Here is a 57,671-nt window from a genome sequence, read left to right on the forward strand (position 1 = left end):
TTTATGCGTACATCCAAGCCAGGCGTCAGGCGAACCAGGAAATGCATGTCGCCATGGCCAACCTGAACTGGCGCCCATGGGTGGAGGAAGCGCTCACTGCCAAAGAGTCGGCCAGCTACGCTGCACTGCGCGCCATGCCGAAGCTGGGGCGGATGCCTTGCCTGGCCAACAATCAGGTCAAGCTGCTGATCAACGGCAGGGATACATTCGCTGCAATTTTCGCTGCCATTGAGCAGGCGCGCGAAGTGGTGCTGGTGCAGTTCTTCATCATTCATGACGACAAACTTGGCTGTGCCCTGCAGCAGTTGCTGCTGCGCAAGGCCGCTGAGGGTGTGCAAGTGTTCGTGCTGTACGACCAGGTGGGTAGCCATGCATTACCAGCAAGCTACAGCCGCGCGCTGCGCAAAGGCGGTGTGCAGATCCACGCGTTCGCCACTCGGCGCGGATGGTTCAACCGCTTTCAGGTCAACTTCCGTAACCACCGCAAGATCGTGGTGGTCGACGGCCTGGTCGGTTTCATCGGTGGCCATAACGTGGGCGATGAATACCTTGGCGAATGTCCACCCCTGGCGCCTTGGCGCGACACCCATGTGCAGATAAGCGGACCGGTACTGGCCTGCCTGCAGGAGTCGTTCGCCGAAGACTGGTACTGGGCCACCCGCCAACTGCCGCCGTTGATCCTGCCCGACACCTACCCGGACAACGGCGTACTCTGCCAGGCGCTTGCCAGTGGCCCGGCCGACTCGCAGGAGACCTGCTCACTGTTCTTCATCGAAGCCATCCACTCGGCGAGCAAACGGGTATGGATCACCAGTCCATATTTCATACCCGACGAAGCCGTGTTCGCAGCTCTGCGCCTGGCCGTACTGCGCGGTGTCGATGTGCGGGTGCTGATTCCGTCGCGCCCAGATCATCGCATCGTGTTCGCGGCCTCCAGTCTGTTCGCCTTCGAGGCGGTCAGGGCCGGTGTGCGCATGTTCCGCTACCAACCAGGCTTCGTGCACCAGAAGGTGGTACTGGTCGATGATGAGGTCAGCGCGATCGGCAGTGCCAACCTGGACAACCGCTCATTCCGGCTGAACTTCGAGATCACCCTGCTCACAGTGGATCGCACGTTCGCCAATCAGGTGCAAGCCATGTTGCTCGACGACTTTGCCCAGTCAAAGGAAATCACCGCGGTAGATACACTGGATACACACCGGATCCAGCAACTGGGCATGCGCATCGCGCGCCTGATCTCACCCATCCTCTGAACCCGTCAGGGGTCGCTCAGCGACCCCTGGGCTGAGTCAGCGGTACAGATCTTCCCGCGTCCACGGTAGATCGTGGTGGCCATCGGCGTAGGGTTTGACGGCCAGTATCTGGTGCAGGTTGATCCAGCCCTTCTGGAAAGCGTAGGCGCAGCCGGCAAGGTACAGACGCCAAATGCGCAGGGTCTTGTCTGGCACCAGGGCCGCAGCCTTGTGCAACTGGTTTTCCAGATTCTCGCTCCAGTGATGCAGTGTCTTGGCGTAGTGCAAACGCAGGCTCTCGACATCGACCACCTCGAGCCCCGCCTGGCAGATGCTGGCGCTGATCATCGAAAGGTGCGGAAGCTCGCCATGGGGGAACACATAACGGTCGATGAACTCACCTGCTCCGCGCCCAACCGGTCGGCCGTCGACGTGCTTGGCGGTGATACCGTGGTTCATCACCACTCCACCCTCGCGTACAGCACCGAACAGCTTCTGACAATACAGGGGCAGATTGGCGTGACCGACGTGCTCGAACATGCCGACGCTGACCACTTTGTCGAAGCGGCCATCCTGGGGCAGATCACGGTAGTCGAGGATCTGCAGGTCGACCCGATCAGTCAGGCCCTCGGCTTTGACGCGCGCTTGGCCGAGCTTAAGCTGCTCTCTGCTCAGCGTGATGCCGAAGACCTTGGCGCCATATTCGCGCGCAGCAAACCGCGCAAGCCCGCCCCAGCCGCAACCGACATCCAGCAGATACTCCCCGGCATCCAGGCGCAGCTTGCGGCACAGATGGTCGAACTTGTCTTGCTGAGCCTGATCGAGCGTGTTGTCTGGCTCACGGAAATAAGCGCACGAGTAGACCATGTCTCGGTCGAGCCAGAGCTGGTAAAACTCGTTGGAGACATCGTAGTGATAGGAGATTGCCTCAGCATCGGTGTCTTTGTCGTGGGATTGGCGAAGCGGTGGTCCGTTATCCTCCTCATGAAGCAACGCCTCACTCAGTTCGTCGCAGACCCGAATAGCCTCGCCGATATCGCCTTCGAGCTCCAGTTTGCCCTCTACGAACGCAGCGCCCAATTCGTCCATGCTCGGATGGGTCAGCTGACTGATCAGCTGGGGCTCCTTGACCAGGATGGTCACCTGCGGGCTGGGACCCAGGTCGAATTGGTTGCCGTCCCACAGTTTCAGCCGTAGCGGCAAATGCAGGCTTTGCAGAGCCGGTGGAAGTTGAGCAAGCATGAATACTCCTCCAATCCCTAAATGGCTACCACGTCATGAATATTGATCGTCGCCGCGAAAGCGTAGTTCATCCGTAGGATGTTTCCTGGGTCGACGACCAAGGTCGTAGGTCGGAGGATCACGTGGCTCGGTTCATTGCACACGACGTACAACGCAGCGCTTGATCTTGCGTCGCTTTATGCTTGCTTCAACAAAACATCGCTACGGGTTTGAAGGTCGGCAAATCCCACTACGGCGCATACAGCCCGCCATAAGCGTGCACGACACGCCATGCAGATCTGCCCGAGCTGGCTCCGCCGGTTGATTCGAAATACCATTGATGCACGCTTTCGATCAAACCAGCGGAGCCCAGCGGGTGAGCATCAATTTCGACCTGAATGACTTGCAGGCCTTCCGCGCAGTCGTCGAGCAAGGCAGCTTCCGCCGCGCCGCCGACAGCATTCGCATCACCCAGTCGGCCCTGAGCCGACGCATTGAAAAGCTCGAGTCGGCGCTTGGGGTCAAGCTGCTGGAGCGCACCACGCGGAAAGTCTCGTTGACCAACGTCGGACGCGCTTTCCTGCCTCAGGTCGAGCGGCTGCTCGATGACCTGGACCTGGCCCTGCTCAGTGTCGGCGACGGCACTACCTTGCGCACCGGCACCCTGACCATCGCCTGCGTTCCCTCCGCTGCCTACTACTTCATGCCCCACGTCATCCGGGTGTTTCATGCTCAGTACCCGAAAGTGCGGATCAATCTGCACGACGCCTCGGCCAACGAAGTCAGTGCAGCGGTCGCTTCAGGTGAGGCGGACTTCGGTCTGAGCTTCGCCGGCAACCTGGCCCCGGAAATCGAATTCAGTGCCTTGCTGGAGGAGTGCTACGTTCTGGTCTGTCGCAACGATCACCCGCTGGCGGGCCAGCGCCAGGTGACCTGGGCGCAGGTCTATGCGCACGACTACATCTCGCTGAACAGGTCATCGGGCAATCGCCTGGTGCTAGACCGGGCTCTGGCGGGTGTCCCAGTCAACAGGGAGAGCGTGTGTGAGGCACGGCATGTCACAACTTTGCTCGGTTTGATCGAAGCCGGCGTGGGCGTGGCCGCGGTGCCGTCCATCGCCCTGCCACCCATGCCGCATCCGCTGTTGGCCAGCGTTGCCTTGGTCGAGCCCAGGGTGACCCGCGCCATGGGCCTGCTCAAGCGCCGTGGCCGCACGCTGACGCCCGCAGCGTTGGAAATGGTGCGGCTGATCGGGGAACTGCCGGGCGTAACGCCGGCAGCGCCGATCAGTGCGCACTGACAGGCGTCAAGCCGGTACCGCGACCCGGTTGGCCAGGCGGCGATACAGCACCCAAGTGGCGACGAAGGCACACAAGCCGGCGAACATCATCCAGTAAGCCGGGGCAGCCTTGTCGCCCGTGGCGTGGATCAACCACGTCGAGATGGCCGGTGTGAAGCCACCGAAAACCGCCGTGGCCAGGCTATAGGCCAGGGAGAAACCTGCTACCCGCACTTCCACCGGCATGATTTCGGTAAGCGCCGGAATCATCGCACCGTTGTACAAGCCATAGAGGAACGAGAACCACAGCAGCACCTCGAGCATGTGACCGAAACTTGGCGACTGGGCCAGGTACGACAACGCCGGGTAAGCGGTGAGAACCGTCATCAGCGACATGGCGCTGAGCAGCGGCTTGCGCCCGAAACGGTCGCTCAAGGCCCCGCCAATGGGCAGCCAGATGAAATTCGACACGCCGACCAGCAGAGTGACGATCAGCGCATCCGCAGTGCTCAGTTGCAGCACGGTCTTGCCGAAGGTGGGGGCGTAGACGGTAATCATGTAGAACGCCGTGGTGGTCATTGCCACCATGAGCATCCCCAGTACGACGACACTGGCATTGCTGTACAAGGTGGCCAACACCGCTTTCATGGTCGGCCGGTGTTTGCGGGCAGCGAACTCTTCGGTTTCCTGCAGGTTGCGGCGCAGCAGAAAAATCATCGGCACGATCAAGCAACCCACACCGAACGGCACCCGCCAGCCCCATTGGGCAATTTCGGCCGCCGACAGCCACTGATTGAGGCCAAAGCCCAGCGCCGCCGCGACGACGATGGCCACCTGCTGACTAGCGGACTGCCAGCTTGCATAGAAGCCTTTGTGCCCAGGGGTGGCCATTTCCGCAAGGTAGACCGACACACCGCCAAGCTCGGCACCCGCCGAGAAACCTTGCAGCAGCCGGCCGAGCAGCACCAGCGCCGGGGCCAGCAGGCCGATGCTGGCGTATCCAGGCACCAGCACGATCAACAACGTGCCGCTGGCCATGATCGCCAGGGTGACGATCAGCCCTTTGCGTCGGCCTACGTCATCAATGTAGGCACCCAGGATCACCGCACCGAGCGGGCGCATCAGGAAGCCTGCGCCGAATACGGCGAAGGTCATCATCAGCGAAGCGAATTCGTTGGACGCAGGGAAGAAGGCGGCAGCGATATGCGTGGCATAGAAGCCAAACAAGAAGAAATCGAACTGTTCAAGGAAGTTACCAGAGGTAACCCTGAACACCATTCCGGCCTTGGATTTACCCTCAGGCACCGAATGTGACGGCAGACTCATGATGCATCTCCAGCGTTTCTTGAAAAAATTGTAAGCGCTTGTTACGGAAATGATGGGTGAAATAGGCGACTGAGATAATCGCTGAATTTTCATCAACCGATGCACAAAAGCGATCAGTCCTTGAAGTTGTACATTTTCTGATCAAAGCCAGGGTAAGTTGATTGTCCCAGAAATTGGAACAATGATTCACTCAACCATGCAATTGTCTTGCTCTAACTGCATGCGCAAAATGGCATCCATACCGCGACGGCAACACGCCGTTCAGTCATTTAAACGCATAATCAGGAGCCTCAACATGAACACTTTTTCAGCAACTGCCGCAGTCGCCGGTCGTCTACTGCTGGCCGCCCTCTTCTTGCTCAGCGGCTTCAGCAAGCTGGCGGCTGCGGACGCCACCCTCGCCTACATCGAATCCAGCGGCCTGCCCTTCCCGCTGTTGAGCTATCTCGCAGCGCTGGGTGTCGAGCTGGGCTTGGCGGCGCTGCTGATCATCGGCTTTCAAACGCGCATTGTGGCTGTGCTCATGGCGCTGTTTACCGTAGTGACTGCCGTGGCGTTCCACAGCAACCTTGCTGACCAGGGTCAGTTCATCAACTTCTTCAAGAACATTTCGATTGCCGGGGGGTTGCTGCAGATTGCTGCGTTCGGTGGCGGTGCGCTGAGCGTGGACGCCCTTCAGGCCCGCATCAAGGCACGGGCGTCAACAGCGCTGGCCGGTTGAATTGGCCAAGGCGGAAAAAGCAAAGCCCTGGCATCGAGCCAGGGCTTTGGCAGGTGCAACGAAAGTCAGGCGAACATTTGCTTGACGTTAGCCATCGCGCCGTCGGCAAAACCCTGCAAGAAGGTCTGGAAGGCCGGTAGGTCTTCAGGCGTGCCCTTGTATGGCTCGCCGATGATGGTCCAGGTTGCCAGCGATTGGTTGGGTCCCTGCTCGACCACTTCCATGCGCGCCCAGAGGTTGCCGATATTGAGCGAGGTGTAGATGAGCGACCAGGTCATGACCATGCCCTGATCGTCATGGCTGTTGAGTTGTTCGATGACCACGTTACCGTCCTTGAACAACTTCTTGCGCACGGAACGCACACCCGTGCCGGTCATTTCGATGTGCGAAAGCGCCGGGATGAATACCGGGAAGCCGGCGAAGTTGCCGACGATGTTCCACACGCTGCGCGCGTCGGCGTTGACCGTCACGGCGGCGACGACTGGGGTGCCGGTTGGGTTCTGGATAAGGGTATCGGGTTCGCAATGTTGCATGTTCAGCTCCTTTGATCGGTTAGATGAAGTCGATTTCTTTCAAGAACTCACAGCCAAGGCGCAGCAGATTAGGGCTCTTGAGGGGGTATTGCTCGCCCATGCTGTCGATGCCGTGGCGGGCATTGCTGTGCTCGATCATCGAGATGTCGCCGATGTCTTCTTCGAAGCCATTGAGGTAGAAACCGACCACGCCAAACAGCGCGTTGTCGCTCTCGATGGTCGACAAGCGTCGCTGCCAGTCGCTGATCGGCACCCATTTGAAGTCGTGGCCCATGGGGCGGAACGCCTCGACGTAGGCATCCCAGCTCAGCGGCTCGGGGTTGTGCAGGTTGAAAACGGCGCGAGTGCCGGTGTGACGGCTGGCGTGGAAACCGATGAAGCGCGCAAGGAAGTCGACCGGCATCAGGTCGAAGTTCAGCGACAATTGCGGCACTTCCTTGAGCTGCAACGAGCCTTTGAGCATCAGCATCAAGCGGTTCTGATGCGGCTGGCAAACACCGGTTCGAGTGTTGAACGCAATGTTGCCCGGCCGGTACAGGTTAACCTTGACCCCTCGCTCGCTGGCATTCCACAGGATGCGCTCACCGACCCATTTGGACAGGTTGTAGCCATTGCGGATGTAGATCGGCGGCGTGGGTGCGGGCGGCGCCTCCAGCACTCGACCACTGCTGTCCACGCTGCTGGACGCCGACAGTGTCGAGATGAAGTTGAAGATCTTCTTGCTTCGCCCTTCGCACAGTTTCAGGCACTCGATGACAGGTGCCACGTTGTCCTTGACCAGCGACTCATAGTCGAGCACATGGTTGACGTTGGCGGCGTTGTAGATCAATACGCCGTACTCCTGGTCGAGCCGCTCGTACTCCTCGCGCGCAAGGCCCAGCAACGGCTGGCTGATATCCGCCGCCAGCACGCGAACACGGCTCATGTCGAGGTGTTCCAGGCGGTTATCCACAAGCGCCTGGGCGAAGCGCTGCTGCGCGGTCTGTCCGGCTGAACCGCGCACCAGGCAAGCGACCTCGGTGGTACCGAGCTCGAGCAAGGCTTCAACGATGTGCACACCCAGGAAGCCATTGGCGCCTGTGACGATGACCTTGTGCACGTCGCCCAACTGACTCAGGGGCAATACGTTCAGGTCGACACTGAGGTTGGCATCGGCCAATGCCTTGGGACTGACCGTGGCCTCGGCCGCCTCGTCCTGGGCGAGCAAGCGATCAAGATTGGCCAAGGTCGGCTGCTCGATGAAGCGGTTGATCGAAACGCCTTTGCCGAAAGCATCGCGAATATCCATGAGCATGCGCGAAAGCAGGATCGAATGCCCGCCCAGGTTGAAGAAGCTGTCATCCAAGCCAATCTCGTCGGCCTCGATCTCCAGCAGGTTGGCCCAGATCGGCAACAGCACCTGCACCCCTTCGCTCAGCGGCGCGTGGCGCACCTGGCGTTGGCGCTGATCGTCGGGCAGTGCCCGCAATGCCTTGCGGTCGACCTTGCCATTGGCGGTGGCCGGTAGCGTATCGAGCTGGCGCCAGCGCGACGGACGCATATAGTCAGGCAGATGCTTTTCGGCATGTGCCTGCAAGGCCTGCAGGGCCGCGGCTGCATCGCCGTCTCGCGGCTCGGCGAAGCACGCCACGATACGGCGTTGCTCATCGATGACCACGGCCAACTGGGCGAACAGGTTGCTGCCGCGCAGGACGTGCTCGACTTCTTCCGGTTCGACCCGGAAACCGCGGATTTTTACTTGGTTGTCCAACCGGCCGATGATCTGCAGACCTTCATTGCCCCAGCGTGCCAGGTCGCCCGTGCGGTACAGCCGTTCGCCCTGCAGCGCGCCGATCCCCGGCAAGTAGCGCTCCAAGGTGGCGCTGGGGTTGTTCAGGTAACCCAGCCCCACGCCAGGCCCGGCGATGTAGACCTCGCCCGTTTGCCCTTGGCCGACCGGCATGCCCTGCTCGTCCAGCAGATACAGCCGCGTGTTGGCGATCGGCATGCCCAGCAGGCGGTTGGAATCACCCGCACGCATGACCCGGCTGGTGGCCAACACGGTCGTCTCGGTCGGCCCATAGATGTTGTGCAACTGGCAATACCCACCCAGCCCGTCGATGACGTGCGGCTCGCAGACATCACCGCCGGTCACCAGGTGCTCAATGCCTCGCAGGCTCTCGAGCGGCATGATGCTGAGCAAGGCAGGTGGCAGGAAGGCATGGCTGACCTGCGCCTGGGCAATCAGCTGCGCCAGCGCCGCAGGGTCGCGGCGCTGATCTTCGTTGGGTACCACCAGGCAACCGCCGCCGATCAGCGTCGGGAAGATGTCCAGCATCGATGCATCGAAGTTGATCGTGGAGAACTGCAAGGCCCGGGTTTGCGCGCCAATCTGCACATGCTCGGCATACCAGGCGCAGAAGTGGCTGAGGTTGGCCACCGAGAGCAGCACGCCTTTAGGCACCCCTGTGGTTCCGGAGGTATAGATGGCCACGCAGGCGCGCTGACTGTCCCACGCACTGCGCATCAGCGACTGATGAGCTGCCAGGGCGACGGCAGCATGGCCATCGGCACCGTGATGCACCGCACTCAGATGGCCCACATCCAGCGCATGGTGGTTTGCAGAGAAGCCAAGGTCACCCTCGTGGATGATGACGCTGGCCTGGGCGTGCTCGACGATCATCTGACGACGCTCGAGCGGGTGCTGCGGATCGAGCGGCAGGTACACGGCCCCGCAACCCAGCACGGCCAGTACCGAGGCGTACAGCGCCAGGCCTTTGCCCAAGGCCACAGCGACCACCGCTTGGCCATGCTGGTCGGCCAGCAGCGGCAACAAGCGCTCCTGAATCGCCACGGTCATGGCGTGCAGCTCGCGATAACTGACCTGGCGGCCCTCGATAAGCAGCGCCGGAGCGTGCTGATGCACCACCATGGCGTGCGCCAGGCGCGCGATGAACGAGGTGGCGGCGGCCGTGGTCAGGGCAGGCACGTCGGTGGCGTTGCAGCGATGGGTGAACGCCAGGCTATCGAGCTGATCGAGCCCGGCCAATGGGTTCGCTGGCAAAGCCTGCAGTCGGCACTGACTGAAATACGCTTCGTTGCGCGAGAAGCCACTGATGTGAGCCGCTGCAGCTTCGACCACCTCCTGCATGGCGTTCAGCACCAGGTCCGCGCCGTTGCCTGAAGCCTCCTCAGGGACATCCAGCCGCTCGAGGCATTGCCAGGGCTGTTCGCCCTCGCGGGTCAGCACCAGCAGCTGCACGGCTGCCATCGGGCTCAGCTGATCGGCAGCGACCTGTAGCGAAAGCTGGCGCGTTTCGCCCAGCTCCGGCCACGGTGCCAGGGTCGCGTCATCGACGATCAGGTCCGAGGCGTGCAATTGCCAATGGTCGAAACTGGCAGGCGTTTGCAGCAGGTGAACCTGGTGGCCCATCTGGCGCAGCTCGCCGGCCAGGCGGGACAGCGCAAGGCTGCTCCCGCACAGCAGAATGTCTAAACGTCTCATCGGAGTTCCTTGCGTTGAAGTCAGAGCCGATAGGTAGCCAGCGAGGCCTGGACGGCTGGATCTTCGAGCATCGTGCTCGTCTGGAAGAAGCGCATGATGTTGCCCACCAACGGATGCCCGGCAGTGATGGGGAAGGCCATGGCCTCGACCTCCTCACGCAAGGCCAGCTTGACGTGCTCAGGTGTGTCCAGACTGTCGATCAGCAACAGGTCGAAGTGCTTCTGGATGTCGTTGGTCAAGTAGTGCTGGAGGAACACTGGCAGGATCGACGCGATGATCGCGCGGTCAGCTGCCGGCGCTGCGCTCCAGTAGATGCGCGTCAGGCGCGCCCAGAAACTGGAGTGCCGTCCCTCGTCGGCCAGGTGGTCGGCCATCAGCCCCTTGACCGACTCCTTGACGGTATCGTCACGGGCGAAAGCTGCGACATCGTTGGTCAGGGTGTTTTCCGCAACCGCCACGCAGATCAGTTCGACGGCAGCTTTCAGGTGCTCCGGCGCCATCTCCATGGCCTTGGGAATCGAGCGACTGAGCTCGATTTCCTGGGGCAGGGCAATGGGCTGGATACCGGTCAGCTCGATGGTCTGCTGCAGGTAGTCCATCGCCACCAGCGCGTGGTAATCCTCATCGACGACCACGGTCATGGCGTCGTAGCGGCAGGCGAACGGGAAACGAATCGGGAAGTTGTCCTTGGCGATACTACGCGCCGTCTTGTCGACAATTTCCGTTTCGAAGATCACCACATCATTGATGAACTTATACAGGCTCTGCACCAGCGCGAAGTTGGTCAGGTGTGGGCAGTGTTGCAAAAACACTTCGCTGGTCACCAGCGGTTGACGGCTGGTGGGGTATATCAACTTCCCATCATCTTCCACTGTTCGCCGCGGACGCGTGCGGATGGTGGCGCGACGCTCCCAAACCTCAGCGAACGATTGATAGTCGTGTGCATTCATCTTCGTATGCCCCGCCACTCAGTAATAATGAACCTCGAACAACAGGCAGCCGTTTTCCGAATGAAAAGGCCCGTGTTCGGTGTGCGCGTTGCGGTAAAAGTAACTGCCTTCACCGTACGCCTTGAGTGGACGACCGGGGGCCGCATGCTCAACTTGATCGCCTTCGATCAAATACACTTCTTCGTGATAGTCATGGGTATAGATCTCACGGGTACCGCCGCCTGGCGCAAAGCGCACCAGCCGCGTGCGTACGCCGGTGCGGGTGGCAGCATCCAAGGTGTCCTTGAACACTGTCAGGGTGATGCCACGCTCGCTGGGCACTGCTTGCCACTCGGCGTGATCCTGCTCGATGACCGCGAACTTCATGCCACACACTCGACCGCTTGCTCGGCCATTTCGGCGCGCAGTTCGTCCCACAGCAGTTGGCGACTTTGCACGGCTGCGATGGCAGCGGCGTACACTTCCTGTTGGCGCTGGGCATCGCCTTTGACCAGCCGCTCGAGCAACTGCTCGGCCGCAGGGCCGTGATCGTCGGAGTCGACATCGATATGGCGTTGCAGGTAGTAGCGGAACGTCGGCGCCTGGTCGATACCGATGTCCCAGTCGTCCAGAATGGTCTGGAACATGCGTGGAATAACGCTCTCGCGGCCATGCAGGAAGGCAGCGGCAACCTCGTGGGGCTTGGCATTGAGCGCCGTTTCGATGGTATTGGTGACAAAGCGCACAGCCGCAGGCGAAGCCTCGCAACGCAGCAGGGCCTGCTCCAGGCTCTCGCCTTCGCGCATCAGCGCAACGAATTGCTCGACGCGCTGGGTGCTGGCGCCGATCTCATGCATGGCGTGCAGATACAGTTCGAAGTGGCTGTAGTGGCCACCCTTGAGGTTCTGATCGGATTCCTCGCCCAGAACGATCTCATTGATCAGGTGCGCCGCAGCAGGGTCGACAGGCGGCAACCACGGCAGCGCCGTGCAGGTCAGCTCCTGCTGCAGACGCTTGGTCAGCGACATGAAATCCCACACCGCGAACACGTGGGTTTCCATGAAAGTACGCAAGACAGGCAACGAACCGATCTCGGCAAAGATAGGGTGTTTTCCGAGTTCGGACTTCATGTTTTCTAGAACGGCTTTCTGGTCGTGCATGATTACCTCGTTCAACAGGGCTGTCGTGACTCAAGCGTTATTTTTTATACCGGCGCCTTTTTGCAGGCCACGAAAAAACTATGTCATCACAAGTTACAAATCAACACTTTGTATTATTAAATTTGTTAGTTTGAACAAAGTTACAGGCACGACAAATAGGCAACTTAATTATAAGTTGCCCGCGTCATATCACGTCGCACTTACGCTGACTTTTTAGTCAAAATTCGATATGCAATCCATTGCGCTTCGTCCTTTAAATATTCATCAACTGATCAAGGGTTCGTTCATTTGGCGCGTTGCGTGCGCAATATCAGCGCCGCCAAGGCACAGCCAAGCAACGCCAGACAAGACACATAGAAGGCATCGCTGTAGGCCATCAGGTAGGCTTCACGGCGAACGGTGGCGGCCAGCCCTTCAAGCAGGCGTTGCTGCGCCGGCAGCCAGGTCTGCAAGGTGTGCCCGAGCCGCTCCTGAAGGCCTGGCGAAAAGACGTTCACCTGTTCATGGATGCGCTCACTGTGGAAGCGCTCGCGGCTGGCTACCACCTGGGTCAGGGCAGCGGTGCCGATGGCCCCGCCAAGGTTGCGCAGCATCGAAAAGACCGCCGAAGCCGAGCCAGCCTCACGCTTGTCCAGTCCGGCCACCGCCAGCACCGACAGCGCCACCATGATGAAAGGCTGGCCAATGCCGCGGACCACGGTCGAGGGAATGATGATGTTATCGGCGCTATCGGCGTTCAGGCTGGCGCCCATCCAGCACCCCAGCGCCATGATCAAGAAGCCGCTGGCCACCATGAACTTGGCGCTGGTCCAGCCCATCAGGCGCGGCATCAACGGCGCCAGCAGCAGTTGCACCACGCCGTAGGCGATCAGCGCCACGCCAACATCGCTGGCACTGAAGCCCTGCAGCTGCGACAGGTAGTTGGGCACCAGGAACACCAGGCCGAACGTGGCGGCGCCGAAGATGAACATGGCCACGCTGGCCACGCCGAAGTTGTAGTGCCCCAGCAGGCGCAGATTGATGAAGGCACGCTTGCCATACAGCTGGGTGGCGATGAACACCACCAGCGCGATCGCTGCGATCACCGTCATGGCCAGGATGAAGCGCGAGCCGAACCAATCCAGCCGCCCGCCCTCCTCCAGCACGATCTGCAGCCCACCCAGGCCGATCACCATCGCCGCGATGCCGAGCCAATCGCCGTGACGCAGCAGCTCGAGCTTCATCGGCTTGGCCTCGATGGACCAGGCAATCGCAGCCAGCAAGGCGATTCCAGGCGCCAGCTGCAGGTAGAAAATCCAGCGCCAGGAATAGGCGTCGGTCAGCCAACCGCCGATCGAGGGCCCGGCCGCCTGGGCCACACTGTTGGCCAGGCTGAACAGCGCCATGCCCATGGCCATCTTGCTGGCCGGCAGCTCGGTGATGATCAGCTGGAACGACAGTGGGATCAGCACCGCGCCAGCAGCCCCTTGGATGACGCGAAGGGTGATCATGGTCTGCAGGTTGGGAGCCCATGAGCAAGCGATGGATGCCAGCAGGAAGATGAACGAGCCGGTCCACATCACCCGGCGCATCGAGAACACTTCTACCAGCCACGCCGTCAACGGAATCATGACGATTTCGGCGACCAAATAGGCCGTGGAGATCCACGAGCCCTCCTCGAAGCTGGCGCCCAGCGAGCCGCGGATCTCTGGCAGCGCCGCACTGGTGACGTGGACATTCATACCGGCCATGAAGCAGCCGAACAAGCCGCCCAGCACTGCTACCCAGGCGCGCAGCGTTACCGGCTGCTCACTGCTCATCGGCAGGCTCCGCTGGGCGCGTGTCGACCGTTGTCACCACCGACATGCCCGGTAGGATCGGTTGCCCTTCGAGAGGCTGGTCCAGCAGGATACGTACCGGGAAGCGCTGCACGATCTTGGTGAAGTTGCCGGTTGCATTGTCAGAAGGCAGCAAGGCGAAGACGTTGCCCGATGCGGGCGAGAAACTCGCTACCCGGCCCTGCAGCTGACGGTCGGCAAAGCTGTCGACGCTGATGCGCACCGGCTGCCCCGGGCGCATGTGCGCCAGCTGGGTTTCCTTGTAGTTGGCGACGATATAGGTCTGCTGCAGCGGCACCACTGCCAGCAGCGGCTGGCCCGCCACGATATGCTGGCCAGCGCGCACCCGACGCTGACCGACGACCCCGGCGATCGGTGCGCGGATCAGCGTGTCCTGTTGGTCTTGTTGGGCCAGCAGCAACCGTGCTTGCGCGCTGGCCTGTGCGGCCTGGCGCTGTTTGACCTGGGCCTGGGCATAGCTTGCCTGCGCGTTGGCCATCGCCAGCTGCGAGCGGCGTTCGCGCAACTGCGCCTGCGCGCCCTGCCAGGCGGCCTGGGCTTGCACGGCACTGGCATTGGCTGTTTCCAGGCGCTGTGCGGTGGCTGCGCTGTCGCGCACGAGTCCTTGGTAACGCTGCACGTCCAACTGGCTGCGACGGCGCTCGGCGTTGGCGCTCTGCAGCAGCGACTCGGCCTGGACGATCGCCTGTTGCTGCTGGGTGATGCGCTCACCTGCCACCTGCGCCAGCGCCTGGGCGGCCACCAACGCGGCTTCCGCCTCGGCGACTTCGGCCTTGGCTTGCTGCAGTCGCGCCTGGTAGTCGCGGTCCTGCAGGCGTACCAGCACATCCCCGGCCTGCACCGCTTGGTCGTCTTCGACCTCGACCTTGGCGACGAACCCCGGCACGCGCGAGCTGGAGGTGACCCAGTCGGCGCGCACGTAGGCGTCGTCAGTGGTTTGCAGGTAGCGTCCGGTGCTGTACCAGTAGCCGCCAAAGCCCAGCATGGCGATCACCAGCAACGTCGCGCCGGCGAAGGTCAGCAATCGCCGTCGGGCGCGCTTGCGGGCAGCGGCGTGCGCTTCGCGTTGTTCGGTGGCCAGGGTCGGTTCTTCAACAGCTACATTCATGGTCGTTTTCCAGTTTCGCCAGCCAGGCCCTGGGCTGGGCTCGGCGCTTGCCAACCGCCGCCCAAGGCCCTGAACACATTGATCTGCGCACGCGCCAAGTCGCCCTGGGCCTGCACATGACGGTCGCGCACGCTGATCAGGTCGCGCTGAGCATCGAGCAGCGCCAAAGCATCCAAGGCCCCGGCGCGGTGGTTGAGTGAGGCCAGGTCGAATCCACGCTGGCTGTGCGCCAAGGCGGCTTGCAAGGCCAGCAGCCGTTGGCGCTCGCCATCAAAGCGCGCCAGTGCCTGGCGCACATCCTTGAGCGCTGCCAGGGCCGCGCCCCGATAGCGCGCGACGGCGGCCTCGTGCAGCGCCTGGGCCTTGCTCACCCGCGCCTGATTGGCCTTGATGTTGGGAAATTCCCACTGGATCAGCGGGCCGATGGCAAACATCACCGAGCGGCTGTCGCCCAGGTTGGCCAGGTGATGATCAGAGGCGGTCAGCGATGCGCCGAAACTCACCTTGGGGTACAGATCGGCCTTGGCGATGCTCACTTGCAGCGCCGCAGCCTGTAATTGCTGCTCGGCCTTGCGTACATCCGGGCGGCGCGCCAGCAGATGCCAGGCATCGCCTGCTGGCAAGGGTGCAGCGAGCGCCGGGATGCTGCGACACGCCTGCGCGGCAACGTTGAAGCCAGCCGGTTCCTGCCCGCTGAGCATCGCCAGTTCGTACAGCGCCACGCGCCGGCGCGCTTCGAGCATCGGCAGATCGGCTCTGACCTGCTCGCGCAAGCTCAGCAGGCGTTCGCCATCGAGCTCGGTGGCTATGCCACCTTCACGCTGGCGTTCGCTCAGGCGCAGGCTTTCGTTGAGCGTGCGCAGTGATTCTTCAGCTTCATGCAGGCGAGCGCCGTACACGCATTGGTCGATATAGGCGCGGCTGGTTTGAGCCACCACCTCCAGGCGCACCTCACGCAGCGCCTCGCGCGAGGCCGCCGCCTGCGCTTTGGCGCGCTCGATGCTGTTGCGTACCTGGCCCCAGACGTCGACCTGATAGGCCAGCTCGACCCCGGGATTGAAGGTCCATTGCGAGGGTGCGTGGCTGTCGGTGGCCTCGGCCAAGGTCTGGTCGTCGGCGCTCTTGCCATAGATCGCAGCGAAACGGGTGGTGGTCGACGGCAAGCGCTGGGCGTCGAACTCCTGGATGCCGGCCAGCATGGCCTTGACGTTGGCTTCGGCTTGGCTCAGGTCCTGGTTGTGCGCCAGCGCCAGTTTGACCCAGTGATTGAGCTGCGCATCGTGGTACAGCTGCCACCATTGCTCAGGCAGCTTCTGCTCGCTGATGCCCTCAGGCAGATCGCCACGGGCCTCGGCAGGCAGGGTCGCCCCTGACGATGCGTCTGGAGTATGCAAGGAACAGGCGGGCAACAATGCGAACAGGCCGAGACCCGCCAGCAATGGGAGTGAGCGCGATACAGGCATCACAGGGATTCACGTCTGGGAGAGTGATGCCAGGGTAACCAGGGCGCCTGCAGCGCTTCTCCCTTGACCGGGACAACCACGCGCGCGATCGGGACAACTTGCCAGGCGGCGGGCTGGCATTGCTGGCAGCCCGCCTTGGCGTCGGATCAATGCAGGTGCGGCTCAGCGCTGGCCTGCAAGCTGCCCTGCCAGTCGCTTGGCGTGTAGCCAAGGATGCGCTTGAACACGGCGGCGAAGGCACTGGCGCTCTGGTAACCATGCTCCAGGGCGACGTTGATGATCGGCATGCCATCGGCCAGGCAGCGTTGGCTGAGCATCATCCGGGCGCGGGCGCGCCATTCGCCGTACGACATGCCCACCTCGCGCTGGAACAACCTGGCGACACTGCGCGAGCTCATGCTCAGTTGCTCGCCGCATTGTTCCAGCGTCAGGTCCTGCGCGGGGTCATCGAGAAAGCGCTCGCACCAGGCTCGCAGCCGCGCATGGCGCGGCAGCGGTACGTAGGCATTGATGCGCTGCGCAGCTTCCAGCTCGCGCTGGATCAGCGCCCGCACATGCTCCCCGAATGCCTCGTCGCGTTGCCCAAGCATGCGCGAAGCCGCCAGGATCAGCTCGCGCAACAGCCCCGACACCACGATGACCTGGCATTGCTCGACCCGCGAACTGAGCAGCAAGGTACGCATCGAAACCTCACCCTCCATGCGGATCTCGTGGCTGACCCCGGCAGGCACCCACAGTGCATGCCCGCAAGGAATCACCCAGCTGCCGTCGTCACTGCGCACACGCATCACGCCCCGGGCGGCATATACCAGCTGATCATCGGCGTGGCAATGGCTGGCCACCACCTCGCCATGTCCATAGTCCATTCCTAACGTTTGCATGCCGATGGTCGCCTCAGGCCGTGACCACGGCACTGCCCAATGGCTGGAGCAGGCCCTGGCGCGTGGCTCGGCATACGGCACTGACCAGTGCCTGCAAGGAGGCCTGCAGAATGCTGCTGTCGCGCCCTACCCCGAACAGCAACTGGTTGTTGATGCGGATCTCCACGTAAGCGATCGCCTCCGCCTGGGCACCGTCGCGTACCGCATGTTCATGGTAGTCGGCGATGTCGAAGTTCAGGCCCTGGGCAGCGAACGCGTTGACCAGGCCTGCCAAGGGACCATTACCCTGACCGCTCAACGGCAGGCGCCCGCCTTGGTGAACCAGCTGCGCGTTGACGTAGGTGCAGCTTTCGTCGCTGGTGAGCATTGGCTGGGTCAGCGAATAGGGCTTGCCTTGTTGCAGGTAGTTTTCGTTGAAACAGGACAGAATCATTTCGCTGGTCACTTCCTGACCTTGCGCATCGGCGACCTGCTGCACCAGACCACTGAACTCCATCTGCAAACGGCGCGGCAGGACGATACCTTGCTGCTCCAGCAGATAAGCGACCCCGCCTTTGCCTGATTGGCTGTTGACCCGGATCACCGCCTCGTAGCTGCGGCCCATGTCGGCAGGGTCGATGGGCAGATACGGAATCTGCCAGTAGCCATCGGGATTGTTGCGGCGGTGGGCAAAGCCCTTCTTGATGGCATCCTGATGGGAGCCGGAGAACGCGGTGAAGACCAACTCGCCAGCGTACGGATGGCGTGGGTGGGTCGGCAGTTGGTTACAGAACTCGACTTCACGCTGCACATGGATGATGTCGGAGAAATCCAGTTCCGGGCTGATACCACTGGTGTAGAGGTTCATCGCCAAGGTCAGGATGTCGACGTTGCCGGTGCGCTCGCCATTGCCGAACAAGGTGCCCTCGACCCGTTCGGCCCCAGCCAGGCAGGCCTGCTCGGCAGTAGAAACGCCTGTACCGCGGTCATTGTGCGGGTGCACGCTGATGATCAGGCTGTCGCGGTTGCTCACCTGTCGGCAGAACCACTCGATCTGGTCGGCGAACACGTTGGCCGTCGACACTTCAACCGTGGTAGGCAGGTTGAGAATCATCTTGTTGTCCGGCGTTGGCTGGAACTCGGCCACCACTGCATCGCAGATCTCCAGGCCAAAATCCAACTCGGTGAAGCAGAAGGTCTCCGGCGAATACTGGTAGGTCCACTGGGTTTGCGGATTGGCCTGCATCAGGGCCTTGATCTCGCGCGTGGCCTGGGTGGCGATATCGATGCAGCCGGCACGGTCCACGCCGAATACCACCTCGCGGAACACCGGCGCAGTGGCGTTGTAGACATGCACGATGGCCCGCGGTACACCCTTGAGCGCCTCGAAGGTACGCTCGATCAGATGCGTGCGCGCCTGGGTCATGACCTGAATGGTGACATCGTCTGGAATAGCACCGCTTTCGATCAGCTCGCGCACATAGTCGAAGTCGGTCTGCGAGGCCGCCGGAAAGCCCACCTCGATCTGCTTGAAGCCGACCTTGACCAGCAGGTCGAAGAAACGCCGCTTGCGTTCGGCGTTCATCGGCTCGATCAGCGCCTGGTTGCCGTCTCGCATGTCGACGCTGCACCACACCGGCGCGGCCTTCTGCACGTTGCTTGGCCAGGTGCGATCGGGCAGATCGACGACGTTGAAATGGCGGTACTTGGTGGAGGGATCTTTCAACATCATGGTGGCGGGCTCCTTTGCCGGGCGATGAGCGAGGTCATCTGGGTGATGACCGCTTACTCTAGCATTGGATCCAATTTATGATGGATTGGATTGAGAAGGATTGCTAATTTTTGCTTTACAAGCGCCTTCAGTGCATTCAAATTTCAGTTTGATAGCGATTTTGGGTTATTTTTTGCTACTTGATTCAATTTTGTAAAATATGCTGCTGTGCGGCCTTACGATACAGGTGCTATGACTAGGTCGGTTTGCATGCTGCAAATGGTGAAAATCTCGCTGCAAAGTCAAGCTCGGTACCTGGATATACCCTGAGGTATATTTACCGCACGCAACCTCGGCTCTAGTTTTGGGACCACAACCATAACAACCGAGGGACCTCTGCATGGATCGTTTGAAAGGCAAGGTGGCGTTGATCACTGGCGGCGCGGGCGGCTGTGGCTTGGCAGCGTCGGACCTGTTCGCTGCCGAGGGCGCCAAGGTAATCATCCTCGACTTGCCGACCAGCCAAGGCGAATCCGTGGCAGCACGTATTAATGCCGAAGGCGGTCAGGCGCTGTTCGTTGCCGCCGACGTTTCCCAGGCCGACCAGGTGCACCGTGCTGTAACTCAGGGCCAGGCGCATTTCGGCTCAATCAACGTGCTTATGAACCACGCGGGGATCATTGCCGCCGCGCCGTTCCTGGAAACCAGCGAAGCCGACTGGGATCGGCTGATGAGCGTCAATGTCAAAAGCATGTTCTTAGTCACCAAGGCCGTATTGCCGGGCATGCTTGCCGCTGGCGGTGGCAGCGTCATCTGCACCTCGTCGATCTCCGCCGTAGTCGGCACGCCGATGGAGGTGCTGTATTGCACCACCAAAGGCGCCTGTCACATGTTCGCCCGCGCCCTGGCCGTGGAGTACCGCGACCAGAACATCCGCAGCAACGCCATTTGCCCAGGGTTCATCGGTACCGCCCATGGCCGCCGCGAGCTCGACCTGCTGCGCGGTTATGGCGTGGACGCTTCCGACGAGGCGATCAAGACCATGCAGGGGCGCCTGTGCGACCCGAGCGAAGTGGCCAATGCCGCGCTGTTCCTGGCCAGTGACGAGTCGAGCTTCGTCAGTGGCTCGCACCTGTTCGTCGACAACGCCTATACCGCCATGTAACACCCGGCCGGCAGCGCGCTGCCGGCTACCCACAACAAGAACAGCAACACCCTTCAATTCTGCCCCCAAGCCAATTCCAACAAGACAGAGGCAGCAGATGGAAAACATAGGCACTTACGTCATCTACGTGATCATGGTGTGCGCCGTGATCGGCGCGATCGCTTCGATCGTCAACGCAGAATCCGAGCTGGCCAAGGAATTCACCGCCGGCCTGCACAGCATCGGCCCGATCTTCATCCCGGTGGCCGGTATCATGGCCGCCATCCCGTTCATTTCCAGCTTCATCAGCCACGTCATCGGCCCACTGTTCCTGGCCATGGGTGCCGACGCCGGCATCGCCGGGCCGATCTTCATCGCCTCGGACCTGGGTGGTTATCAGTTGGCCCAGGCACTGTCGCACAGCCCCGAGGGCTGGATCCTCGGACTGATCACCGGCTTTCAGTGCGGCTCGACGGTCATCTTCGTCATCCCGGTGGGCCTGGCCATGCTCAACAAGGCCGACCACAAGTACATGGCCCTGGGCATCATGGCCGGGCTGCTGAGCATCCCGATCAGCATCGTGTTCATCGCCATGGGCATGCAGGCCATGGGCCTGGCCGTACGCCCGGACATCGCCACGGCCGGCGTGGCGACGCAGGCACTGCACTTCACCTTGCCGACCCTGCTGCGCAACCTGTCGCCGCTGATCCTGTTCTGTGTGGCATTGGCGGCGGCGCTGCGCTACTTCCCAAACCTGATGGTCAGCCTGTTCCTCAAGCTCGGGCAACTGATGTATGCGGCGGTGACCCTGGTGCTGGTGGCCTCGATCGTCGAGTACTTTACCGGTGTGTTCACTTCGCTGTTCGGTGGCTGGGGCTTTGCGCCGATCATCGCCGACAAGGCCGACCAGTTCCGCGCCCTGGAGATCGCCGGCTACGTGGGCATCATGCTCTGCGGTGCGTTCCCGATGGTCTACCTGATCAAGCGCTTCCTGTCGCGGCCGATCGAGAAGGTGGCCTCGAAGCTAGGCCTGTCGCCGGTGGGGGCAGCTGGCATCCTCGCCGCTTCGGCCAATATCCTGGCGATGTTCCGCCTGGTGGCCGACATGCCACCGAAGGACAAGGTGCTAGTGATTGCCTTTGCCGTGTGTGCCGCCTTCACCTTTGGCGATCACCTGGCCTATTCGGCCAACTTCCAGCCCACGCTGATCGGACCGCTGATCATTGGCAAACTCGCCGGTGGCCTGTTGGGCATGCTGTTGGCCTACTGGCTGGCGGTACCCAAAGCACTGGAGCTGGGCCGTCAGGAAGAGGAGGCCGAGCTGCTGCCCGCCAGTGCACCGTTGCACTGACAGTCCAGGCATCGTTCAATGCCGTTCGGGCTTGCACAGCCGGGCGGCATTCGCGCCCTCTTCCACACCGCATGGGCAACCGCAATGAACAGCGACGACGCCAACCGCCTGGGCGCGGTCATTCACAGCATCGGCAGCGAAGCACTGGGCCCGGCCCTCGACACTGCGCTCAAAGGCGTGGTTGATTTCGACATGAGCTGCGCCTACCTGTTTCGCTTCAACCAGCCCGCGCTGCTCATTCATGACGGCTACAATCAGCGGGTATCCGAACGTACCTTGAAAGCCTACCTGCGCGGCGGCTATCTGCTCGACCCGTTCTACGTCGCCTGTACCAACAACCATCCCTCTGGCCTTTGGCGCATGAGCGAGTTGGCCCCAGACAGCTTCTTCGCCTCCGGATTTGCCATCTCTCATGACATCCACCCATGCGTCTCGACGCATCACGGTAGCTTGATTGAGGAAATGGGCTTCATTGTCCCGATACGCCCACGTACTGCACTGGTGTACTCGCTGATGCGTGGCCTCGAAAAGGGCGCGTTCGAGGCCAGAGAAGTACAGTCGCTGGCGGCACTAACGCCCCTGGTTGACGCGATATTCAGCCAGCACCTGAAGCTGGCTCACTCACAGGACTTGGCAGATCCGCAGGAATCGGACAGCCAGTTGGAGGACGCCTTTGTTGATATCCTCCAGGGCCAGTTGACCGAAACCCAGCGCCTCGTGGCCAAACTTATCCTGCAGGGCCACAGCAGCCAGTCAATCTCTCGCGAGCTTCGGATTTCAGAAGGTACGGTGAAAGTGCACCGGCATAATATCTGGCAGCGCTTGGGCATTGCGGGGAATGCGGAATTATTTCGTTTGTTTATCAATTATCTCATCAAGAACAGTTAACCTCGCTGGTGCTTGATCTCTGATTCAGCAATCAACGGTGATATCAGTCCCCGGTACGGACGCGCACATGAGCGCATACCCGGGTTTAGCGCTATCGGCATCAATCAGGGGAATAATTTTCCCGTCCAATACGGCGCAATCACAGGTTTGGCATATGCCAGCACGACAATGGGCAGGTAATACCAGCCCCTTGGCTTCTGCGAAGCTAAGGAGGGTTCCATCTGTGGGTTGCCATGATGCAGTGACACCTGACCTGCTGAACGTGACCTGGAATGGCCCACATTCGGGAATTTTGCGCATTTCCACTGGACTGTCAGGGGTCGCGAAGCTGTCCATGTGCAGCCGATCCACAGCGTCCGCTTGAACCACGCTGTTCTTTATCTGGCCCTGAAAGCCTTCGGGCCCGCAAACATGGATGGCAGCGCCACGCTCGGCAGCGTCGGTAGCTAACGCGGATATATCCGGCCTGTAGTTGATCGCGCCTTCAATTTCACTGTTCCCCTCGGTCACATGCAGGGCGACAGCACCTTGGCTTAGCTGCCCTACCAGCTTAGTGACCTCACCCCACAGCGCTAAATCGTCGCTGCATTTCACGGTGTGCACGACTCGCACAGGACGCGGGTAATGTGCTTGCACAAGTGCTGTGAGCTTGGTGATCGTCGGGGTTATGCCTATCCCCGCTGTAAGAAAGAGATTAGCTGGAGCGTCCAGGCTGAACGAATCTGGGCCGGAAGGTCCGGTCAGATGCAGGCGCTGTCCTGTTTCCAATGCATGAATGGCTTGGGAGCCGGCACCACTCCCCTGCTTCACCGTGATGCGTAGCCGATCATCCTCGATGCCTGACACGGTATAGCGGCGCCACGTGCCATCTGTTGCCAGATGGTGAACTGCGACATGCTGCCCAGCCACAAAGCTGTCCAGCGAGCCGAGCTCGGCTAGAGGGTCTCGCAGCCATACCGAGCGAATGCCCGGTGCTTCCTCAACAATCTCGACGACTTCTGCAGGGCGCGGCCAGGTAGTCAAAGAAGGTGCTCTTGGAACCTTGGCTGCTGTTGCCAGCCTTTCGCCGTAAGGCGCCTGCGTGCCTGAAATTCTATCGCCAGGTTGCAGCGTTCCTGCTTGCTCGACCTGTGCATAGACACCGCAGTACATGTGACCGAAATGTCGGTTCAACTGGGCGGGGATGTTGATGTCCAATTCGCCCGTCTGGGGGTTTATCGACGTCGCTCGGCAACGCTTGATTGGCCGGATAATCGAGAGACGGGACTGACCAAAATCTACACCTTTGCCAAGCCACTCGAATTCCGAAAATGGCTCTGCATCGATATAGATATTGCCTCGAAAACGCATGGGGTCGATCGGTACGCCCGCTAGCGTAGACAGCGCCTCTACTGTCCTCACATTGATAATGGAAAGTGCCGAGTCGTCAAAATCCCAGTGGCCGAGACAGTCGTTTCGATGAACAACGCGTGCTTGCACACCAAAAAATTCGGCCAGTAGGTCTGGCTCTGTCAGCAAATCTCCACGAGGCACCGGCTGCCTTTCGTGGAGCGTCGCTGCACCCAGGCTTTTGCCAGGTAAAAAATGGACAAGCGCCGCATTGGTCGTGAGCTGCTGATACGGGGCGGCGCCAGCCGCCGTTCCACTTCGTGTAATGGCTACCGCACGGTCGCCTGGAAAACCTTTCCCGTATTCCAGCGGGACACAGTCCAGCCTTTCACCTTTGAAGCCCTTTATTGGATAGCGGAACAGCGAAACGACGTGAGCCATCTGACATGCCCTCTTCACAAATTCGTAGGAATCACTTGAAGCCCAGCGTGACCTGACGGGGATGAATTGTTCGATGCATGCAATGCCGATCACCCTGTCGCTCGCCACGGATGCAAAAAAGCCACTGCCCGGAGGGGCAGTGGCCGGGTCCGCACCGAACTCCGTCAGAACAGCGCGGTATCAGGACGCAGGCGATTGAATCACCCGCGTGCCACCAGTCACGAAGCGTTGATCCAAATGGTCTTCAGCTCCGTGTACTGATCATGGGCCCAGATGGACTTGTCCCGCCCACCGAAGCCAGACTCCTTGTAACCACCAAACGGCGTAGTCACATCCCCTTCGCCGAAACAGTTAACCGTGACCACGCCCGCACGGATTTCACGCGACAGGCGCAGCGCATTGCGCAGGCTGCCGGTATAGGCCGAAGCGGCCAGGCCGTAGACGGTATCGTTGGCCAGCTCGATCGCCTCATCGATGGTCTCGAAGCTGGTCACGCTCAGCACCGGGCCAAAGATTTCCTCGACGAACAGCTTGTTGTCGCGGCCAACGTTGTCGACGATGGTCGGTTGCACGAACACGCCTTCCTCGGTTTCGCCGCCCTGAACGATGCTGAGTTTCTGCTCGGCCGCGTATTCCAGGTACGACTTCACCTTCTCGAAGTGCGACTTGCTCACCATGGCGCCCAGACGGTTGTCCGGGTCGAGCGGATCGCCCAGCTTCCAGTCCTTCAGGTGCTTGGCGATCAGGCCCAGCAGTTCGTCCTTCACGTCCTTGTGGACGATCAGGCGCGACGAGGCCGAGCAGTTTTCGCCCATGTTCCAGAACGCACCGGCAGTGACGTACTGGGCCACTTCGTCGAGGTCTTCGCAGTCGTTCATGACCACCGCCGGGTTCTTGCCACCTAGCTCCAGAACGATGCGCTTGAGGTTGGACTCGGCGGCGTATTTCAGGAATAGGCGACCGGTGTCGGTGGAACCGGTGAAGCTGACCATCGGGATGTCCATGTGGCGGCCGATGGCTTCGCCCACTTCACGGCCACCGCCAGGCACCAGGTTGAACACGCCTGCAGGAATGCCAGCCTCGTGGGCCAACTCGGCCACGCGCACGGCGCTGAGGGTGGTTTCCTTGGCCGGTTTGACCACGATCGAGCAACCGGCGGCCAGCGACGGAGCGATCTTCCAAGCCAGCATCAGCAGCGGGAAGTTCCAAGGCAGCACCAGGCCGACCACGCCGATGGCTTCGCGCACGACCATGGTTACGGCAGCGTTGCCGGTTGGGGCAGTGGCGTCGTAGATCTTGTCGATCAGCTCGGCATGCCAGCGGATGGTATGAATAGTTTCCGGCACGTCGACGGTCTGGCATTCGCTGACCGGCTTGCCGCTGTCCAGCGCTTCAAGCACCGCCAATTCGTGGGCGTTGTCTTCCAGCAATTGGGCGAACTTCTGCAGCACATGCTTGCGGTCGTTCGGCTGCATCTTCGCCCAGGTGCCCTCTTCGAACACCCGCTTGGCAGCGGCCACGGCGACGTTGACGTCGTTGACGTCGCAGGCCGCGACTTCGGCCAGTTGCTTGCCGGTAGCCGGGTTGGTGGTCACAAACGTGCGGCCGGAAATGGCATCGCGGAACTCACCGTCAATGAACGCCTTGGTGCGCAGTTGCAGGTCGGCAGCGATGGCCGCGTATTGTGCCTTGCTCAGCAATTCAGCCATGTTCCAGTCTCCTTATTTGATCTGGGCGATGGTGGCTTTCAGTTCGGTGACCACACGCTTGAGTTCCTGCTTTTCGGCCTCGTCCAGGTCGTACAGCGGCTTGCGTACGCCGCCAGTCTTCAGACCGTTCAGAGCGACACCGTTCTTGATGGCCTGTACAAACTTGCCACCTTCGAGGAAGTCCATCAGCGGCATCATGGCTGCCATGATCTTGCGGCCTTTGTCGAAGTTCTTCTCGACCACGCAGGCTTCGTACAAGGCCACGTGCTCACGTGGGATGAAGTTCGAGCCGGCGCAAACCCAGCTCTTGGCGCCCCAGGCGAAGAACTCCAGGGCCTGGTCGTCCCAGCCGCACGAAAGCTGGATGTTCGGGCGCTTGATGGCCAGGCGATGCAATTGGACCATGTCACCGGAGCTTTCCTTGATGGCGACGATGTTCTTCACATCGGCCACGGCGTCGAAAAACTCTTCACCCATGCTCACGCTCATGCGGCCTGGGTAGTTGTAAAGCATGATTGGCAGGCCGGCGGCAGCGTCGACTGCTTTGACGTGCAGGGCGATTTCCTGCTGGGTCGGCAACGCGTACGGCGGGGTACCGACCAGCAGCGCATCGGCCTTGATTTCCTTGGCGTGCTGGGCGAAAGCCACAGCGTCTTCGGTGCGAATGCCACCGGTACCAACGATCAGCGGCAAGCGACCATTGAGCACGTCCTTAGCCTGGGCAGCCAGTTCGATGCGTTCTTGAGTGGTGTGGGCATAGTATTCACCGGTCGAGCCGCCGATGATCACGCCGTGAACTTTCGAGTCGACCAAGTACTCGAGCACCTCGGCGAAGGCCGCTTTGTCGATCGAGCCGTCCGCTGCCAGTGGAGTGATTGCCGGGGTGTAGATGCCTTCAAATTTCACGGTAGATTCTCCAAGGATACATTTGGTAGTGAAAGCCGCGACGCAACGCGCCGCGACGGCTGTGTTTCAGGTCAGGCGAGCGAGGCGGCCTGTTGCAGATTCATTGATCGGGTTTCGGGTGCCAGCGCGAAGGAGAACGCCAGGCCGACGAAAGTCACTGCGGCCGCGGCGTACATGGTTGCGCCGATTCCGTAGGTATCGAGGGCAATCGGGACCAACCAGGTTCCGACCGCAGCGCCGATCCGCGACATAGAGGTGCCCACACCCACCGCACCAGCGCGAATTTCGGTAGGGAAGAGTTCGTTGGGGTAAACAAGCTGCAGCACTTGGGCACCGCCAATAAACAGTGCATAGGCGCCGAACAAGGCCAAAATCAGCATTTCCGAACCGCTACTGAATGCGCCCAGGCCCAGCAACGCCAGCCCCGACCACAAGAAGCTATGCAGCAGCGTGGTACGCCGGCCAAGCCCGTTGATAAGGCGTGTAGCAATGATGCAGCCGACTACGAATAGACAGGTGATGGCGACAGAGCCGATCGACGCCCATTCACCTTTGAGGTTGAGCGCGCCCAGAACCTTCGGGGCGAAGGCATAGACGGCAAACACCGGAATAACCGAGCAGGTCCAGAACATGGTGACGAACAACATGCGTTTGCCATAGCCGGAGTGCAGCAGGCTGAGGAACGACAGTTTTCGCGTTTTAGGCTCTTCTGGCAGATTGCGCAGAGAGAAATCATTGCCATATACACGCTTGATAATCTGCTCGGCCTCGGCGCTGCGGCCTTTGCTGATAAGCCAGCGTGGCGACTCAGGCGTACCAAGGCGCAACATGAACAACACGCTACCGACTACTGCTGCACTGGCCAGGACCATGCGCCAGGCATCATCGCCACCGTGATGAAGAATCGCTTCCCCAACCATGTAGGCCACAGCTGCGCCTGCGAACCACAGCACAGTAAGGGTGGCCAGGCGAGGCCCCCGATTCTTCTTGGGCAGGAACTCGACCAGCAGCGAAGTGGCCACCGGATATTCAATGCCGACCGCGATGCCAATGGCAAAACGCAGCAAGAACAGCGCAAGCGCTGACTCCACCCAGAACTGCGCGACTGAGGACAGAACGAACAGAGTCGGGCCGACGAAGAAAACGCGTTTGCGACCAAAGCGATCAGTCAACCAGCCGCCGAAGAAGCCACCGAAAAAAATGCCGATCAGCGCCGAGGCCGCGATCATGCCCTGCCAGAAGCTGGACAGGCCAAGCCCGGCGGACATCTGCGCCATGGCCACGCCAACGATGCTAAGCACATAGCCGTCAACAAATGATCCGCCGCCAGAGCGCACCGTCAGAAACTGATGAAAACGATTAATAGGTACGTCTTCGATTGATACATTGGAATTTGTCATTGTTTTCTCCTGCCACGACCAAAGTGCAGCCTGTTCAAGGGCGAACGGATCCGCGAAGCTGAAAAACCTATTCAACTCCGTCTCGTCGAAGTGCGCTTCGACCCTAAACAGCACGCAATAGAAACCGCAGGCCGGGCAAATTACTGCCCAGCAAATATCAATAAGTTATAGCGTCTTAAATTAACTCAGCTTTCTTTTCCGGCGCGGTACTGTCCCCATTTCAGATTCAGGTTCAAACCCAGCGACACCAAGGGCGCCGGGGGGTTCGCGCACGGTCCTGGTGCCTGGCGAACAAAATCGATCAGTTCATTCTTCTCACCGGCTAGCCAGTCAGCCAAAAGTTTGCCGGTCGCGGTGCCACGAGTAACACCCAAGCCATTGCAGCAAAGGGCACCGTAAACATTAGGCGCTAATTCTCCAAAATACCCCATGTGGTTTCGCGACATTGCCAGTGCACCGCCCCAGGTATATTCGAAGGGCATGTCTGGCAGCATCGGGAATCGACGTTCGAAGGCGTCACGATGACGAACCACGAAGCGTTCGAGGTATTTCCGATTGGCACGGCCGTCAGGGTTGAAACTGAAACTGTTACGGATCAACAAACGGCTGTCTGGCGTGCGACGCACAGTGGTGCCGAATGGATCAGCGGGAATGACGCCCCAGTATGGCTTGCCGCCTAGCCTCGCCTGCTCCTCTTCGTCCATCGGACGGGTCAGGCTGGCATAAGTGAACACCGGCAACATGCGGCCTTTGAGGAAGCCGAAACTCATACCGAAAGCGTTGGTAGTGAGCACCAGCTTGTCAGCCGTGATCGAGCCATTGGCATGCTTGAGCACGGTCTTTGCGCCGTATCCAATATCGGTGATCGGCGTCTGCTCATACAGCGTGACATTCGGCGGCAGATTATCTGCCAACCCTTTCACCAACGCCGAGGGCTGAATAAGAGAAGTACCCGGAGTGAACAGGGCCTTGCGGTAGAAGTGGGTGCCGATATGCTCTGGAAGCTGATCGGCGTCAATCATCTCGTAAGGCTGATCGAGCTTGTCCAAACCGCGCCGGTAGGCATCCAGGACGGCAATGCCACGTGGCTCTACGGCAGCTTGGTACTTGCCGCAATGCTTCATCTGGCAATCGATCTGATAACGTTCAACCAGTTCCTTGAGGAATGACTGTCCGCTGAGATTGAGCTTCAGCGTGGTTCTGGCGATGGCGATGTCACCAATGTAATCGTCGGCGCCGATGTCATGAGGCAGGTCGATGGCAAAACCAGCATTGCGTCCCGACGAACCGAACCCCACTTCCTGAGCTTCGATGAGCACGACCTGGTCATCCGGAAAATTCAACGCCAGCTGGCGTGCAGCGGCTAACCCGGTAAAGCCAGCGCCGACCACAACCCAACGTGCGGCGGTGTGCCCGTGGTGCGGAGCTTTGATCTGCCGTCCTTTGCTCAGGTGGTACCAACCACACGTGGTGTCGTCGGCGGGCAACGAGGTGATCTTTGTCATTTCAGGAACCAGATATTGTTGTTAGCGTCTGTTCCTCATCACGCCTCGCCAAACCCGGCATCCTGCCGGGTGTTGGCGCGCGGTGAGCATTACTTCATAAGGCCAGGGCCACTTCCATCCCTTGGGGCGCCGCGTATTCGGCCATGCGGCGACGGGACAACTCGAAGTGCTCACGCACAAGCTGTCCGGCAGTTTCAGGATCTCGACGCTCGATGGCCTCGATCATTTGATCGTGCTGCTGGCAGGCGAGCTCTAGGTCGCGCTGCATATCATCAGTGGTCGGATGTCGATAGAAGATCTTGCCCAGCCTTGTGTGGTCGATCAGAAGGCGCCGCAGGCTGGGCAACAAGTAGTCGTTATGCGCCATCCGGCCGATCTCCAGATGGAAGGCATCGTTGTAGAGCACACGGTTTTCTACATCACGCTGTTCAATGGCCTGACGGAACATCGCCTGAATGGCCTTGAGGCCCTCGATCTCACGCGTAGTTGCATGTGTAGCCGCCAACTGAGTGGTCGCTATGTAGATCAACGGCGCAGCCAAGAAAAAGCTATGCAAAGAATCGTGGTTCATCGCAGCCACGCGAGGTGCTCGATTAGCCTCCAATTCTATGTAGCCCTCAGCAGCGATCTGTCTCAGCAGCTCGCGAACCGGCGGGCGGGACAGGCCGAACTCCTCACACAAGGCCAGCTCATCGACCACCGCGCCAGGTGCCAGCTCCATGCTCAGGATGCGCCGACGCAAGGCATCAGCAAGGACGCCCTTGCGGTCCAGCGGCGCCTCACCGATCAGTGGATGAGCCTCAGCGGTTGCTTTCATGGCGGCTTTCTTGGTTGTCATATTGTTATGTCTACAATTTGTATAATGAATATAGGGTTCGTTAGACAATGTGTCTACTGGTTTTTCGACCATCGGTACAGCGTGATCACGATGGCTCGAAGCTCACATTTCTGTCCGCGACAATATCATGCCAACCCACGACCATAGCGGCGCCCAGCGCAGCCGCCGCAAAGGCTGATGGCCACTGGGCTCGCGGTATTCTTTCGAAATTATCTTGGTATACACAAAGAATACAATCGCGTTGACGGGGCTCGGAACCCATGCCAGTCTGAATCAAACAGTGATCGCTCCGGGTTTTGGTGAACGGTGGAGGGTTCCATGAGAGGCGGCAAAAATGAGCTGTACGAGGATCTGAAAGGCCAGATTCTGACCATGGAGCTCAGCCCCGACCAATTGCTGGACGAGTTGGGGCTAAGCGAACGATACGGGCTATCGCGTACCCCTGTCCGAGAGGTATTTCGCCGCCTGGCGGGTGAAGGCTATCTGGACATACAGGAACATCGTGGCGCCCGAGTGGCACCGATGAACCACAACACCTTGCGTAACTTTTTCCTGGTGGCGCCCATGGTGTATGCCGCTATCGGCCGACTTGCTGTTCAAAACTACAAGCCCGCTCAACTGCGCGACCTGCATGCCACCCAGGAGCGCTTTCGCACGGCGAGCCAAATTCGCGACCCTCGGGCGATGGTCGTCGAGAACAACCGCTTCCACGAGATCATGGGCGAGATGTCTGGCAACCCTTATCTCGAACCCAGTCTTGGTCGCCTGTTAATCGACCACGCACGTATCGGCCACACCTTCTTCCGCCCACGCAATAGCGACATGGAGCGCCACCTGTGCTTGGCCGTCGAGCACCACGACAGCTTCATTGAAGCTTTCAGCCGGCATGACGAAGGTGCCGTAGTCGATTTGGTGTTCGAACACTGGGAGCTTTCGCGCTGCAACATGCAGATGTTTATCGCCCCGCAAAGCCTGGTTGAAGACGTTGCACGCGATATCAACAGCGGCTGACACGCGCTCGTAGGACCGTTTTGCAGTACCCGCCATGGACGGACGATGACCGACCAGGGATGCACGCAGGTGAATTTCAACAAAAACAGGGCTTAACGCCCAGCCACCACAATGCAGGAGTTCAACATGAATCGTATCCGCAAGGCACTGTGTGCAATCGCAATGATTGGTCTAGGGCTGTGTCAGGCCCATGCCGACGAAAAGGTCATCAACATGGGCACCCTTTCCTGGGAAGACCTCACGCCCATCACCGGGATCACCAAGAAAGTCCTGGAGGACGCCGGCTATACCGTCAAGGTGACTTCGTTCTCGGAGTGGGGCATCGCGTATGCGGCCCTGAGCAAAGGTGACTTGCAGATCCTCGCCTCGCAGATCGACTACGTGGCCCAGGATTTCTGGAACCGTAACAAGAGCCGCCTGGAAAAGATCTCGCCGGTTTCTCACGGACTGTACCAGGCGATCGCGGTGCCAAAGTACGTGCCAATCGACTCGATTGAGCAGCTCAACGAAAACGCTGACAAGTTCGGCAATAAGATCGTCGGGATTGAACCCGGGTCGGGCTTGATGAGTGATGCCGCCAAAGCGGTCAAGGCTTATGACCTGAAACTCAACCTGCTCGAAGGCAGCACCGCAGCCATGACGGCGGCGCTGAAATCCGCAGTCGACCGCAAGGAATGGGTGGCCGTGACACTGTGGGAGCCGACCTGGATGGCCCTCAAATACGACACCAAGTTCCTGAAGGATCCGAAAGGCGTGTTCGCTCCAGCGCAAGGCTACTACTGGATTGGTCAGAAAGGCTTCTCAGCGGAGAACCCCCAGGCCCGCGAGGTCATCGCCAGCGTTTATGTACCCCTGGCGGACATAAGTACGATCAACAGCGCAGTGAACGATGGCAAGACAATGGACCAAGCCGTGAAGGAATGGACCGACAGTCATGCTGATCTGCTCAAGCGCTGGGAAAACATCAAAAAATACTGACAGCAGCGTTTCACCTTGCCACTGCCGAACTTGAAACAAGAACACACCAGAAAAACTCTGGTTCGGGTGCACACATGAATACCAAGAATGTTGTTGAAACACTGGTCGATTGCCGCGGTGTCTGGAAGATCTTCGGCGACCGCGCGCCGGCCGCCATGCAGGCCTACCGTGAGCGCGGCCTGACAAAAACCCAGATTCTCCAGGATTATGGCTGCGTTGTAGGCGTATCCAACGTCAATCTGCAGGTACGCCGCGGCGAAATCTTCTGCATCATGGGTCTCTCTGGCAGTGGCAAATCCACGCTTATCCGGCTTCTCAATCGCCTGATCGTTCCTACCAGCGGCGAAATCCTGGTCAAGGGCCGCGACATCGCCCAACTGGACGCTGCCGCACTGAGGGAAGTACGTGCCAAGCATATCGGCATGGTGTTCCAGAGTGTCGCCTTGCTGCCACATCGCACTGTATTGGAAAACGCAGCCTTCGGGCTGGAAGTGCAAGGCCTGTCCAAGACCAAACGTCATGAGGTGGCCGGGCGCGCCCTGGCCAAGGTTGGTCTGAGTGATTGGGCCAACCGCTTTCCCGCCGAACTCTCGGGCGGCATGCAACAGCGTGTCGGTCTTGCCCGGGCAATCGCCTCCGACCCGGAGGTGATCCTGATGGACGAGCCCTTCAGCGCCCTGGACCCTCTGATCCGCCGGCAGCTGCAGGACGAGTTCAGGGAACTGACCAAATCGTTGGGCAAATCCGCCGTGTTCATTACCCACGACCTGGAAGAGGCCATTCGCATCGGTGACCGTATCGCCATCATGAAAGATGGGGTGATCATCCAGGAGGGCACCGCCGAAGACATCGTGCTAAACCCGGCCGACGATTATGTAGCCGAGTTCGTCGCAGGGATCTCGCGCCTGCACTTGGTCAAAGCCCACTCCATCATGCAGCCGCTTGCCGAATACAGTGCCCGCCACCCGCACGAAAACCCCGAGCTCTTGCAATGCGCGGCCCCCGAAAGTGACCTGGATTCCCTTATCAACCTGTTGATTCGCTCAGGCCACGACGCTGTGGGCGTGCGCGACAACGGAACAGTGCTGGGAGTGATAAGCCAGCGTGACCTGCTGCGCGCTGTCCAAGGGGTCCGGGACGACGAATCCCATGCTCAGGCACGTACGTCTGTGGAGGGTCTCGTATGAACCCCGAAGACTTCGCTTCCGCCTTCGATGAACATGTCGACAATGCCTTGATGTGGCTGTCAGACAATGCCGCTGGCTTGTTCGACCTCTTCAACGACCTGCTGAAAGCTTTGTACCAGGCGGTCTATACGGTACTGGAAGTACCACCTTTTTATGCTGTGGCATTGCTGTTCGCCCTGTTGGCATGGCGCTTGGCAGGGTGGCGCTTTTCGCTGGGCACCTTTTTGGCACTGCTGATGTGCGCGCTGATGGGATTGTGGTCGCAGACCATGAGTACCTTGGCCCTGGTCCTTACTGCCACCAGCCTCGCTCTGGTAATCGGGATTCCCTGCGGAGTAGTGGCCGGCCTGTCTCCAGCGGTGAATCGCATCTGTGAACCGGCCATGGACCTGGTTCAGACGTTACCGCCATACATCTATCTGCTGCCTGCCATCGCCTTGCTCGGCTACGGCACTGGCACAGCATTGGTAGCAACGGTCATCGTTGCCGTACCTCCAGTGCTACGGCTCACTGCGCTGGGCATCCGCATGACACCGAAAGCGTTTCTGGAACTGGGGAATGCAAGCGGCACAACCGGATGGCAACAATTCGTCAAAATCCGTTTGCCGTTCGCCATCCCAAGCATCATGACAGGTATCAACCAGAGCTTGATGATGGCCTTCGGCATGGTGGTCATCGCAGGGATCGTCGGTTCTGGAGGCCTTGGGGAAGTTATCTACACCGCCATTCGGACATTGGACATCGCCCGCTCGATCAACGCAGCGATCGCGATCGTGGTCCTCACTCTGATCCTCGACCGGCTGGCACAGAGTGGCATCCGCACTGCCGAGGAGGCACGTCATGACGCTCACTGAAATGAACCTCTCTCCCGGCGCCTACCTCGCCCCCTTGTTCGACTGGCTGAACACCAACCTACATGGGCTGTTCGCCGTCATCAGCCGCTTCGTCGAGGCCATGCTAGGCGCGATCGAGGCGCTGCTGTTGCTACCACCGGCTTACGCCATGATTGCCGGTGTATGCATTGTGACGGGGCTGTTGATCAACCTGCGCAGCGCAGGGCTTGCAGGCCTGCTACTGGGCTTTTGTTGGCTAAGTGGTTTCTGGACCGCTTCCATGCAGACCATCGCCTTGGTGTCCGTGGCTGTATTGATTGCGGTTGCCGTGGCCTTCCCACTCGGCATCCTTGCAGCTCGGGTAAAACGTTTTGACAACGCCGTAAGTCCTCTGCTGAACGTGATGCAGACCGTCCCGCCATGGGTGTACCTGATCCCCGCAGTGATCATCTTCAGCCTGGGCAAAGTGCCGGCGATCATGGCGACGATCATTTATGGCATTCCGCCGATGCTGCGCCTGACCACGCTAGGCTTCCGCCAGGTACCCAAAGACCTGCTGGAACTCGGCCAGGCTACCGGTGCAAAACCCAGCACCATCTTGTTCAAGATCGAGCTTCCCAGTGCCATGCCCACCCTGTTGGTCGGCCTCAATCAATGCATCCTGATGTCGCTGGCCATGGTCGTTCTGGCCGGGTTGGTCGGTGCCGGTGGCCTGGGCGCCGAAGTTACCCGCGGCCTTACTCGTATGGAAATGGGGCTCGGCCTGCGTGCGGGCTTGGCTATCGTCGCCGTGGCTCTTTTACTCGACCGGCTCTCACGAGGCCTGCTCAGCCGTAGGGCTGGGTCACAACTTCAGTAAGCCCCGGAAAACAAGGCGGGCCGTTCTGCCCGCCACAACCTTTTGCATGATCAAAGAGAAACACCGTTGCGTCCCACTCGTAGCTTTAGTAATGCCCTGAATGGGCACAACTCGCGTTTCACCCACTCGGTCGAACAGCCCACCCATCAACAGACGCGCGTGGGCTTTCTCTTGCTCGAGCACTTCTCCCTGTTGGCGTTTACTCAGGCCCTGGACACTCTAGTTACTGCCAATCTGATTCAGCCAGAAACCTGTGTGAGTACCACCTTCAGCTTGGACGGCCAGTCGGTAATCAGTGACCTGGGTATCGATATCTCTCCAGCAGCATCACTGGAGAAAAGCCTCAAGCTACCCTTGGATTTGCTGGTGATTTGCGGTGGCCTGCGTACCGCGCTTGTAGCATCCGCTGACTTGAGCGCATGTCTGCAGGGCCTGGCAAGAAAGGGAGTTGCATTGGCCGGACTGTGGAACGGCGCCTGGTTCCTAGGGCAGTCGGGGTTGCTTGACGGCTACCGCTGCGCTGTTCATCCGGAGCACCGTGGGGCCGTAGCAGAAATCGCCCATCACAGTCACGTAAGCACAGACAGCTTCGTCGTCGACCGTGACCGCTTAAGCGCGGCGAGTCCTGCAGGCGCGTTCAACATGGTGCTTGAGTGGTTGGGGCAAAGAAGAGGCACGGCGTTGACTGATGGCGTTACCGCCATCCTGGCTTTCGAGGCGTCCCGCTACCGGCGCACTGTCCCGGCACCTCACACCAACATCAGTGAGCCGCTACGTGAAGCGATCAGCCTGATGGCCGCGAACATCGAAGAGCCCCTGAGCCAGGATCAGATAGCCGAATACGTAGGTCGCTCGAAGCGCCAGATCGGACGCTTGTTCCAGCATCAGCTGGGGACAACTCCTGTGCGCTACTACCTGGAGCTACGCATCACCGAAAGCCGACGGCTGCTGCAGTATTCCGACCTGCCTCTATTGGGCGTGGCCGTGGCATGCGGGTTCGTCTCTGCAAGCCACTTCAGCAAGTGCTATGCGTCGTTCTTCGGATACAGTCCTTCTAAAGAAAAACGCTTTGCCTGCGTGAAAAGCATGCAGCGCGAACCCAGTTGACGTAGAGCCCGCGCGCAGACGTTCTGCGAACGGGCTTTCCATGTCACGCAGCTTCTGTCGTCGAAAGCGGGATCACCTGCCCATGGCGCCGGCTGTTTATCACACCTATTACCAGGATCACCAAGGCCAAGCCAATGGTTAGCGATACCTCCAATCGATGTTGGGGCATCACGAACATCACGCCCAGGGCGAAAATGATAAAGCCAATCACCCCATAGGTAAGCCATGGGTAGAGCCACATCTTGAAGACAATCGCTTGGTTCTGCTTCTCCAGCACGGCTCGCATGCGTAGCTGTGAGAAAGCGATAGCGAGGTATACCAGCAGCGCAATCGAACCCGAACTGGCCAACAGAAATGCAAACACTTCAGACGGTGCGAAGTAGTTGATTATGGTGGTCACCATGCCAATCAGAGTGCTGCCTATCACCGCAGCACGAGGTACGCCGGCTGCTGAAGTGCGGCCTATGGCTGCCGGTGCATCTCCGCGCTTGGCAAGCGAGAACAACATGCGCGAAGCGATGTAGATAGACGAGTTCAGGCAGCTGGCCACCGCCACTAGCACTACAATATCCACCATCAGCTTGGCATAGGGAATGTTCATGATCTCCAAAGCCCGTTGATAGGAACCATGAAGTGGCAGCAGCGGATCATTCCATGGCACCACCGATATGATGATGAAGATGGAAAGCAGGTAGAACACGCTTATACGCCAAATCACGGAGCGTGTGGCCTTGGCGATGTTTCGGGCGGGGTCGGCAGATTCGGAAGCGGCGATAGTGACCGCTTCGGTGCCGAGGTAGCTGAACATGGTGGTGAGCAAGGCACCAATGATGGCCGTCCAGCCATTAGGCATGAAACCACCATGGGCGCTCATCAGACTTGCCAGACCGCTGACCTCGCGTGCCGGCAGTGCCCCTGCCAGAGCGAATCCGCCAAGTGCGATGAAGGCAACGATCGCGATCACCTTGAGCATTGCGAACCAGAATTCGAACTCACCGTACTTGGCTACGCTGAACAGGTTTGTGGCGGTGAGCAGCACTGTCATCGACAACGCGAAGCACCAGGGTTGAACCCCGGGAAACCAGTTGTTGAGCACGACGCCGGCAGCAATCGCCTCGATCGGAATCACCAGCACCCAGAACCACCAATACAGCCAGCCAATGGTGAAACCGGCCCAGCGCCCGATTGCACGATCTGCATAAGTGGAAAAGGAACCGGTGTCAGGACTCGCCACCGCCATCTCGCCTAGCATGCGCATTACAAGCACTACGAGAGCGCCAGCAAGCGCATAGGCAATGATCGCTGCCGGACCTGCCGCAGCGATCGCTTGTCCGGAACCTACGAATAAACCCGCGCCGATCACTCCGGCAATCGACAACATAGTCACATGTCGAGGCTTGAATCCCTGCGCCAACTGATCGCTGGCTTTTCCAGACGTCGTCATAGTCATTATGGTCCCTGCTTTTGCTCTTGTTATGGGTAGGGTGCAGTGCCAGGGCACGTCACCGCTTAACCATAGAGAGCGAAAACAGGGCTCAATTGACTGGATCGGACACCAAATGGAGTGAGCCGGACATATCCCGGGCTACACAGCGTCAATGAGATGATGGCTTGCAGCGGGCGCTCAGCACAGTGGCCAACACCACTAGTGCCGCCCCAGCACCCATGCGCAGTGAAGGCTGTTCGCTAAATAGCCACCAAGCACAAGCGATGGCATACACAGGCTCCAGGGCGATGATCATCCCAGCCGTGCGCGCCTGCAGCCCATCCAGGCTCTTTACGAAAAGAAATTGCGAAAGCCCGGTGCAGAAAACGCCCAGCAGCGCCAGGTTTACCCAGTCATCAGCCCGCAGGCTGGCAGTGGCGAGGTGGCTAAAGGCAAAGGGGATCATCAGCGCTGCCACTACCACGTTCTGCCAAAACGCGATCTGCAGGGCGTTCATACCCCCTGTGTGGCGACGGTTAGCCACCGCCAGAAGTGCGAATGACAAGCCCGAAGCCAATCCCCAGACCAAACCGACAGTGCCCTTGTCGAGCAGGTCGAATGAAGGAACCACCAACACCAGCCCAGCTGTCACCATCAGCAGCAGCAGGCCTTCGGTTCTACCGATACGCTCGCGAAACAGCAGCAAGTCCACGAGAGCGATGAACGCGGGGAAGCTGGCGAAGCCGAGCGTAGCGACTGCTACGCCCCCCACTTTCACAGCAATGAAGAACGTAACCCAGTGGGCGGCCAATAAAGTGCCAGTGAGGCCAATGACCGGTAGATTGCGCCAGCTCAGGGCATCCAACAGACGAGTGCCCTTGAGGCCAGCAACGAACCCAAGGGCAATGAAGGCAAATGTCGCCCGGCCGAAAGTAATCACGCTGGCATCGGCGAGAATCAACGCCCCGAGGATACCGGTAAGTCCAAACAGTACGGCAGCGACGTGTGCGCTGAGCAGAGCATTACGATGACCGGTGGAAGCACCGGTACTGGAAGCAGAAGTAGCGATCATGGCAGTCAAGTCTTCAATAAGCGCGCGAGGGCGTTCCGCGCGGCGCGGCGCGGCGTAAAAAACGTAGTAATTTCTATTTTTTTGGGGTGCTACCGGATTGTCGGTGCAAGGGGCGCCGCAGCATTGGACTTGTAAGACGAGGCTGCTTACTCGAAACCTGCAACGGCTGGCCTTTAGCGCGAGGCGAGCCGTTATGTGAATTATTGAAGGTAGGTAGCTGGATCAACCGTTTGAGAAGGACAGGATCTTGTCCAGAAAAGACGTCCCGCGTGTCTCAAGTCGACATTGCCCAAGCGGCGTTTGTCCTGAGCGATTTTGCATGAACGATGCAGTGAAAGAGGGAGCCGGTTAAGGCTCCCGTCTTCAGCGACGGTTTTTATTGCGGTGCGACAGTTTTGATTTTCTACATCCACGCTATGAGCGTTAACGCGCGTCGCTTACTCAACCGTCACGGACTTGGCCAAGTTACGCGGCTGGTCCACGTCGGTGCCTTTGAGCACCGCCACGTAGTACGAAAGTAGCTGCAGCGGAATGGTGTAGAGAATCGGCGCCAGCTCGTCAGCGATGTGCGGCACGTTGATCACGTGGGTGCCTTCGCCGTTGCTCAGGCCTGCGTTTTCATCGGCGAAGACCACCAGCTCACCGCCGCGGGCACGGACTTCCTGCAGGTTCGACTTGAGCTTCTCGAGCAGCTCGTTGTTCGGCGCCACCGTGACCACCGGCATGTCGTTATCCACAAGCGCCAGCGGGCCGTGCTTGAGCTCGCCAGCCGGGTAGGCTTCAGCGTGGATGTACGAAATTTCCTTGAGCTTGAGCGCGCCTTCCATGGCCACCGGGTACTGAGCGCCGCGGCCGAGGAACAGTGTGTGGTGCTTGTCGGCGAACAGCTCTGCGGTTTTCTCCACCGTGCTGTCCATGGCCAGGGCTTCGCCAAGACGTGTTGGTAGACGACGCAGTTCTTCGACCAGGCCGGCCTCTACGCCGGGCTGCAATGTTCCGCGCACCTGGCCCAGGGCCAGCGTCAGCAGCATCAGCGAAACCAGCTGAGTGGTGAAGGCCTTGGTCGAGGCCACGCCGATCTCTGGACCGGCCAGGGTCAGCAGGGTCAGGTCGGATTCGCGCACCAGCGAGCTGATGCCGACGTTGCAGATCGCCAGGCTGCCGAGGAAGCCCAGCTCCTTGGCGTTGCGCAGCGCCGCCAGGGTATCTGCAGTTTCGCCGGATTGAGAGATCGAGACGAACAACGTATCAGGCTGCACCACCACTTTGCGGTAGCGGAATTCGCTGGCCACTTCGACCTGGCACGGGATGCCGGCCAGGCTTTCCAGCCAATAGCGCGCAACCATGCCGGCGTGATAGCTGGTGCCGCACGCCACGATCTGCACATTGCGGACCTTGGCGAACAGCTCAGCGGCCTGTGGACCAAAGGCTTGGACCAGGACGTGGTCTTTGCCCAAGCGGCCTTCCAGGGTACGCTGCACCACGGTGGGCTGCTCATGGATTTCCTTGAGCATGAAGTGGCGGAAGGCACCTTTGTCAGCCGCTTCGGCACCTTCATGGTATTGCACGGTTTCTCGCTGGACTGGCTCGCCAGCCTGATCCCAGATCTTCACCTGGTCGCGGCGGATTTCGGCGATATCGCCCTCTTCCAGGTACATGAAGCGATCGGTGACCTGGCGCAGGGCGAGTTGGTCGGAGGCCAGGAAGTTCTCGCCCAGGCCCAGACCGATCACCAGCGGGCTGCCGCTGCGCGCGGCGACCAGGCGATCGGGTTGTTTTTGGCTGATCAGGGCCAGGCCGTAGGCACCGTGCAGGCGCTTGACCGCGACCTTTAGCGCATCGGTCAGGTCCGGCGTACTTTTCAGGGTGTGATGAATCAGGTGCACGATGACTTCGGTATCGGTCTGCGAGGTGAAGACATAGCCAAGGCCTTTGAGTTCTTCACGCAGTTCTTCGTGGTTTTCGATGATGCCATTGTGCACGACCGCCACTTCGTGGCCGGAGAAGTGCGGATGGGCGTTGCCTTCGGTCGGGGCGCCGTGGGTCGCCCAACGGGTGTGCGCGATGCCCAGCTGCCCCACCAGCGGCTCGGCAGCCACGGCCGCTTCCAATTCGGCGACCTTGCCGATCCGCCGGCGCCGATCCAGTTCACCTTGCTGAGTCAAAACGGCCAGCCCGGCACTGTCATAGCCACGGTACTCAAGACGTTTGAGGCCTTCGATGAGGATGGCGGTGATATTGCGCTCGGCGACGGCGCCTACGATTCCACACATGGTTATTGCTCCTGGCTGATCGCGGCGCAGATCAGGTTGATGCCGCGGGCTTGAAGATCGTCGCGTGCCGCTGCGGGCAGGCGTTCATCGGTAATAAGGGTGTGCACGCTGCCCCAGGGCAGCTCGAGATTGGGGATCTTGCGCCCGACTTTGTCGGACTCGACCATCACGATCACTTCGCGCGCTACCTCGGCCATCACTCGGCTCAGGCCCAGCAACTCATTGAACGTGGTGGTGCCGCGCTGCAGGTCGATGCCATCGGCACCGATGAACAGCTGGTCGAAATCGTAAGAGCGCAGGACCTGTTCGGCGACCTGGCCTTGAAACGATTCGGAGTGTGGGTCCCAGGTGCCGCCCGTCATCAACAGTACCGGCTCATGCTCCAGCTCACTGATCGCCCGGGCCACATTCAATGAGTTGGTCATCACCACCAGCCCGGGCTGGCGGCCCAGCTCAGGGATCATGGCAGCTGTGGTGCTGCCGCTGTCGATGATGATCCGCGCGTGCTCCCGGATCCGCGCGACTGCTGCCTTGGCGATCGCCCTCTTGTAGGCGGAGATGGGCTGCACGGCTTCGCCCAGCATCTCTTGCGGGACGGGCACGGCACCGCCATAGCGACGCAGCAACAAACCGTGGGTTTCCAGGGCGGCCAGGTCCTTGCGAATGGTGACTTCCGATGTTTCGAAACGTTTGGCCAAAGCGTCCACGCTGACCTCACCCTGCTCGCTGAGCAGGGCCAGAATGTTGCGGCGGCGCTGTGGGGTGTTACGTTTCGACATGAGCGGATAAGTTTCGATTCGAAAGATAATGGTTGCAATCAAAACCTAAGTCGCTGGATTCGTCAAGGCTGTGCAGCGCCGCCGTCATGTCGGCTCGGCGCTCAGGCATAAAAAAACCGACTTATTCACATAAGTCGGTTCGATCGAAAGAGCTGTGTATAACTTAGCCCTTGATGATTTTCTCGGGTCGCTTCCAGCCCGCGATGTTGCGCTGGCGCGCTCGCGCCACCGCCAGTTCGGCTTGTTCAACGCTTTGCGTGATGGTCGAGCCGGCTGCCGTAGTGGCGCCTGCCTTGATTTCCACAGGCGCAACCAAGGCGTTGTTGGAGCCGATGAAGACATCCTCGCCCAGTACGGTTTTGAACTTGTTGGCGCCATCGTAGTTGCAGGTAATGGTGCCGGCGCCGATGTTGCTACGCGCACCGATCACGGCGTCGCCCAGGTAGGTCAGGTGACCGGCCTTGGCGCCCTCACCCAGATGGGCATTTTTCAGCTCGACGAAGTTACCCACATGCGCCTTGGCTTCCAGCACGCTGCCCGGACGCAGACGCGCGAACGGGCCAGCATCGCTGCCCTCGCCCATCACCGCGCCGTCCAGATGAGTATTGGCCTTGATGATCGCACCTTTGCGCAGGGTGCTGTCCTTGATCACGCAGTTCGGGCCGATCTGCACGTCGTCCTCGATGACGACGTTGCCTTCGAGGATCACGTTGATGTCGATCAGCACATCGCGCCCGACGGTAACCTGACCGCGCACATCGAAGCGTGCAGGATCGCGCAGGGTCACACCCTGAGCCATCAGACGGCGTCCTTCACGCAGCTGATAGTGACGCTCGAGCTCCGACAGCTGGCGACGGTCATTGGCGCCCTGCACTTCCATGGTGTCATGCGGCTGTTCGGTGGCCACCAGCAAGCCATCGGCCACCGCCATGGCGATGACGTCGGTCAGGTAATACTCGCCTTGGGCATTATTGTTGGACAGTCGGCCCATCCAGTCAGCCAGGCGTGCAGCGGGCATCGCCAGAATGCCCGTATTGCCTTCGCGGATGGCTTTTTGCGCTTCGCTGGCATCCTTGTGCTCGACGATGGCCGCTACCTGTCCCTCGGCATCACGCACGATGCGGCCATAGCCGGTCGGGTCCTGCAGGGTCACCGTCAGCAGCCCCAGCTGCTTGTCGCTGACCTTGGCCAACAGGCGCTGCAAGGTCTCCACTTCGATCAGCGGGACATCGCCATACAGCACCAGCACGGTGTCGGCAGTGATCGCCGGTAGCGCTTGGGCCACAGCATGGCCGGTACCCAGTTGCTTATCCTGCATGACGAAATTCAGGTCATCGGCCGCCAAGCGCTCGCGCACCAGCTCTGCACCGTGTCCGATGACCACATGGATACCTTGTGGCGCGAGCTGCCGTGCGCTGTGGATAACATGACCAAGCATGGAATTGCCTGCAACCGGGTGCAGCACCTTGGGCAGCGCCGAGCGCATGCGGGTGCCTTGGCCGGCGGCGAGAATAACGATATCGAGTGACATTGACTGGCTACCAATCCTGGGCGGTCAGTGAAGCGACCGGTTTGAGGGTGACAAAAAAGAAAAAGGGTAGCCGATGGCTACCCTTGTTCTCAATCTGCATGAAGGCTGCGGGCTTAGCCGCCGAACTTCCTGCGGATCTGCTGGACGGTGCGCAGCTGAGCTGCGGCCTCGGCCAGACGTGCGGATGCGGCACTGTAGTCGAAATCCGCGCCTTTCTCGTGCAGGGCCTTCTCAGCTTCCTTGACGGCATTCTGAGCGGACGCTTCATCCAGGTCGGCAGCACGTTGCACGGTGTCGGCGAGTACCTTGACCATGCTCGGCTGCACTTCCAGGAAGCCACCGGAGATGTAGAACACCTCGCGCTCGCCGCCCTGCTTGGTCAGCGTGATCGGACCAGGCTTGAGATTGGTGATCAGCGGCGCGTGGCCTGGAGCGATACCCAGATCGCCCAGGTTGCCGTGCGCTACTACCATCTCGACCAGGCCGGAGAAGATTTCTCCTTCCGCGCTGACGATATCGCAATGGACTGTCATAGCCATCTGCTTGCCTCAACCTGATTAGCGCCCCTTGCGGGGCGCCGGGATTACAGTTTCTTGGCTTTCTCGATCGCTTCGTCGATGCTGCCGACCATGTAGAACGCTTGTTCTGGCAGGTGGTCGTAGTCACCTTTGAGGATGCCGCTGAAGCCAGCGATGGTGTCTTTCAGGGAAACGTACTTGCCTGGCGAACCGGTGAAGACTTCGGCCACGAAGAACGGCTGCGACAGGAAGCGCTGGATCTTACGAGCACGGGCTACCAGTTGCTTGTCGCTTTCGGACAGTTCGTCCATACCCAGAATGGCAATGATGTCCTTCAGCTCTTTGTAGCGCTGCAGAACATACTGAACGCCACGAGCGGTCTCGTAGTGCTCGTTGCCGATCACGTTCGGGTCCAGCTGGCGCGACGTCGAGTCCAGTGGATCGACCGCTGGGTAGATACCCAGGGAGGCGATGTCACGGGACAGAACCACGGTGGCGTCCAAGTGGGCGAAGGTGGTCGCTGGCGACGGGTCGGTCAAGTCGTCCGCAGGTACGTATACGGCCTGAACGGAGGTGATCGAACCTTCCTTGGTGGAGGTGATGCGCTCTTGCAGAACGCCCATCTCTTCAGCCAGGGTCGGCTGGTAACCTACTGCCGAAGGCATACGGCCCAGCAGTGCGGATACTTCGGTACCGGCCAGGGTGTAACGATAGATGTTGTCGACGAACAGCAGAACGTCGTTACCTTCGTCACGGAATTTCTCGGCCATGGTCAGGCCGGTCAGCGCAACGCGCAGACGGTTTCCTGGTGGCTCGTTCATCTGACCGTAGACCAAGGCTACTTTGTCGAGAACGTTGGAGTCCTTCATCTCGTGGTAGAAGTCGTTACCCTCACGAGTACGCTCACCCACACCCGCGAACACGGAGTAACCGCTGTGTTCCATGGCGATGTTACGGATCAGTTCCATCATGTTGACGGTCTTGCCGACACCGGCACCACCGAACAGACCGACCTTACCACCCTTGGCGAACGGGCAAACCAGGTCGATAACCTTGATGCCGGTTTCCAGCAGGTCGTTGCCGCCTGCCTGGTCAGCGAACGAAGGCGCTGGCTGGTGGATACCGCGACGCTCTTCTTCACCGATCGGGCCGGCTTCGTCGATTGGGTTGCCCAGTACGTCCATGATACGGCCCAGGGTGGCCTTACCAACAGGAACGGAAATGGCAGCGCCAGTGTCGACGACATCCAGACCGCGCTTCAGGCCTTCGGTCGAGCCCATCGCAATGGTACGAACCACGCCGTCGCCCAGCTGCTGCTGAACTTCCAGGGTGGTTTCCGCGCCTTGTACTTTCAGCGCGTTGTAAACACTCGGCACGACGTCACGTGGGAATTCCACGTCGATGACGGCGCCGATGATTTGAACGATACGTCCGCTACTCATAGCTGGATCCTCTGAATTTTTGAACCGTTAAACCGCGGCAGCGCCGCCGACGATTTCCGAGATCTCCTGGGTGATCGCAGCCTGACGCGCCTTGTTGTAGATCAACTGCAGCTCTTTGATCAAATCACCGGCGTTGTCTGTGGCGTTTTTCATGGCGATCATCCGGGCCGCTTGTTCAGCAGCGTTGTTCTCGACCACCGCCTGGTACACCTGCGACTCCACGTAACGCACCATCAAGCCGTCCAGCAGCTCTTTTGCGTCGGGTTCGTACAGATAGTCCCAGTGATGCTTGAGATCCTGATCCGGGGTTGCCACCAACGGTACCAATTGCTCGACCGTCGGTTGTTGGGTCATGGTGTTGATGAACTTGTTCGAAACCACCGAGAGGCGATCGATACGGCCGTCCAGGTAGGCGTCCAGCATGACTTTGACGGAACCGATCAGATCGTTGATCGACGGCTCTTCGCCCAAGTGGCTGATCGCGGCTACGACATTGCCGCCAAAGATGCGGAAGAAAGTCGCACCCTTGCTGCCAATCACGCACAGGTCGATTTCAACGCCCTGTTCGCGGTTTGCGTTCATGTCCTTGACCAGGGCCTTGAACAGGTTGGTGTTCAAGCCACCGCACAGACCACGGTCACTGCTCACCACGATATAACCGGCGCGCTTCACAGGGCGCTCGATCATGAACGGGTGGCGGTATTCCGGGTTGGCGTTGGCCAGATGACCGATCACCTGGCGGATACGCTCCGCGTAAGGACGGCTAGCAGCCATGCGCATTTGTGCCTTGCGCATCTTGCTGACCGCCACTTTCTCCATGGCGCTGGTAATTTTTTGCGTGCTTTTGATGCTCGCAATCTTACTGCGAATCTCTTTTGCGCCTGCCATGTATCACCTATCAGGTTAGCAAGCGGGGGCCAGGGCCCCCGCTGCGGCTTACCAGGTCTGGGTGGCCTTGAACTTCTCGATACCGGCTTTCAGACCAGCATCGATTTCGTCGTTGAAGTCACCCTTCACGTTGATCTTCGCCATGAGGTCGGCGTGATCACGGTTGAAGAAGGCGATCAGCGCTTGCTCGAAGCTACCGACCTTGGAGACTTCCACGTCAGTCAGGAAACCACGCTCAGCGGCGTACAGCGACAGGGCCATGTCAGCGATCGACATTGGCGCGTACTGCTTCTGCTTCATCAGCTCGGTTACGCGCTGACCATGTTCCAGCTGCTTGCGGGTCGCTTCGTCCAGATCGGAAGCGAACTGGGCGAATGCAGCCAGTTCACGGTACTGAGCCAGTGCGGTACGGATACCACCGGACAGTTTCTTGATGATCTTGGTCTGAGCGGCACCACCTACACGGGATACCGAAACACCGGCGTTCACTGCAGGGCGGATGCCCGAGTTGAACATGGCCGATTCCAGGAAGATCTGACCGTCGGTGATGGAAATCACGTTGGTCGGAACGAACGCGGAAACGTCGCCAGCCTGGGTTTCGATGATCGGCAGGGCGGTCAGCGAACCGGTCTTGCCAGTGACTGCGCCGTTGGTGAACTTCTCGACGTATTCTTCCGAAACGCGCGACGCACGCTCCAGCAGACGGGAGTGGAGATAGAACACGTCGCCTGGGTACGCTTCACGTCCTGGTGGACGGCGCAGCAGCAGGGAGATCTGACGGTAGGCAACAGCCTGCTTGGACAGGTCGTCGTAAACGATCAGGGCGTCTTCACCGCGGTCACGGAAGAACTCGCCCATGGTGCAGCCGGCGTAGGGCGCCAGGAACTGCAGTGCGGCGGATTCCGAGGCGCTGGCAACGACCACGATGGTGTTGGCCAGGGCGCCGTTTTCTTCCAGCTTGCGAACGATGTTGGCAACGGTGGAGCGCTTCTGGCCGACAGCCACATACACACAGAAAATACCGGAGTCTTTCTGGTTGATGATGGCGTCGATGGCCATGGCGGTCTTGCCGATCTGACGGTCACCGATGATCAGCTCACGCTGGCCACGGCCGACTGGGATCATGGCGTCGACGGACTTGTAGCCAGTCTGAACAGGCTGGTCTACCGATTTACGCCAGATCACGCCTGGAGCAACTTTTTCGACCGCGTCGGTCTGGGTGTTGCCCAGAGGACCTTTACCGTCGATTGGGTTGCCCAGTGCGTCGACGACGCGACCCAGCAGTTCCTTACCAACTGGAACTTCCAGGATGCGGCCGGTGCACTTGGCGCTCATGCCTTCGGCGAGGGTGTCATAGCCACCCAGGATCACTGCACCAACGGAGTCTTGCTCCAGGTTCAGGGCCATGCCGTAGACGCCGCCAGGGAACTCGATCATTTCGCCGTACATGACGTCGGCCAGACCGTGGATCCGCACGATACCGTCGGATACCGAAACAACGGTACCTTCGTTACGGGCTTGGGAGCTCACATCGAGGTTATCGATGCGGCCCTTGATGATTTCACTAATTTCGGAAGGATTGAGTTGCTGCATTGCTCTGCTGCCCCTTCAAACTCAAGATTTCAATGCTTCGGCCAGTTTCGCGATTTTGCCGCGAACAGAGCCATCGATTACCAGGTCACCAGCGCGGATGACGACGCCGCCAATCAGGCTGGCATCCTCCGACGCGTGCAGGCGAACTTCCTGGCCTAGCCGTGCACTGAGAACCTTGGCGAGTTTGTCTTGCTGTTCTTGGTCCAACGCGAAGGCACTGGTGACTTCCACGTCCACGGATTTCTCTTGCTCGGCCTTGTACAGGTCGAACAGCGCGGCAATCTCCGGCAGAAGCAGGAGACGGTCGTTTTCCGCGGCAACATGAATGAAATTCTGTGCCTGTGCATTGAACTTGTCACCGCACACGTCAATGAACGTGGCGGCCTTTTCTGCGCTCGTCAGTCGCGGGGCCTTGAGCAGGCGCTGCATGGTGTCGTCTTGCGACACCGCAGCAGCCAGGCCGAGCATGGCTGACCAATTGGCCAGTTGCTGATGGGCCTGGGCATGCTCAAAGGCAGCCTTAGCGTAAGGTCGGGCCAACGTGGTCAGTTCTGCCATGATCGCCCTCGCTTAAATTTCAGCGGCCAGTTTGTTAACCAGCTCCGCATGCGCGTTTTGATCGATTGTGGCGCCAAGGATCTTTTCAGCACCGCCAACCGCCAGGGCACCCACTTGGGCACGCAGGGCGTCTTTAGCGCTGTTGAGTTCCTGTTCGATCTCGGCCAGAGCCTGAGCCTTCACACGGTCAGCTTCGACGCGGGCCTGGTCACGGGCTTCCTCGACTAGCTGAGCAGCGCGTTTCTTGCTTTGCTCGATGATTTCAGCTGCCTGTGCCTTCGCTTCACGCAGTTGCTGACCCACTTTCTCTTGGGCCAGCTCCAGGTCGCGAGCTGCGCGGTTGGCAGCGTCCAAGCCGTCTGCAATCTTCTTTTGGCGCTCTTGCAGAGCAGTGATGACCGGAGGCCATACGTACTTCATGCAGAAGAGTACAAAAATCAGAAAAGCAACGGATTGGCCAATCAGGGTTGCATTAATGTTCACGCCAACACCTCGCTCGGTCTTTGTCCATCACACCAATCAACTCGTAAGAAACGAGTGATTAGCCGGCGATCTGACCAACGAAGGGGTTCGCGAAGGTGAAGAACAAAGCGATACCAACACCGATCATGGTTACGGCGTCGAGCAGACCGGCAACGATGAACATTTTGACCTGCAGCATCGGAACCATCTCTGGCTGACGCGCAGCGCCTTCCAGGAATTTGCCGCCCAGCAGGCCGAAACCAATGGCGGTACCCAGAGCACCCAGGCCGATCAGCAGAGCAACAGCGATAGCGGTCAGACCAACTACAGTTTCCATCTTTCCTCCCGACTTTTACGTCGTATTGGTTAGGTTTTTAGTTTGAAGCGGTAAAACAAATCGTTTGGAACAGCTGCCCTTGCGGACTTTTAAAGCCCTCCCCCCAAACGAGCGGGGAAGGCTACAAGACACGCCAGGCGGTCTTAATGGTTATCTTCATGGGCCATCGACAGGTAGACGATGGTCAGCATCATGAAGATGAAAGCTTGCAGGGTGATGATCAGGATGTGGAACACGGCCCACGCCCACTGCAGCACCACACCCAGGCCGCTGAGCCAGAGGATGCCGGCGCCGAACATCACGGCGATCAGGATGAACACCAGCTCGCCGGCGTACATGTTGCCGAACAGACGCAGTGCCAGCGAGATCGGCTTGGCGATCAGGGTGACGAATTCGAGCAGGAAGTTGACCGGAATCAGCAGGATCTGCAAGAAGATGTTCTTGCTGCCGAACGGGTGCAGGGTCAGCTCACCGATGAAGCCGCCCAGGCCCTTGACCTTGATGCTGTAGAAGATGATCAGGGCGAACACGCAGAAGGCCATGGCCAGGGTCGCGTTCGGGTCGGTGGTCGACACGGCGCGGAACGGAATGTGCGGGTCACCGGAGATCAGGATGGCCAGCTGAGGAATCCAGTCGACCGGTACCAGGTCGATGGCGTTCATCAGGAACACCCAGACGAAGATGGTCAGCGCCAGCGGAGCGATCACCGGGCTACGGCCGTGGAAGGAATCCTTCACGCTGCCGTTGACGAAGTCCACCAGCACTTCCACGAAGTTCTGCAGACCGCTCGGTTGGCCGGAAGTCGCCTTCTTGGCCGCCATGCGGAAGATGAACAGGAAGATCAGACCCAATGCGACGGACCAACCCAGGGTGTCCAGGTGGAACGCCCAGAAGCCCATTGCCTTGGCTTCTGCAGCCGAATGGGCAAAGCCCCAGCTGCCGTCTGGTAGTTGACCGTAGGTCAGGTTCTGCAAGTGGTGCTGGATATAGCCCGAAGCGGTTTCTGCTGCCATGGTTGCCTCAAACGCCCTAAGGTCTCGAAAGTCTTTTATTCATCAGCAGGGGCGCGAACCAGCTGACCAAAAGGGTCAACACGAAGACGCCGAATACTGCCAGCGGCGCCAATGGCTTCACTCCTGCGAAGGTCAGTGCAAAAAGCACTGCCGTCAAAATCATCTTGCCTGCCTCGCCAGCGTAAAACGACTTGACGATGGCCTGTGCCGCCCGAGCTCCGCTGAAGCGAAAAGCCTTCCAGGCGAAATACACGTTGGGCAGCCAGGCAATCAAACCTCCGCAAAGGCCTGAATATCCACTGACCGCCCCTTTCCACTGCCACACCAACAAAGATGCCAGCAGTAGTACGACGAATTGAGCCAGCAGTACCGGAAAAACCGCCCAGCGATGGAAAGGCAGGCGGTTTGGCGTGCGTATTTCCATCACAACTGCTCCTCGGAAGTCGACTAACAAGTCAGCCATGACTTGGCATAATTTGTGCCGACAAAATGCGCGCAGAGTATAGGGGTGGATGCCCCCCTATTCAACTCTTCGGTAGTGATTTCCGACTGCGCGCTACAACGGGAATTGTTTCAACGGATGTGAGCCAGCACGCCCTGCAACTCGTCAAGCGAGTTGTAGCGAATAACCAACTGGCCTTTGCCCTTGTTCCCATGACGTATCTGTACCGCAGAGCCCAAGCGCTCTGCGAGCCGCTGTTCAAGGCGGGCGATATCCGGATCAGGTTTGCTCGCTTCGACCGGCTCAGGTTTGCCGCTGAGCCACTGACGGACCAGTGCCTCGGTTTGGCGCACGGTCAGCCCACGTGCGACAACATGACGCGCCCCCTCTTCCTGGCGATCTTCCTCCAGGCCGAGCAAAGCACGGGCATGGCCCATCTCCAGATCGCCGTGGGCGAGCATGGTCTTGATCGCTTCCGGCAAGGAGATCAGGCGCAACAAGTTGGCCACGGTCACCCGCGATTTGCCGACAGCTTCGGCGACCTGTTGCTGGGTCAGTTCGAACTCCTGCTGCAGGCGCTGCAGCGCCAGGGCCTCTTCGAGCGGGTTGAGGTCCTCGCGTTGGATGTTCTCGATCAGCGCCATGGCGATCGCCGCTTCGTCGGGCACCTCACGAACCATCGCCGGCACGGTGTCCAGACCCGCCTGTTGGGTGGCGCGCCAGCGCCGCTCACCGGCGATGATCTCGTAGCGGCTGTCGCCGATCGGGCGCACCACGATCGGCTGCATGACGCCGTGGGTGCGGATCGAGTGAGCCAGTTCTTCCAGCGCCTCGGGGTCCATGTCACGGCGCGGCTGGTATTTGCCACGCTGAATCAGCCCGACCGGCAGGTGCTGCAGTTCTTTCTGGTCGATCTTCACAGCCTGCTCTTCGAGCGCGCTCACGGAAGGACCACTGAGCAGTGCATCCAACCCGCGTCCGAGACCCCGTTTCTTAACGGCCATGCGGATTCCTTAAGTTGTCTGTGCAGTGCGTGATTGACGGCGTTGACGGCGCACCAGCTCACCGGCCAGGGCCAGGTACGCCAAGGCGCCACGCGATTGCTTGTCATACGCCAGTGCCGGCATGCCGAAGCTGGGTGCCTCAGCCAGACGGATATTGCGCGGGATGACGGTATCGTACAGCTGCTCGCCGAAATGCTCCTTGAGCTGGGCCGAAACGTCGTTGTTCAGGCTCAGACGCGGATCGTACATGGTCCGCAGCAGGCCCTCGATCTTCAACTCCGGGTTCAACCGGGCTGCGATGCGCTTGATGTTATCCACAAGGTCGCTCAGACCTTCCAGCGCGTAGTACTCGCACTGCATGGGAATGATCACGCCATCGGAGGCGACCAGGGCGTTGAGCGTGAGCATCGACAACGACGGCGGGCAGTCGATGAGGATGTAATCGTAGTTGTCGCGGATCGGCGCCAGCGCGTTACGCAGGCGGCTCTCCTTGACCTGCATTTCCAGCAGCACCACTTCCGCCGCCGTCAGGTCGCGGTTGGCCGGCAACAGCTGGAAACCACCATGCTCGGAATAGTGCATGGCCTGGGCAAGGTCGCATTCCCCGATCAGCAGGTCGTAGACCGAGTGTTCGAGTTCGTGTTTGTCGACGCCGCTGCCCATGGTCGCGTTGCCCTGCGGATCGAGGTCGATCAGCAGCACACGACGCTTGGTCGCGGCCAGCGATGCTGCGAGGTTGATACAGGTGGTGGTCTTGCCGACGCCACCTTTCTGGTTCGCGATTGCGAATACCTTAGCCATTGTTGCGTGTGTTCCCAATCAAGCCTTGCGGCGCAGTATCAGCAGATGGCGCTGGCCCTGGCAACCCGGAACGGTCAGGGCCTGCTCGCTTTCCACTGTGAAGTCTGCGGGCAATGCTACCAGTTCATCGGCAGGATGCAGCCCCTTCATTGCAAGCCATTGCGTCCCGGTGTCGCCAAGATGGCGGGTCCAGTTGGTGAAGTTCTCCATGCTGCTGAAGGCGCGGGAGATGATGCCGCTGAACGGCACCGCCGGCTGGAAGGCCTCGACGCGGCTGTGGATAACCGACAGGTTGTCCAGTTTCAGTTCCATTTTCACCTGGGTGAGGAAACGCGTCTTCTTGCCATTGGCATCAAGCACCGTTACCTGCTTGTGTGGGTGCAAGATCGCCAGGGGAACACCCGGCATGCCGCCGCCACTGCCCACATCCAGCCAGCTGTCACGACCAGGTTCGACGAAGGCCATGACGCTCAGGCTGTCGAGCAAATGGCGCGAAACCATCTCGTTGGGGTCGCGCACGGCGGTGAGGTTGTAGGCCTTGTTCCATTTGATCAACAAGGCCAGGTAGCCCAGCAGTTTCTCGTGTTGCTCAGGGCTGAGCTGAACGCCCAGCTCACGTGCGCCTGTGGACAACTCTTCAGCGTGGTGCGGGGTGACCAAGGAACTCAAGCGCTCTGCTCCAATTCGCGGCCAGCGCCGCGTTTTTTCAAATGAATCAACAACAGCGAGATGGCCGCCGGCGTAACGCCTGGGATACGTGAAGCCTGACCCAGCGTCTGCGGCCGAGTCTGGCCAAGCTTGCCCTGGATTTCCTTGGACAGCCCGGAAATTGTCGAGTAATCGATATCCACAGGCAGGCGGGTATCTTCACTGGCGCGCAGCCGCGCGATCTCGTCCTGCTGGCGATCGATATAACCGGCATATTTGGTCTTGATCTCGACCTGCTCGGCGACCTGTGGATCGATTGAAGCTCCACCGGTGGCCTCGATCAGCCCTGCGTAGTTGATCTCAGGGCGCGCCAGCAGATTGAGCAGGCTGTACTCATGGCTCAACGGTGTACCGAACTTATCCACAATGGCTTGGCCTTGTGCAGTATTCGGGCGCACCCACGTCGTCTTCAACCGTTGTTCCTCACGCTCGATGCCCTCGCGCTTGGCGCAGAACGCCGCCCAGCGTCGATCGTCGATCAAGCCCAGCTCGCGGCCTTTCTCGGTCAGGCGCAAGTCGGCGTTGTCTTCACGCAGGATCAGTCGGTACTCAGCACGCGAGGTGAACATCCGGTACGGCTCTTGGGTACCGAGGGTGATCAGGTCGTCGACCAGCACCCCGATGTAAGCCTCGTCACGCCGCGGGCACCAACTTTCACGGCCTTGGGCACGCAGCGCGGCGTTGGTGCCGGCCAGCAGGCCTTGGGCACCGGCCTCTTCGTAACCTGTGGTGCCGTTGATCTGACCCGCGAAGAACAGACCGCCGATGACTTTGGTCTCGAGGCTGTACTTCAGGTCGCGAGGGTCGAAGTAGTCATATTCGATGGCGTAGCCCGGGCGCACGATGTGGGCATTTTCCATACCGCGGATCGAGCGCACCAGCTGCAACTGCACATCGAACGGCAGCGAAGTCGAAATGCCGTTGGGATAAAGCTCGTGGGTGGTCAGGCCTTCCGGCTCGATGAACACCTGGTGGCTTTCCTTGTCGGCAAAGCGGTGAATCTTGTCTTCGATCGATGGGCAATAGCGTGGGCCAACCCCTTCGATGACCCCGGAATACATCGGCGAACGGTCAAGGTTCGAGGCGATGATCTCGTGGGTACGGGCGTTGGTATGGGTGATCCAGCAACTGACCTGGCGCGGGTGCATGGCAGCATCGCCCATGAACGACATGACCGGAATCGGCGTATCACCTGGCTGTTCGGTCATCACCGAAAAGTCCACGGAGCGCCCATCGATGCGCGGCGGCGTTCCGGTTTTCAAACGGCCGACGCGGATCGGCAACTCGCGCATGCGCTGCGCCAGGGCAATCGAGGGAGGATCACCGGCGCGGCCACCGGAGTGATTCTGCAGACCGATGTGGATCAGGCCCCCGAGGAATGTGCCGGTAGTCAGCACCACCGATTCGGCGAAAAAGCGCAGGCCCATTTGCGTGACCACGCCTTTGACCTGGTCCTGCTCGACGATCAGGTCGTCACAGGACTGCTGGAATATCCACAGGTTCGGCTGGTTCTCCAGGATCTCGCGCACCACGGCCTTGTAGATGGCGCGATCCGCCTGAGCCCGGGTAGCGCGTACTGCCGGGCCCTTGCGGTTGTTCAACACGCGAAACTGAATGCCGCTCTTGTCGGTGGCGAGCGCCATGGCACCGCCGAGTGCATCTATTTCTTTGACCAGATGGCTTTTGCCGATGCCACCGATGGCTGGGTTGCAGCTCATGTGACCGAGGGTTTCCACGTTATGGGTCAGCAGCAGGGTTTTCACACCCATGCGTGCTGACGCAAGCGCAGCCTCGGTACCGGCATGGCCGCCGCCGATGACGATCACTTCAAAACGGGAAGGGAAATCCACCACGCACCTCGTGCCTGTTTTGCAAATAGAGAAGGTAAGCCGACAAGTATAGGGACTTCACCCTCGTTAAAGAAACCGTCTGAGCAAATTTTGATCAGGCTGTGGATGAATGGCGCACAACAGAAATTAAAGAGGAAAAAATTAAAAAAGCTTTGTTTTTATGTTTATTCTTATGCACAGCAACTTCTGTGGATAACCATCTGTAGGCCTTGAATCCCGTGATCTGTAGAGAAAATAAACCCTGTGGCTTAACCCGCCTGAGGGTTCTGGATAACGGTCTGGAGCCTGTGGATTAAACCGCTATTTACCCACAGACGGATTTGTCCTCAGTGAAAAGGCCCGCTTATCAACTGGGCTGAAGTGGAGTTTTCCACAGAGCTCCTGATCATCGATTTCAGCCTGTGGATGACGCCTACGGATGTCATCTGCCGACGAGCGGTAAATCACAGGCAAAAAAAAGCCGCTCCTGATGGAGCGGCGTGACGCACAGCCTTGTGGATTATTTGCCGATACAGAAGCTGGAGAAAATTCGACCGAGCAGGTCGTCAGAGCTGAACGCGCCGGTTATCTCACCCAGCTGCTGCTGCGCCTGTCGCAAATCCTCGGCCAGTAGCTCGCCGGCGCCGGCCAGGGTCAACTGTGCACGGCCATGTTCCAGGTGCGCACTGGCCTGACGCAATGCATCCAGATGGCGTCGGCGCGCACTGAAACCGCTCTCGGCCGTCTGTTCATAACCCATGCATGCCTTGAGATGATCGCGTAGCAGCTGCAGTCCCTGATCGTCCTGCTTGGCGCTCAGGGTAATGGTGACAGGGCCGTCACTGCCCTGCTCCAGGGCCACGCGCTCACCGCTGAGGTCAGCCTTGTTACGAACCAGCGTGACCTTGCTCGGATCAGGCCGCTGGTCGAGAAATTCAGGCCACAAGGCGAAAGGATCACTTGCTTCAGGTGCGGTGGAGTCGACCACCAGCAACACTCGGTCAGCCTCGCCAATGGCTTTCAAGGCGCGTTCCACACCGATCTTTTCCACATGATCGTCGGTGCTGCGTAAGCCGGCTGTATCGACCACATGCAGCGGCATGCCGTCGATGTGGATATGTTCGCGAAGGATGTCACGGGTGGTGCCAGCAATGTCGGTGACGATGGCCGCTTCGCGTCCGGCCAGTTTGTTCAACAAGCTCGATTTGCCAGCGTTCGGCCTGCCGGCGATGACCACGGTCATGCCATCGCGCAGCAACGCGCCCTGACCCGCTTCGCGCTGCACCTTGGACAACTCGGCACGCACGGTGTCGAGCATGGATAAAACATGGCCATCAGCAAGAAAGTCGATTTCTTCTTCAGGAAAATCGATCGCCGCTTCCACATAGATACGCAGCGCGATCAGTGATTCGGTGAGCTGATGTACGCGTTTGGAAAACTCACCTTGCAGCGAACGCAGTGCGTTGCGAGCCGCCTGACTGGAACTGGCCTCGATCAGGTCGGCGATGGCCTCAGCCTGGGCCAGGTCGAGCTTGTCGTTGAGAAATGCGCGCTCACTGAATTCCCCTGGCCGGGCCAGACGGCAGCCCACTTGTACACACCGTTGCAGCAGCATATCCAGCACCACCGGGCCGCCATGGCCCTGCAGCTCGAGCACATCCTCGCCCGTGAACGAATTCGGCCCGGGGAAGAACAGCGCGATGCCTTCGTCCAGCACCAGGCCCTGCTCATCGCGAAACGGCCCATAGTGAGCGTGGCGGGGCGTCAAATTACGGCCGGTGATCAACTTGCCTGCTTCGCTGGCCAACGGCCCCGACAGACGGACGATACCGACCCCCCCGCGGCCCTGGGCGGTGGCGATGGCAGCGATGGTCTCACGCACAGTAGTCATGTTCGAAAGCCTCTACGACAAAAACGACAGATAGCAAAAACGCCCCCGAAGGAGCGTTTTTATTCACAGGCTAGTGCACCAGCCCGTCATGCAGCGGCTTTTTTGGTCGCTGCTTCGATACGGCGGGTGATGTACCACTGCTGTGCGATCGACAAGCAGTTGTTCACAACCCAGTACAGCACCAGACCTGCCGGGAACCACAGGAAGAAGAAGGTGAAGATGATTGGCATCATTTTCATCACCTTGGCTTGCATCGGATCCGGTGGCGTCGGGTTCAGACGCTGCTGGATGAACATGGTAGCGCCCATGATGATCGGCAGGATGAAGAACGGATCCTTGATCGACAGGTCGGTGATCCACAGGATCCACGGCGCCTGGCGCATCTCGACGCTTTCCAGCAGCACCCAGTACAGCGACAGGAAGACCGGCATCTGCACGAGGATCGGCAGGCAGCCGCCCAGCGGGTTGATCTTCTCTTTCTTGTACAGCTCCATCATCGCCTGGGACATCTTCTGGCGATCGTCACCGAAGCGTTCCTTCAGCGCAGCGAGCTTCGGCGACACGGCACGCATGCGCGCCATGGAGCGGTAGCTGGCCGCCGACAGTGGGAAGAACAGGCCCTTGATGAGCATGGTCAGCACAATGATCGACCAGCCCCAGTTGCCGAGCAGGCTGTGGATATGTTGCAACAGCCAGAAGATCGGCTGAGCGATGAACCACAGGAAGCCGTAGTCGACGGTCAGTTCGAGGCCA

50 protein-coding genes (2 of these 50 cut by a window edge) are annotated in these 57,671 nt (G+C 59.8%); 12 read left to right on the top strand and 38 right to left on the bottom strand.

Going from position 1 to position 57,671, the window contains the following annotated elements:
* Positions 1-1,253, top strand: the 3' portion of a protein-coding gene (gene cls, locus FS665_RS05395; RefSeq protein WP_145184527.1) for a cardiolipin synthase. Its footprint begins 187 nt before the window's first position; 1,253 of the gene's 1,440 nt are visible here — the last part of the coding sequence; the start codon falls outside the window, past its left edge; the stop codon is at positions 1,251-1,253.
* A gap of 36 nt (positions 1,254-1,289) precedes the next feature.
* Here cls and cfaB read toward each other — a convergent pair whose 3' ends face one another.
* Entirely contained in the window at positions 1,290-2,474 is a 1,185-nt protein-coding gene (cfaB, locus tag FS665_RS05400) for a C17 cyclopropane fatty acid synthase CfaB (protein WP_145184529.1), read from the bottom strand.
* A gap of 355 nt (positions 2,475-2,829) precedes the next feature.
* Between cfaB and FS665_RS05405 the strand changes: the two genes are divergently transcribed.
* On the top strand, positions 2,830-3,753 hold the full coding sequence (locus FS665_RS05405) for a LysR family transcriptional regulator (protein ID WP_145184531.1): 924 nt from the start codon (positions 2,830-2,832) through the stop codon (positions 3,751-3,753).
* 6 nt (positions 3,754-3,759) lie between these two features.
* On the opposite strand, the gene FS665_RS05410 is transcribed toward FS665_RS05405, so the two are convergent.
* The gene (locus FS665_RS05410) at positions 3,760-5,058 is read right to left on the bottom strand and encodes an MFS transporter (RefSeq protein ID WP_145184534.1); all 1,299 of its coding nucleotides are present in this window, start codon (positions 5,056-5,058) and stop codon (positions 3,760-3,762) included.
* Positions 5,059-5,353: 295 nt separating this feature from the next.
* Between FS665_RS05410 and FS665_RS05415 the strand changes: the two genes are divergently transcribed.
* The gene (locus FS665_RS05415) at positions 5,354-5,779 is read left to right on the top strand and encodes a DoxX family protein (RefSeq protein WP_145184537.1); all 426 of its coding nucleotides are present in this window, start codon (positions 5,354-5,356) and stop codon (positions 5,777-5,779) included.
* A gap of 65 nt (positions 5,780-5,844) precedes the next feature.
* Here the strand turns inward: FS665_RS05415 and FS665_RS05420 are convergent, their stop codons facing one another.
* The 10 genes from FS665_RS05420 to leuA all read right to left on the bottom strand — a co-directional run bounded on the left by FS665_RS05420 (position 5,845) and on the right by leuA (position 18,886).
* Entirely contained in the window at positions 5,845-6,312 is a 468-nt protein-coding gene (locus FS665_RS05420) for an SRPBCC family protein (protein ID WP_145184540.1), read from the bottom strand.
* Positions 6,313-6,331: 19 nt separating this feature from the next.
* Entirely contained in the window at positions 6,332-9,796 is a 3,465-nt protein-coding gene (locus FS665_RS05425; protein WP_145184543.1) for an amino acid adenylation domain-containing protein, read from the bottom strand.
* A gap of 20 nt (positions 9,797-9,816) precedes the next feature.
* The gene (locus FS665_RS05430) at positions 9,817-10,746 is read right to left on the bottom strand and encodes a diiron oxygenase (protein WP_145184546.1); all 930 of its coding nucleotides are present in this window, start codon (positions 10,744-10,746) and stop codon (positions 9,817-9,819) included.
* Positions 10,747-10,764: 18 nt separating this feature from the next.
* On the bottom strand, positions 10,765-11,112 hold the full coding sequence (locus FS665_RS05435) for a cupin domain-containing protein (protein WP_145184549.1): 348 nt from the start codon (positions 11,110-11,112) through the stop codon (positions 10,765-10,767).
* Positions 11,109-11,885 (bottom strand): DUF3050 domain-containing protein, encoded by a 777-nt coding sequence (locus FS665_RS05440; protein ID WP_145184551.1) that lies wholly within the window; start codon positions 11,883-11,885, stop codon positions 11,109-11,111. Before FS665_RS05440 ends, FS665_RS05435 begins: the two co-directional genes overlap by 4 nt.
* 284 nt (positions 11,886-12,169) lie before the next feature.
* A complete protein-coding gene (locus FS665_RS05445; RefSeq protein ID WP_145184554.1) occupies positions 12,170-13,684 on the bottom strand; it encodes a DHA2 family efflux MFS transporter permease subunit in 1,515 nt (504 codons plus the stop codon).
* Positions 13,674-14,831: an HlyD family secretion protein gene (locus FS665_RS05450; protein WP_145184558.1), complete on the bottom strand. Its 1,158-nt coding sequence runs from the start codon at positions 14,829-14,831 to the stop codon at positions 13,674-13,676. Before FS665_RS05450 ends, FS665_RS05445 begins: the two co-directional genes overlap by 11 nt.
* The gene (locus FS665_RS05455; RefSeq protein WP_145184560.1) at positions 14,828-16,294 is read right to left on the bottom strand and encodes an efflux transporter outer membrane subunit; all 1,467 of its coding nucleotides are present in this window, start codon (positions 16,292-16,294) and stop codon (positions 14,828-14,830) included. The genes FS665_RS05450 and FS665_RS05455 overlap by 4 nt, the downstream gene beginning before the upstream one ends.
* A 146-nt stretch (positions 16,295-16,440) precedes the next feature.
* Positions 16,441-17,175 carry a helix-turn-helix transcriptional regulator gene (locus FS665_RS05460; protein WP_145184563.1) on the bottom strand — a complete coding sequence of 245 codons (735 nt, stop codon included), beginning with the start codon at positions 17,173-17,175 and terminating at the stop codon, positions 16,441-16,443.
* A 13-nt stretch (positions 17,176-17,188) separates the two neighbouring features.
* Positions 17,189-18,886: a 2-isopropylmalate synthase gene (leuA, locus tag FS665_RS05465; protein WP_145184566.1), complete on the bottom strand. Its 1,698-nt coding sequence runs from the start codon at positions 18,884-18,886 to the stop codon at positions 17,189-17,191.
* Positions 18,887-19,265: 379 nt separating this feature from the next.
* Between leuA and FS665_RS05470 the strand changes: the two genes are divergently transcribed.
* The 3 genes from FS665_RS05470 to FS665_RS05480 all read left to right on the top strand — a co-directional run bounded on the left by FS665_RS05470 (position 19,266) and on the right by FS665_RS05480 (position 22,248).
* Positions 19,266-20,030, top strand: a complete 765-nt coding sequence (locus tag FS665_RS05470) for an SDR family NAD(P)-dependent oxidoreductase (RefSeq protein WP_145184569.1) — start codon at positions 19,266-19,268, stop codon at positions 20,028-20,030.
* A gap of 97 nt (positions 20,031-20,127) precedes the next feature.
* Positions 20,128-21,360: an ethanolamine utilization protein EutH gene (eutH, locus tag FS665_RS05475; RefSeq protein WP_145184572.1), complete on the top strand. Its 1,233-nt coding sequence runs from the start codon at positions 20,128-20,130 to the stop codon at positions 21,358-21,360.
* An 84-nt stretch (positions 21,361-21,444) separates the two neighbouring features.
* On the top strand, positions 21,445-22,248 hold the full coding sequence (locus tag FS665_RS05480; RefSeq protein WP_145184988.1) for a helix-turn-helix transcriptional regulator: 804 nt from the start codon (positions 21,445-21,447) through the stop codon (positions 22,246-22,248).
* A 24-nt stretch (positions 22,249-22,272) separates the two neighbouring features.
* Here the strand turns inward: FS665_RS05480 and FS665_RS05485 are convergent, their stop codons facing one another.
* The 6 genes from FS665_RS05485 to FS665_RS05510 form a co-directional block, all read right to left on the bottom strand.
* Positions 22,273-24,111, bottom strand: a complete 1,839-nt coding sequence (locus FS665_RS05485) for an MOSC domain-containing protein (RefSeq protein WP_145184576.1) — start codon at positions 24,109-24,111, stop codon at positions 22,273-22,275.
* Positions 24,112-24,236: 125 nt separating this feature from the next.
* Positions 24,237-25,727, bottom strand: a complete 1,491-nt coding sequence (locus FS665_RS05490; RefSeq protein WP_145184579.1) for an aldehyde dehydrogenase — start codon at positions 25,725-25,727, stop codon at positions 24,237-24,239.
* Between the two features lie 12 nt (positions 25,728-25,739).
* Complete coding sequence (locus FS665_RS05495; RefSeq protein WP_145184582.1) at positions 25,740-26,633, bottom strand: dihydrodipicolinate synthase family protein; 894 nt, start codon at positions 26,631-26,633, stop codon at positions 25,740-25,742.
* Positions 26,634-26,704: 71 nt separating this feature from the next.
* Positions 26,705-28,033: an MFS transporter gene (locus FS665_RS05500; RefSeq protein ID WP_145184586.1), complete on the bottom strand. Its 1,329-nt coding sequence runs from the start codon at positions 28,031-28,033 to the stop codon at positions 26,705-26,707.
* Between the two features lie 185 nt (positions 28,034-28,218).
* Positions 28,219-29,538 carry an FAD-binding oxidoreductase gene (locus tag FS665_RS05505; protein WP_145184589.1) on the bottom strand — a complete coding sequence of 440 codons (1,320 nt, stop codon included), beginning with the start codon at positions 29,536-29,538 and terminating at the stop codon, positions 28,219-28,221.
* A 94-nt stretch (positions 29,539-29,632) separates the two neighbouring features.
* Complete coding sequence (locus FS665_RS05510) at positions 29,633-30,355, bottom strand: GntR family transcriptional regulator (protein WP_145184592.1); 723 nt, start codon at positions 30,353-30,355, stop codon at positions 29,633-29,635.
* Positions 30,356-30,694: 339 nt separating this feature from the next.
* On the opposite strand from FS665_RS05510, the gene FS665_RS05515 reads away from it, so the two are divergent.
* From FS665_RS05515 to FS665_RS05540, 6 genes are all read left to right on the top strand, one after another.
* Complete coding sequence (locus tag FS665_RS05515) at positions 30,695-31,387, top strand: GntR family transcriptional regulator (protein WP_145184595.1); 693 nt, start codon at positions 30,695-30,697, stop codon at positions 31,385-31,387.
* Positions 31,388-31,513: 126 nt separating this feature from the next.
* The gene (locus FS665_RS05520) at positions 31,514-32,365 is read left to right on the top strand and encodes a glycine betaine ABC transporter substrate-binding protein (protein ID WP_145184598.1); all 852 of its coding nucleotides are present in this window, start codon (positions 31,514-31,516) and stop codon (positions 32,363-32,365) included.
* A gap of 74 nt (positions 32,366-32,439) precedes the next feature.
* Positions 32,440-33,552 (top strand): glycine betaine/L-proline ABC transporter ATP-binding protein, encoded by a 1,113-nt coding sequence (locus FS665_RS05525; RefSeq protein ID WP_145184601.1) that lies wholly within the window; start codon positions 32,440-32,442, stop codon positions 33,550-33,552.
* Positions 33,549-34,406 carry a proline/glycine betaine ABC transporter permease gene (locus FS665_RS05530; RefSeq protein WP_145184604.1) on the top strand — a complete coding sequence of 286 codons (858 nt, stop codon included), beginning with the start codon at positions 33,549-33,551 and terminating at the stop codon, positions 34,404-34,406. The genes FS665_RS05525 and FS665_RS05530 overlap by 4 nt, the downstream gene beginning before the upstream one ends.
* On the top strand, positions 34,393-35,244 hold the full coding sequence (locus FS665_RS05535) for a proline/glycine betaine ABC transporter permease (protein ID WP_145184606.1): 852 nt from the start codon (positions 34,393-34,395) through the stop codon (positions 35,242-35,244). Before FS665_RS05530 ends, FS665_RS05535 begins: the two co-directional genes overlap by 14 nt.
* Positions 35,245-35,310: 66 nt before the next feature.
* On the top strand, positions 35,311-36,351 hold the full coding sequence (locus FS665_RS05540) for a GlxA family transcriptional regulator (RefSeq protein ID WP_145184609.1): 1,041 nt from the start codon (positions 35,311-35,313) through the stop codon (positions 36,349-36,351).
* Positions 36,352-36,394: 43 nt separating this feature from the next.
* Here the strand turns inward: FS665_RS05540 and gabP are convergent, their stop codons facing one another.
* From gabP to yidC, 20 genes are all read right to left on the bottom strand, one after another.
* On the bottom strand, positions 36,395-37,801 hold the full coding sequence (gene gabP, locus FS665_RS05545; RefSeq protein ID WP_145184612.1) for a GABA permease: 1,407 nt from the start codon (positions 37,799-37,801) through the stop codon (positions 36,395-36,397).
* 145 nt (positions 37,802-37,946) lie between these two features.
* Positions 37,947-38,849, bottom strand: coding sequence for a DMT family transporter (locus tag FS665_RS05550; protein WP_145184615.1), 903 nt, complete (start codon positions 38,847-38,849; stop codon positions 37,947-37,949).
* 437 nt (positions 38,850-39,286) lie between these two features.
* Entirely contained in the window at positions 39,287-41,122 is a 1,836-nt protein-coding gene (gene glmS / locus FS665_RS05555) for a glutamine--fructose-6-phosphate transaminase (isomerizing) (RefSeq protein ID WP_145184618.1), read from the bottom strand.
* A 2-nt stretch (positions 41,123-41,124) separates the two neighbouring features.
* The gene (locus tag FS665_RS05560) at positions 41,125-41,901 is read right to left on the bottom strand and encodes a DeoR/GlpR family DNA-binding transcription regulator (protein ID WP_145184621.1); all 777 of its coding nucleotides are present in this window, start codon (positions 41,899-41,901) and stop codon (positions 41,125-41,127) included.
* Between the two features lie 163 nt (positions 41,902-42,064).
* Positions 42,065-43,432 (bottom strand): bifunctional UDP-N-acetylglucosamine diphosphorylase/glucosamine-1-phosphate N-acetyltransferase GlmU, encoded by a 1,368-nt coding sequence (glmU, locus tag FS665_RS05565; RefSeq protein WP_145184624.1) that lies wholly within the window; start codon positions 43,430-43,432, stop codon positions 42,065-42,067.
* A 113-nt stretch (positions 43,433-43,545) separates the two neighbouring features.
* Positions 43,546-43,971: a F0F1 ATP synthase subunit epsilon gene (locus FS665_RS05570; RefSeq protein WP_145184627.1), complete on the bottom strand. Its 426-nt coding sequence runs from the start codon at positions 43,969-43,971 to the stop codon at positions 43,546-43,548.
* A gap of 44 nt (positions 43,972-44,015) precedes the next feature.
* A complete protein-coding gene (atpD, locus tag FS665_RS05575; RefSeq protein WP_009684662.1) occupies positions 44,016-45,392 on the bottom strand; it encodes a F0F1 ATP synthase subunit beta in 1,377 nt (458 codons plus the stop codon).
* A 27-nt stretch (positions 45,393-45,419) separates the two neighbouring features.
* Complete coding sequence (gene atpG, locus FS665_RS05580) at positions 45,420-46,280, bottom strand: F0F1 ATP synthase subunit gamma (RefSeq protein ID WP_145184630.1); 861 nt, start codon at positions 46,278-46,280, stop codon at positions 45,420-45,422.
* A gap of 48 nt (positions 46,281-46,328) precedes the next feature.
* Positions 46,329-47,873, bottom strand: coding sequence for a F0F1 ATP synthase subunit alpha (gene atpA, locus FS665_RS05585; RefSeq protein WP_145184633.1), 1,545 nt, complete (start codon positions 47,871-47,873; stop codon positions 46,329-46,331).
* A gap of 21 nt (positions 47,874-47,894) precedes the next feature.
* Positions 47,895-48,431, bottom strand: a complete 537-nt coding sequence (locus tag FS665_RS05590) for a F0F1 ATP synthase subunit delta (RefSeq protein ID WP_133325642.1) — start codon at positions 48,429-48,431, stop codon at positions 47,895-47,897.
* Between the two features lie 12 nt (positions 48,432-48,443).
* Positions 48,444-48,914 (bottom strand): F0F1 ATP synthase subunit B, encoded by a 471-nt coding sequence (locus tag FS665_RS05595; protein WP_027917106.1) that lies wholly within the window; start codon positions 48,912-48,914, stop codon positions 48,444-48,446.
* A gap of 58 nt (positions 48,915-48,972) precedes the next feature.
* Positions 48,973-49,230, bottom strand: a complete 258-nt coding sequence (atpE, locus tag FS665_RS05600) for a F0F1 ATP synthase subunit C (RefSeq protein WP_003097235.1) — start codon at positions 49,228-49,230, stop codon at positions 48,973-48,975.
* A gap of 143 nt (positions 49,231-49,373) precedes the next feature.
* Complete coding sequence (atpB, locus tag FS665_RS05605; protein ID WP_136917296.1) at positions 49,374-50,243, bottom strand: F0F1 ATP synthase subunit A; 870 nt, start codon at positions 50,241-50,243, stop codon at positions 49,374-49,376.
* Positions 50,244-50,259: 16 nt separating this feature from the next.
* Positions 50,260-50,667 carry a F0F1 ATP synthase subunit I gene (locus tag FS665_RS05610; RefSeq protein WP_145184636.1) on the bottom strand — a complete coding sequence of 136 codons (408 nt, stop codon included), beginning with the start codon at positions 50,665-50,667 and terminating at the stop codon, positions 50,260-50,262.
* A 149-nt stretch (positions 50,668-50,816) separates the two neighbouring features.
* Positions 50,817-51,689, bottom strand: a complete 873-nt coding sequence (locus FS665_RS05615; protein WP_145184639.1) for a ParB/RepB/Spo0J family partition protein — start codon at positions 51,687-51,689, stop codon at positions 50,817-50,819.
* 9 nt (positions 51,690-51,698) lie between these two features.
* On the bottom strand, positions 51,699-52,490 hold the full coding sequence (locus FS665_RS05620; protein WP_145184642.1) for a ParA family protein: 792 nt from the start codon (positions 52,488-52,490) through the stop codon (positions 51,699-51,701).
* 18 nt (positions 52,491-52,508) lie between these two features.
* Positions 52,509-53,159 (bottom strand): 16S rRNA (guanine(527)-N(7))-methyltransferase RsmG, encoded by a 651-nt coding sequence (gene rsmG / locus FS665_RS05625; RefSeq protein ID WP_145184644.1) that lies wholly within the window; start codon positions 53,157-53,159, stop codon positions 52,509-52,511.
* On the bottom strand, positions 53,156-55,048 hold the full coding sequence (gene mnmG, locus FS665_RS05630) for a tRNA uridine-5-carboxymethylaminomethyl(34) synthesis enzyme MnmG (protein ID WP_145184647.1): 1,893 nt from the start codon (positions 55,046-55,048) through the stop codon (positions 53,156-53,158). Before mnmG ends, rsmG begins: the two co-directional genes overlap by 4 nt.
* 499 nt (positions 55,049-55,547) lie before the next feature.
* Positions 55,548-56,918, bottom strand: coding sequence for a tRNA uridine-5-carboxymethylaminomethyl(34) synthesis GTPase MnmE (mnmE, locus tag FS665_RS05635; protein WP_145184650.1), 1,371 nt, complete (start codon positions 56,916-56,918; stop codon positions 55,548-55,550).
* Positions 56,919-57,004: 86 nt separating this feature from the next.
* Positions 57,005-57,671: the 3' portion of a membrane protein insertase YidC gene (yidC, locus tag FS665_RS05640; RefSeq protein ID WP_145184653.1), read on the bottom strand. It continues 1,010 nt past the right edge of the window; only the last 667 of its 1,677 coding nucleotides appear in the window; its start codon lies beyond the right edge, outside the window; it ends in the stop codon at positions 57,005-57,007.

Source organism: Pseudomonas sp. URMO17WK12:I11 (assembly GCF_007677725.1).
Taxonomy (GTDB): Bacteria; Pseudomonadota; Gammaproteobacteria; order Pseudomonadales; family Pseudomonadaceae; genus Aquipseudomonas.

Excerpts from the sequence above, each read along its gene's own strand:
- FS665_RS05435 (WP_145184549.1), bottom strand. The coding sequence starts at position 11,112 with ATGAAGTTCGCGGTCATCGAGCAGGATCACGCCGAGTGGCAAGCAGTG.
- FS665_RS05610 (WP_145184636.1), bottom strand. The coding sequence starts at position 50,667 with ATGGAAATACGCACGCCAAACCGCCTGCCTTTCCATCGCTGGGCGGTT.
- atpB (WP_136917296.1), bottom strand. The coding sequence starts at position 50,243 with ATGGCAGCAGAAACCGCTTCGGGCTATATCCAGCACCACTTGCAGAAC.
- atpA (WP_145184633.1), bottom strand. The coding sequence starts at position 47,873 with ATGCAGCAACTCAATCCTTCCGAAATTAGTGAAATCATCAAGGGCCGC.
- eutH (WP_145184572.1), top strand. The coding sequence starts at position 20,128 with ATGGAAAACATAGGCACTTACGTCATCTACGTGATCATGGTGTGCGCC.
- gabP (WP_145184612.1), bottom strand. The coding sequence starts at position 37,801 with ATGACTATGACGACGTCTGGAAAAGCCAGCGATCAGTTGGCGCAGGGA.
- FS665_RS05500 (WP_145184586.1), bottom strand. The coding sequence starts at position 28,033 with ATGACAAATTCCAATGTATCAATCGAAGACGTACCTATTAATCGTTTT.
- FS665_RS05620 (WP_145184642.1), bottom strand. The coding sequence starts at position 52,490 with ATGGCTAAGGTATTCGCAATCGCGAACCAGAAAGGTGGCGTCGGCAAG.
- FS665_RS05590 (WP_133325642.1), bottom strand. The coding sequence starts at position 48,431 with ATGGCAGAACTGACCACGTTGGCCCGACCTTACGCTAAGGCTGCCTTT.
- atpG (WP_145184630.1), bottom strand. The coding sequence starts at position 46,280 with ATGGCAGGCGCAAAAGAGATTCGCAGTAAGATTGCGAGCATCAAAAGC.
- FS665_RS05470 (WP_145184569.1), top strand. The coding sequence starts at position 19,266 with ATGGATCGTTTGAAAGGCAAGGTGGCGTTGATCACTGGCGGCGCGGGC.
- FS665_RS05550 (WP_145184615.1), bottom strand. The coding sequence starts at position 38,849 with ATGATCGCTACTTCTGCTTCCAGTACCGGTGCTTCCACCGGTCATCGT.
- FS665_RS05525 (WP_145184601.1), top strand. The coding sequence starts at position 32,440 with ATGAATACCAAGAATGTTGTTGAAACACTGGTCGATTGCCGCGGTGTC.
- atpD (WP_009684662.1), bottom strand. The coding sequence starts at position 45,392 with ATGAGTAGCGGACGTATCGTTCAAATCATCGGCGCCGTCATCGACGTG.
- FS665_RS05440 (WP_145184551.1), bottom strand. The coding sequence starts at position 11,885 with ATGCACGACCAGAAAGCCGTTCTAGAAAACATGAAGTCCGAACTCGGA.
- mnmE (WP_145184650.1), bottom strand. The coding sequence starts at position 56,918 with ATGACTACTGTGCGTGAGACCATCGCTGCCATCGCCACCGCCCAGGGC.
- FS665_RS05515 (WP_145184595.1), top strand. The coding sequence starts at position 30,695 with ATGAGAGGCGGCAAAAATGAGCTGTACGAGGATCTGAAAGGCCAGATT.
- atpE (WP_003097235.1), bottom strand. The coding sequence starts at position 49,230 with ATGGAAACTGTAGTTGGTCTGACCGCTATCGCTGTTGCTCTGCTGATC.
- FS665_RS05460 (WP_145184563.1), bottom strand. The coding sequence starts at position 17,175 with ATGCAAACGTTAGGAATGGACTATGGACATGGCGAGGTGGTGGCCAGC.
- FS665_RS05450 (WP_145184558.1), bottom strand. The coding sequence starts at position 14,831 with ATGAATGTAGCTGTTGAAGAACCGACCCTGGCCACCGAACAACGCGAA.
- FS665_RS05415 (WP_145184537.1), top strand. The coding sequence starts at position 5,354 with ATGAACACTTTTTCAGCAACTGCCGCAGTCGCCGGTCGTCTACTGCTG.
- FS665_RS05430 (WP_145184546.1), bottom strand. The coding sequence starts at position 10,746 with ATGAATGCACACGACTATCAATCGTTCGCTGAGGTTTGGGAGCGTCGC.
- leuA (WP_145184566.1), bottom strand. The coding sequence starts at position 18,886 with ATGATGTTGAAAGATCCCTCCACCAAGTACCGCCATTTCAACGTCGTC.
- FS665_RS05505 (WP_145184589.1), bottom strand. The coding sequence starts at position 29,538 with ATGACAAAGATCACCTCGTTGCCCGCCGACGACACCACGTGTGGTTGG.
- cfaB (WP_145184529.1), bottom strand. The coding sequence starts at position 2,474 with ATGCTTGCTCAACTTCCACCGGCTCTGCAAAGCCTGCATTTGCCGCTA.
- FS665_RS05490 (WP_145184579.1), bottom strand. The coding sequence starts at position 25,727 with ATGGCTGAATTGCTGAGCAAGGCACAATACGCGGCCATCGCTGCCGAC.
- FS665_RS05410 (WP_145184534.1), bottom strand. The coding sequence starts at position 5,058 with ATGAGTCTGCCGTCACATTCGGTGCCTGAGGGTAAATCCAAGGCCGGA.
- FS665_RS05425 (WP_145184543.1), bottom strand. The coding sequence starts at position 9,796 with ATGAGACGTTTAGACATTCTGCTGTGCGGGAGCAGCCTTGCGCTGTCC.
- FS665_RS05535 (WP_145184606.1), top strand. The coding sequence starts at position 34,393 with ATGACGCTCACTGAAATGAACCTCTCTCCCGGCGCCTACCTCGCCCCC.
- FS665_RS05420 (WP_145184540.1), bottom strand. The coding sequence starts at position 6,312 with ATGCAACATTGCGAACCCGATACCCTTATCCAGAACCCAACCGGCACC.
- FS665_RS05560 (WP_145184621.1), bottom strand. The coding sequence starts at position 41,901 with ATGTCGAAACGTAACACCCCACAGCGCCGCCGCAACATTCTGGCCCTG.
- FS665_RS05510 (WP_145184592.1), bottom strand. The coding sequence starts at position 30,355 with ATGAAAGCAACCGCTGAGGCTCATCCACTGATCGGTGAGGCGCCGCTG.
- FS665_RS05445 (WP_145184554.1), bottom strand. The coding sequence starts at position 13,684 with ATGAGCAGTGAGCAGCCGGTAACGCTGCGCGCCTGGGTAGCAGTGCTG.
- glmU (WP_145184624.1), bottom strand. The coding sequence starts at position 43,432 with ATGTCACTCGATATCGTTATTCTCGCCGCCGGCCAAGGCACCCGCATG.
- FS665_RS05615 (WP_145184639.1), bottom strand. The coding sequence starts at position 51,689 with ATGGCCGTTAAGAAACGGGGTCTCGGACGCGGGTTGGATGCACTGCTC.
- FS665_RS05530 (WP_145184604.1), top strand. The coding sequence starts at position 33,549 with ATGAACCCCGAAGACTTCGCTTCCGCCTTCGATGAACATGTCGACAAT.
- glmS (WP_145184618.1), bottom strand. The coding sequence starts at position 41,122 with ATGTGTGGAATCGTAGGCGCCGTCGCCGAGCGCAATATCACCGCCATC.
- FS665_RS05480 (WP_145184988.1), top strand. The coding sequence starts at position 21,445 with ATGAACAGCGACGACGCCAACCGCCTGGGCGCGGTCATTCACAGCATC.
- FS665_RS05570 (WP_145184627.1), bottom strand. The coding sequence starts at position 43,971 with ATGGCTATGACAGTCCATTGCGATATCGTCAGCGCGGAAGGAGAAATC.
- FS665_RS05455 (WP_145184560.1), bottom strand. The coding sequence starts at position 16,294 with ATGCCTGTATCGCGCTCACTCCCATTGCTGGCGGGTCTCGGCCTGTTC.
- FS665_RS05520 (WP_145184598.1), top strand. The coding sequence starts at position 31,514 with ATGAATCGTATCCGCAAGGCACTGTGTGCAATCGCAATGATTGGTCTA.